Source organism: Micrococcus terreus (assembly GCF_900116905.1).
GTDB classification, from domain to species: domain Bacteria; phylum Actinomycetota; class Actinomycetes; order Actinomycetales; family Micrococcaceae; genus Citricoccus; species Citricoccus terreus.
In genome coordinates this window covers 1-56,848 of sequence record NZ_FPCG01000004.1, presented here as the reverse complement: position 1 = coordinate 56,848, position 56,848 = coordinate 1, and the positions used below count along the sequence as shown (strand labels likewise).

Genomic DNA, 56,848 nt, shown 5'->3' with positions numbered 1-56,848 from the left:
CGGTACGGCATCTCCGCGGACTGGTCGCGCGAGCTGCACACCTCGGACCCGGAGTACTACCGGTGGACGCAGTGGCTGTTCCAGCAGTTCCACCGGAACGGGCTGGCCTACCGCAAGGACTCCCCGGTCAACTGGTGCCCCCAGGACCAGACCGTGCTGGCCAACGAACAGGTGGTGAACGGGGCCTGCGAGCGGTGCGGGACCGCGGTGACCAAGAAGTCGCTGAACCAGTGGTACTTCCGCATCACCCAGTACGCCGATCGCCTCCTGGAGGACATGGCCGAGCTGGAGGGACACTGGCCCGAGCGCGTGCTGGCCATGCAGCGCAACTGGATCGGCCGGTCCGAGGGCGCCCACGTGCGCTTCGAGGTGGAGGCTGTCGAGGGTGCCGACGGTGCTGCCCCGGTCGAGCCGATCACCGTGTTCACCACCCGCCCGGACACCCTCTACGGGGCCACGTTCATGGTGGTCGCCGCGGACGCCGACCTGGCCCTGGACCTGGTGACCGAGGAGCACCGGGCTGAGCTGGAGCGCTACCGCGAGGAGCTCACCCACGTCTCGGAGATCGAGCGTCAGGCCACCGACCGCACCAAGTCCGGCGTGTTCCTGGGCCGCTACGCCCTGAACCCCCTGAACGGGGAGCGCCTGCCGATCTGGGCCTCGGACTACGTCCTGGCCGACTACGGCACCGGTGCCATCATGTCCGTGCCTGCACACGATCAGCGTGACCTGGACTTCGCCCGCGCCATGGACCTGCCCGTGCGCATGGTCGTGGACACGGGGGAGGAGGACCCGGCGGTCTCCGGTGTGGCCACCACCGGCGAGGGCACTTTGGTGAACTCCGGCGAACTGGACGGACTGGACAAGACCGCCGCACTGGCCCGGGCCATCGAGATCATCGAGGAGCGGGGCACCGGTGAGGGCACCGTGAACTACCGTCTGCGCGACTGGCTGCTCTCCCGCCAGCGCTTCTGGGGTGCGCCCATCCCGATCATCCACTGCCCAGACTGCGGTGAGGTGCCCGTCCCGCAGGACCAGCTGCCGGTGCTGCTGCCCTCGGACGTCTCCGGCGAGCAGCTGGCGCCCAAGGGGCAGTCCCCGCTGGCCAGCATCGAGTCCTGGGTGAACACCGACTGCCCGTCCTGCGGTGGCGCGGCGCAGCGGGACACGGACACCATGGACACCTTCGTGGACTCCTCCTGGTACTACATGCGCTACATCTCCCCGAACGACTCCACCCAGGTCTTCGACCGTGCGTCCGTGGATCGGTGGCTGCCGGTGGACCAGTACGTGGGCGGTGTGGAGCACGCGATCCTGCACCTGCTCTACTCCCGGTTCTTCACCAAGGCGATGTACGACATGGGCCTGATCGGCTTCACCGAGCCCTTCAAGGCCCTGCTGAACCAGGGCCAGGTGCTCAACGGGGGCAAGGCCATGTCCAAGTCGCTGGGCAACGGCGTGGACCTGGGCGAGCAGCTGGACCGGTTCGGTGTGGATGCCGTGCGCCTGACCATGGTCTTCGCCTCCCCACCCGAGGACGACGTGGACTGGGCGGACGTCTCCCCGTCCGGCTCGGCCAAGTTCCTGGCCCGCGCGTGGAGACTCGCCCAGGACGTCAGCCTGGGCGGTGCCCCGGCCGGCACGGCTCCCGACGGCGGCGATCGCTCCCTGCGTCAGGTCACCCACCGCACGGTGCAGGACGCGGCCGGGCTGCTGGACGAGCGCAAGTTCAATGTGGTGGTCGCCCGCACGATGGAGCTGGTCAACGCCACGCGCAAGACCATCGACTCCGGCGCCGGGGCGGCCGATCCCGCCGTGCGGGAGGCCACCGAGGCCGTGGCCATCCTGCTGAGCCTGTTCGCCCCGTACACCGCTGAGGACATGTGGGCTCTGCTGGGTCATGAGCCGTCCGTGGCCCGTGCGGGCTGGCCCACCGTGGACGAGTCACTGCTGGTGCAGGACACCACGGTGGCCGTGGTCCAGGTCAAGGGCAAGGTCAAGGACCGTCTGGAGGTCGCACTGGACATCTCCGCCGAGGAGCTGGAGTCGATGGCGCTGGCCTCGGAGGCGGTGCAGCGCTCGATCGGCGATGCCCCGATCCGTAAGGTGATCGTCAAGGAGCCCAAGCTGGTCAACATCGTCATCTGATCCTGCGGGCGGGCCGAGGTGTCTCGGCTCGCCCAGCAGATCCACCCGACGCAGAGGAGAGGAGCAGGATGGCCGAGATCGTCCAGTGGCACGACGACCTGCTCCAACGGCTGCGTCGCCGGCGCGGCGGTCCCTCCGGCCGCGCCAAGTACAGTCCGCGCCGACCGCGTCGTCGGGATCGGACCGCGGTGGTCACGGACTCCTCAGCGGCGCTGCCGCGCGTAGTGTTGGAGCACCCTCTGGCGGCCGGACTGCGCCAGGTGCCCATGCCCGTGATGATCGGGGACCAGATCCACAGCGAGGGCACCGCCGAACTGGACCGCGACCTGCCTCTGGCTCTGGCCGCCGGCACCACCGTGCGCACCTCTCGACCGGCCCCGGGCGTATTCTCCGGGGTCTACCAGGAGGTCGCCGAGGCCGGCTTCGCGCGCATCATCTCCATCCACCTCTCCGGCAAGCTCTCCGGCACGGCCGACGCCGCACGGATCGCCGCGCGTGAGGCGCTGATCCCGGTGACCGTGGTGGACACCGAGACCACCGGGTTCTGCCAGGGCACCGTGGTGCTGGACGCCCTGATCCGCGCGGGGTTCCATGAGCCGATCGAGGAGATCGCCGACGGTGCGCAGCGAGCCGCAGCGGACTCCCGGGTGTTCTTCACCGTCCCGAACCTGGAGCAGCTGCGGCGCGGCGGCAGGATCGGCACGGTGGCCGGGCTGCTCGGCAGCCTGTTGCAGGTCAAGCCGGTGCTGACACTGGCGGACGGCGTGGTCTCCCTGGTCGACCGTCCCCGCACCACAGCCAAGGCCGTGGATCGCATGGTCGAACTGGCCCAGGAGTCCTCCCAGGGCCGGCCGGTGCGGATCGCCGTCCACGGATTCGGCAACGACTCTGCCGCCCACGAGCTGGCCGCTCGAGTCCAGCCCGAATCAGCCACCCCGGTGCCGGTCATCACGCTGCCCGCCGTCCTGGCGGCTCACCTGGGCCTGGGCGCGCTGGGCATCACCGTCAACCCGGTGGACGAGGCAGCCCTGGGCCTGCTGCACTGACCCGTCTCCCGTCACCCCACCAGAGCGGGAGGATCCACGGGGGATGAGCTGTTCCCGCAGTCACCCGCACAGGCATAGCGTCGCACCATGACACCATCCCCCGGTGGTCGTACCTCCGTGACGGCCCCTGCAGCTCCGCCGTCGCGGGTGCGGGTGCACAACTTCTCGATCTCTCTGGACGGCTTCGGCACCGGAGAGGGACAGACTCTGGACGCACCGTTCGGACACGCCGGACACCGTCTGCTTCAGTGGGCCCTGCCGACAGCCACCTTCGCGGCGATGGGACTGCATGGTGCGTCGACACCCACCACCGGTGTCGACGACGCGTTTGCAGCTCGGTGGGCGGATGGCATCGGTGCGGAGATCATGGGCCGGAACAAGTTCGGGCCGCAGAGGGGTCCCTGGGAGGACACGGACTGGCGAGGCTGGTGGGGTGCGGACCCTCCGTTCCACACCCCTGCCGTCGTCCTGACCCACCACCCTCGGCCCACGCTGCGGATGGATGGGGGAACCAGCTTCCACTTCGTGGATGCCGCCCCCGTGCAGGCGCTGGCCGCCGCTCGCGCCCTGGCCGGTGGCCGAGACATCCGGATCGGTGGGGGTGTCTCCACGGTCCGCGAGTTCCTGGCGGCTGACCTGATCGATCAGATGCACCTCGTGGTGGTGCCGGTCCTGCTGGGCCGCGGCGTTCGGCTGTGGGAGGGACTGGAGGGGCTGGACCAGCGCTTCCACATCGAGTCGACGGCCTCGCCCCGTGGTGTCACCCACCTGATGTTCTGGCGGCGCTGACTCCTGCACAGCTGAGCCACCGAGGTCGCCGGTCCACAGAACCGGGAGCATTCACCGCATCCAGGGATCCTGAGAGCCAGTCTGGAGGCATGCCCCGCCATCGTGAAGGACTGCACCGCTCTGACATCACCGAAGCCATCGACGCAACCGTCGACCCCAAGGGCAGTGGTGAGGAACTGACGGATGTCGAGTGGGAGGAGGCCCCGCCACCTGCACCCCTGTGGCGTTCGCGGATCCTCATCCCCGCAGTTCTGATGATCGCTGTGGTCGCCGTCGTGTGGTGGACCGTCTCCTGGCTGACCACTCCCGGCATCTCCGACTCCGAGACCGTCCCGGCCTCGGTGCCGCTCTCCGCGGGGGCGGCATCCGCGGAATCGTCAGTGCAACGGGGTTCACCGACCGCGGACGGGTCCAGTGAGCAGGCGCAATCGGACGATGAGGCGATCGTCCACGTGGCAGGACAGGTGCGCACACCGGGCATCGTCCGTCTTCCGGCCTCCTCGCGGGTGGTGGATGCGGTGCAGGCGGCCGGCGGACCCACGGACGAGGCACGCCTGGACCTGGTGAACCTGGCCGCACCGTTGACAGACGGCGCGCAGATCCTCGTTCCCGGCTCGGATGACGCAGCGACGTCACCCCCGGGGACCGTCCCATCCGGGGCTGCTGCGGGAGCAGGCGGGGCCGGCGCGGCCACGGTGAACGTGAATCGCGCGGATGCCACCGCCCTGGAGAGCCTCCCGGGGATCGGCCCAGCATTGGCCCAGCGGATCATCGACCATCGAGAGCAGGTCGGACCCTTCGGATCCTTCGACGATCTGGACGCCGTGTCCGGAATCGGCCCGGCGATGCTCGAGCGGCTGGACGGGCTGGTCTCCTGGTGAGACCAGAGCACCAGCACCAGCGCCCACTCACCCTGGGGCCGCCGTGAGCGCGGCAGATGGACCAGCCGCCACGGGCCGGCCACCTCTGCCCGTGGACGTGCGACTGGTGCCCTCGGTCCTCCTGACCCTGGCCTGTGCCCTGTGGGTCCCGGTGGCACCCTGGGGGGCCGTGCGGCAGCTGCCGCTGGTGCTGATGCTGGCAGCTGGTCTGTGCACGGCGGCGGTCCTGGTGGTCCGTCACCGTGAGCGCCATCTGTGGACTGGCCTGCAGACCGTGCTGGCGATGATGTCCGTGGCCCTGTGGATCGGGTCCATCGTGAGCGTCCAGGCGATCGCCCACCGGGAGGAGTCCAGGGCCCTGGGGTGGGAACAGTCTGTGACAGCGGAGGCCACGGTGCTCGTGGAGGGGCTGGCAGCTGGCCCCGCCGTGTATGCACCAGGACGGTTCGCAGACCGCTGGTACGTTCCAGCGGAGGTGGAGTCATTCGGTCATCCGGGGGCCGCCGCCCCGCGGGAAACCCAGGTCCAGGCGGCCGGGGACGTCAGCTGGTCCTCGGTGGCACCAGGTGATCGCCTCTGCTTCACGGCAGACCTGGAGGGGGCGGGCGCCACTGTCTTCGCCCGAGTGCGCACCGTTCCTGACACCGGGCGGTGCGGCCCAGGGCGTTCCGATGCGCACGGACAGACCGGACGTGATCACCTGCGTGAGGGCCTGCGGCAGGCTGCGGCCGGGACCGTGGCGAGGGCCCCGGAACTTCTGCCTGGCCTGATCCTGGGGGACCGTTCCGTGCAGAGCCCTGAGTTGGACACGGCGATGAAGGACTCTGGCCTGTCTCACCTCTCTGCCGTCAGTGGCGCGAACTGCACACTTCTGGCCGGGGCCGTCACCATGGCGCTGCGCACTCTCCGTGTCCGTCGACCTGTAGTGCTGGCCGCGGTGTTGGGCACCTTGGTCATGTTCGTGATCGTGGTGGGTCTGGAACCGTCCGTGATACGCGCCGCGGTGATGGGCGGCATCGGGGCTGCCGCCCTGTTCTTCGGGCGAGGTCGCCAGGCGCTGCCTCTGCTGTGCGTGGCGGTCTGCGTGCTGCTGTGCTGGCAGCCTGGCCTCGCCACCGAGGCGGCCTTCCAGCTCTCCGTCTGCGCCACCGCGGGGATCGTCCTGGGCGCTCGGCCTGTCGAACAGTGGCTCACCGCAGTGCTCTCCAGGTGGCTTCCCGGACCGGTGGCTGGAGTCCTCAGTGCGGCCCTGGCCGTCACGGTGTGCGCGCAGATCGCCTGCCAGCCGGTGCTCCTGGGCCTGTCCGGCAGCATCAGTGCCTACGCCGTCCCGGCGAATCTCCTGGCGGCGCCTCTGGTCCCGTTCGTCACGGTTCCCGGAACCGTGGCGGCAGCCCTGGTGCCGCTGTTGCCCGGCGTGGCGGAACTCATCCTGTGGTGGGTGGCCTGGCCGGCGGCAGGGATCGGCTGGATCGCCACCACGGTCTCCGCCTGGCCGGGCGCGTTGCATCCCTGGCCGGAGGGGTTGGTGGGCGGGGCGCTCATCGGCGTGCACCTCCTGTCCAGCCTCGCACTGCTCTGGCTGCTCCTGCGGTGGGAGAGGGTCCGTCCGGCACGGGTCCGTCGCACCGGTCGGGGCCGCAGGACTCCGGAACCTCGCCGAGTCCTCTGGGCCACGCGGGCCTGCTGGGCGGTGATCGCCGCGGGCATCGGCAGCCAGGCCGCGATCCTGGTGCCGCCTCCTGTGGGAGCGGTCCCGGCCGACTGGGCGCTGGCGGTGTGTGACGTCGGTCAGGGAGACATGCTGGTCCTGCGCTCTGGCGCACGCTCGGCCGTGGTGGTCGACACCGGACCCGAACCCGGCCCGGCATCGGCGTGCCTGGACGAGCTGGACGTGGGACAGGTGGACCTGCTGGTGCTGACCCATCTGCATCAGGACCATGTCGGTGGGACGGTTGCTGTCCTGGACTGCTGCCCTCCTGCGCGGACCATCTACTCCACCTCACAGCGTCCGGTCAGCACCGACGGCGAGGACACCGTCTCCCGTCAGGCGCCGGCCGAGGCCGAGCTGGTGCCAGCGGGGGAGCAGGGCCACCACGGGCAGCAGGGCTGGGCTGTGGACTGGACGGTGCTTGCCGCCGACCACGCCGCCCGGTCGGAGAACGACGCGTCCGTCGTGCTCCACGCGGTGCTCACGGCGCCACAGGGACGTTTCACCGTGCTGCTCACCGGGGACCTGGAGGAGCAGGCGGCAGCGAACCTGGTCAGGGCCGGAGGCCTGCCCGAGTCAGTCGATGTGCTCAAGGCCAGCCATCATGGGGCACGCAACGGCGGGCTCGACATCGCCGAGACCGTGAATCCGCTCGCCAGCGTGATCTCGGTGGGAGCCGACAACGACTACGGCCACCCGCACTCGCAGATCACCGGGGCGCTGTCCCGCTACGGTCCCGTGGTGCGGACCGATCACCACGGCACCTTCGTGTTCTCGGTCCGGGACGGGATCCTGGAGCCGACCGTCCGACCACGCCGCTCGGCACCGGCCAGCCGATAGGATGTCAGCCATGCCCGCACCGAGTCGTTCCCGCCGCACCAAGACCTCTGGCGCGGACTGGCGCACCGTCGGACGCGCTCCGCTGATGCTGCTCAAGGGGCCGGAGGACTTCATCGCCACCCGGGTGACGGACCGGGTCCGAGCTCAGCTCCGGGAGGCAGATCCCGGACTGGAGACCCACCGGATCGCCGCCGCCGACTACCAGGCAGGTCAGCTGTCCATCCTGGCCAGCCCCTCGCTGTTCGGTGAGGCCAAGATCATCGTGGCCGAGGGGCTTCAGGAGATGAACGAGGCCTTCTTGGCCGACTGCCTGGACTATCTCAGCGCTCCGGCAGAGGACGTCACCCTGATGCTGCGTCACACGGGTGGCAATCGCGGCAAGAAGCTCCTGGACGCGGTGACCCAGGCCGGAGTGCTCGTGGAGTGCCAGCCGATCAAGTCCGAAGCGGAGAAGTCCGAGTTCGTGGCCCAGGAGTTCCGTTCGGTGCGTCGATCCATCGACCCGGAGGCCGTGCGGGCACTGATCGACGCCAACAGCTCCTCGCTGACCGATCTGGCGGCGGCGATCCGTCAACTCCTCTCGGACACGGAGGGTGCCGTGACCGTGGAGGTCGTGGATCGGTACTACGGAGGACGGGTGGAGGCCACCGCCTTCAAGGTGGCCGATGCGGCTCTGGCCGGCCGACCAGGACCGGCCACCGCACTGCTGCGTCATGCCCTGGCCACGGGCGTCTCGGCGCCGGCCTTGACCGGGGCCCTGGCCATGAAGGCCCGTCAGATCGCCCGGATCGTGGATGCCAGGATCGGACAGGGCCAGATCGCCTCCGTGCTGGGGGTGGCTCCGTGGCAGGCACGCCAGGTGCAGGAGAGCGCCCGATTCTGGAACCCGGCCAGCATCGCGGCCGCCATCGAGTGGATCGCCCAGGCCGACGCCGAGGCCAAGGGGCTGTCCAAGGACGCCGAGTACTCCGTGGAGCGGGCCGTCACCCGGATCGCCCTCACCGCCCGCCGCTGACGGCTCACGCAAGCCTCTCAGGACACAGCGAAGCCCCCGACCAGAACGGTCGGGGGCTTCGCTGAAACGTCTGTGCTGCGGGTGTCAGCCCTGGGAGCCCAGGCCCAGCACGCGCTTGGCGATGCCGGACTTGCGGTTGGCGGCCTGGTTCTTGTGGATGACGCCCTTGCTCACGGCCTTGTCCAGCTTGCGGCTGGCGGAGGCCACTGCCTTGGTGGCGGCCTCCTGGTCACCGGCGGCAACGGCCTTGTCCACGGCGCGGATGAGCGTCTTGAGCTCGGACTTCACGGCGACGTTGCGCTGGCGCGCCTTCTCGTTGGTGAGAATGCGCTTCTTCTGGGACTTGATGTTGGCCAAGTTCGGTCCTTCTGGTTGTCAGTTGACGTGGTCGGTGAGGGAGTTTCTCGGTCATCGGCGACTGAGCGGCGTGGGGATGCCATGGGAGCCGATCCAAGAGTGCCCGTCGACCTGCGCGGACACACAGCGATAGATCTTAGCATGATCACCAGAGCAGACGGTCGCGGCCCGCCGGTGCCGTCCGTGCTCGTGCCGTGTCCTCAGGACCAACCCTGGTTCTGACGCAGCGCCTCGGCCACTCGCCCGAAGATCTGCTCCGAGAGGACGCCGCCCTCACGGCGCACGTCACGCGGGTTGACCAGCAGGATGCGGTCCAGCTTCACCTCGGAGGGCCGACCCTTGGAGTCCCAGGGGCCGGAGCCGATGTCCAGGTAGTCCCGATCGCGGGAGACGGCGTTGTTGCGGTCCCGCGTGGTCAGCTGGGCGCCGAGCAGATAGCCGTCCTGGCGCCCCACGATCAGCACTGGCCGGTCCTTGCCACGGCCGTCCAGCTCCTCGAACGGGACCCAGGTCCACACCACCTCGCCCGGACCCGCCTCGCGTCCGGCCACCGGCGCATACTCCACGTGCGCGGATCCGTGGAAGTCGCCGGGGTAGTCCAGCACCTGTCCCTCGGGGCCCACGCCGGCCCCCTGTCCAGCTGGACCACCGGATCGGCCGGCATGGCCGCCGAGGTCTCCGGGCGTCGTCGGGAACCCGGTGCCTCGGGGCGGACGCGGGGAGGCGCCGCGGCCCGCGTGATCCGGCGAGCCGGCGCCGCCACGCTGCTGCTGAGACCGCTGGACCTGCTGGACCACGCGGTAGACCTGACGGCCCACGGACAGGATGCGATTGAGATTCCACGCCATGGTGTCCAAGATAGCGGCCGGGCTGAAGCATGGAAGAATGGGCAGTCAGTCCCTCTCCGCTCCACCCGAAGGAAGATGCCTGTGTCGCCCATGGCGCGCAACGCCCCGGTGCCCTCTGCCACCGATCCTGCGGTGATCCGCAACTTCTGCATCATCGCGCACATCGATCACGGCAAGTCGACCCTGGCCGACCGGATGCTCCAGTCCACCGGCGTGGTCCAGCCGCGCGACATGAAGGCCCAGTACCTGGACCGCATGGACATCGAGCGCGAGCGCGGCATCACCATCAAGTCCCAGGCCGTGCGCATGCCTTGGGAGGTGGACGGGACCGCCTACGCGCTGAACATGATCGACACCCCCGGGCACGTGGACTTCACCTATGAGGTCTCCCGCTCGCTCGCCGCGTGCGAGGGCGCCATTCTCCTGGTGGACGCCGCGCAGGGGATCGAGGCCCAGACCCTGGCCAACCTGTACCTGGCCATGGAGAACGACCTGGCCATCATCCCGGTGCTGAACAAGATCGACCTGCCCGCGGCCGATCCGGACCGGTACGCCAAGGAGATCGCCGGACTGATCGGGTGTGAGCCGGAGGAGGTGCTGCGCGTCTCCGGCAAGACCGGTGTGGGCGTGGAAGAGCTGCTGGACAAGGTGGTCGCCACCATCCCCGCACCCCAGGGCGACGCCTCCGCCCCAGCGCGGGCGATGATCTTCGACTCGGTGTACGACACCTACCGCGGTGTGGTCACCTATGTCCGCGTGGTGGACGGCAAGCTGCACCCGCGCGAGAAGATCGTGATGATGTCCACCGGGGCCACCCACGAGCTGCTGGAGATCGGCGTGTCCGCCCCGGAGCCGGTGCCGAGCCAGGGCCTGTCCGTGGGCGAGGTGGGATACCTGATCACCGGCGTGAAGGACGTGCGCCAGTCCAAGGTCGGCGACACCGTCACCAACTTCGCCAAGCCGGCCTCGGAGAACATCGGCGGCTACGAGGATCCCAAGCCCATGGTGTTCTCCGGCCTGTACCCGATCGACGGTTCGGACTACCCGGTGTTGCGGGACGCCCTGGACAAGCTCAAGCTCAACGACGCCGCCCTGATCTATGAGCCCGAGACCTCCGTGGCCCTGGGCTTCGGCTTCCGCGTGGGCTTCCTGGGGCTGCTGCACCTGGAGATCGTCCGGGAGCGCCTGGAGCGCGAGTTCAACCTGGACCTGATCTCCACCGCACCGAACGTGGTCTACGAGGTCACCACCGAGGACCGCTCCGTGGTGACGGTGACCAACCCCTCGGAGTTCCCGGAGGGCAAGATCCACGAGATCCGCGAGCCCATGGCCTCGGCCACCGTGATCGTCCCGGCGGAGTTCATCGGTGCGGTGATGGAGCTGTGCCAGTCCAAGCGCGGTCAGATGCGCGGCATGGACTACCTCTCCGAGGAGCGCGTGGAGATCCGCTACTGGATCCCGCTGGCCGAGATCGTCTTCGACTTCTTCGACCAGCTCAAGTCACGTACCAAGGGCTATGCCTCCCTGGACTGGAAGGCCGACGGCGAGCAGGCTTCGGACCTGGTCAAGGTGGACATCCTGCTCCAGGGCGAGGCGGTGGACGCCTTCAGTGCCATCACCCACCGGGACAGCGCCTACTCCTACGGTGTGATGATGACCGGCAAGCTCAAGGAGCTCATCCCGCGCCAGCAGTTCGAGGTGCCGATCCAGGCGGCCATCGGCTCCCGGGTGATCGCCCGTGAGAACATCCGCGCCATCCGCAAGGACGTGCTGGCCAAGTGCTACGGCGGCGACATCTCGCGCAAGCGCAAGCTGCTGGAGAAGCAGAAGGAGGGCAAGAAGCGCATGAAGATGGTCGGCCGCGTGGAGGTCCCCCAGGAGGCGTTCATCGCCGCACTGTCCTCGGACGGTGCCGGCGGTGAGAAGTCCGGCGCGAAGAAGTAACCGGTCGCCCCTGTGCCCGCCATCCTTCCCGACGGCGACCCCGCACCTGCCCACGGACGGCTGCCTTCCAGCGCCGTCCAGCAGGTGAAGGACGCCGAGGCGTCCGGTTCTGCCCGCACCTTCAGCCTGTACGTCCACGTGCCCTTCTGCACGGTGCGCTGCGGGTACTGCGACTTCAACACCTACACCGCCGAGGACCTGGGGCCGGGTGCATCCCGTACCTCCTACGCCGGCACTGTCACGGGTGAACTGGACTTCGCCGCTGAGGCCCTGTCCGGCTCCGGCGTGCCGGACCGCACCCTGCACACGGTTTTCTTCGGCGGCGGAACCCCCACTCTGCTGCCGGCCTCAGACCTGGTCTCCATCCTGGGCCGGGCCCGGGAGCTGTGGGGCTTCGAGCCGGGGGCGGAGATCACCACGGAGGCCAATCCGGACTCGGTGACCCGTGAGTCCCTGCAGGAGCTGGCCGAGGGCGGCTTCACCCGGGTGTCCTTCGGGATGCAGTCCGCCGTCCCGCACGTGCTGGCCACGCTGGAACGCACCCATCGTCCGGAGAACGTGCCGGCCGCCGTCGGGTGGGCCCGTGAGGCGGGGCTGGAGGTCTCTCTGGACCTGATCTACGGCACGCCGGGGGAGTCCCTGGCGGACTGGCGCACCTCGGTGGAGGCCGCCGTGGCACTGGAGCCGGATCATGTCTCGGCGTACTCGCTGATCGTGGAGGAGGGCACCAAGTTCGGCGCGCAGGTCTCCCGCGGCGTCGTCCCGGATGTGGATCCTGACGACCAGGCGGACAAGTACCTGCTCACCGAGGAGCTGCTCGGTGCTGCTGGCTTCCGCTGGTACGAGGTCTCGAACTGGGCGCGGGACCTGGAGGGCGCCGGGGTGCACCAGGCGCGGCACAACCTGGCCTACTGGCGGGACCAGGACTGGTGGGGTGCAGGGCCCGGCGCGCATTCCCACGTGGCCGGGGTGCGGTGGTGGAACGCCAAGCACCCGGCCGCCTACGCCCAGCGGCTGGCCACCGGAGTCTCCCCGGCGGTGGGCCGGGAGACCCCGGATGCGGACGCGCGTCTGCTGGAGCAGGTCATGCTGGGGGTCAGGCTGGCAGAGGGGCTGGACGCCTCAGTCCTGGACCAGGCTCCCGACGGCGGCCAGTCGGCTCGGCAGCAGATCGCCGCCTTGATCGGTGAGGGCCTGCTGGACGGTCGCGCCGCACTGGCCGGGCGTCTGGTGCCGACCTTGCAGGGCCGTCTGCTGGACGACGCGATCGTCCGGAGGCTGCTGGGCTTCTGAGGCCGCGTCAGTGGATCAGGCGCAGGTTCAGCGGGTAGCGGTACGGCCGACCCTTGTTGCACTGGATGCCAGCGTTGACGCCGGAGACGGTCATGAACAGCCAGATCACCACGGCGATGATCCCGAAGATCCCCCCGACGACCGGCAACAGCGCCAACAGGTTCGCCACGATCGCCACGGCGGTGGGCGGGAGGGTGAAGTTCAGCGCCTCCTTGGCCTCCTGGGCGGTGAACGGTCCGCGGTGGCGGAAGACCAGGAAGATCACCAGAGAGGGCAGGAAGCCCAGAAGCGCACCGAAGTGGGCGAGCGTGGCCCACTGACGGTCCTCGGAAGGGGTCAGCGGCTCGGCGCGGTCGGACGAGCCCTGAAGGTGCTGGTCGCGACGTGGACCTGCGGAACGTCGCGTCCGATTCGGCCCGGGCGTGTGCTGCTGGGACACCTGGTCTGCCTTTCGATCTGCTGCAGGGTGGACGGCTCTGATCTGGATGGCCGCCGGAGCGCAGGCCCACCGGCCCGGACGCTGGAGTCAGTCTATCCCCGGGAGGGCAGGCTGGTGCGGAGCCCGTGCCGCTAGGGGACGGTCAGGAAGTCGATGACCTCTTCCACCCGTCCCAGCAGTGAGGGCTCCAGATCGGCGTAGGTGGTGACCTGGGCCAGCAGGCGCTTCCACCCCAGGCCGATGTCCTCCTTGGTCCGGTGTGGCCAGCCCAGCCCGCGCAGGATCCCGGTCTTCCAGTCCTGTCCCTTGGGCACCACGGGCCAGGCCTGGATGCCCAGCACCTGCGGCTTGATGACCTGCCAGACATCCACATAGGCGTGTCCGACGATCAGCACGTTGTCCCTGGCCCCGGGCACGCGCATGGCCTCGGCGGCGATCCGCTCCTCCTTGGACCCGGTCACCAGGTGGTCCACCAGGATCCCGAGGCGGCGTTCGGGGCCAGGATTGAAGTCGCGGATGGCCCCGGCCAGGTCGTCCACGCCGTGCAGGGGCTCCACCACGATCCCCTCCAGGCGCAGGTCTTCGCCCCAGACCTTCTCCACCAGCTCGGCGTCGTGGACGCCCTCCACCCAGATGCGGGAGGCGCGTGCGGTGCGGGCGCGGGCGTTCTCCACCCGGACCGACCCCGACGCCGTCCGCACCGGCTTCTGCGCGGCTCGCGCCGCGGCGCTGGGTGCGGGCACCAGTTCGACCGGCTCACCGTCGATCAGGAACCCGTGGCCCAGGGGGAAGGATCTGGTCCTGCCTCTGCGGTCCTCGAGCACCACCAGGTGCACGCCACCGGACTTCTCGGTCCGGATCACCGCACCGGTGTATCCGCTCTGTGCGTCCTCGACCACCGTGCCCACCTGCGCCGGCACCGAGGCGACCGTGCGTGCGGCAGGGCGGAAGCCGCCGTCGAGGGATCCTGGTCCCCAGTTGTTCCAATCCACGGGAGTCGAGGCTAGCAACGCCGGTGGCGCACGAAGCGGTACGGCTCGCGGCTTCTCCGGGCGTCGCCGAGGCGGGGGTACTACACTTGGCACTTGGACCCCCGGAGTGCTAACTGTGCTCCGGCTGTGCTGTGACACCCGAGGAGGGATGAGATGAACGAGATGCCGCGCCGCCTGCAGGTGCTGCAGGCCATCGTGGAGGACTATGTCTCCTCCCGGGAGCCCGTGGGCTCCAAGGCCCTGGTGGAACGTCACCAGCTGGGCGTCTCCTCCGCCACCGTGCGCAATGACATGGCCGTACTGGAGGAGGAGGGGCTGATCGTGGCCCCTCACACCTCCTCCGGCCGTATCCCCACGGACAAGGGGTACCGCCTCTTCGTGGACAGCCTCTCGGAGGTCAAACCGCTCTCCGCTGCCGAACGCCGTGCAGTCCAGGCGTTGCTGGACAACGCGGACGATGTGGACGAGATGATGGCCCGCACCGTGCGGCTGCTCTCCCAGCTGACGCACCAGGTGGCGGTGTTGCAGTACCCGCACCTGGACACCGCCACGGTCCGCCACCTGGAGTTCGTGGCCCTGGCCCCGCACCGAGTGCTGGTGGTGCTGATCCTCTCCAACGGCAAAGTGGACCAGCGGGTGCTGGCCACCGAGCAGGACGCCACCGATGAGCAGCTGCTTGCCCTGAAGCAGGTCTTCCTCACGCATCTGGACGGGCTCACCCCGGCCGCGGCACCTGCCGTCCTGGCCGTCGTCCCCACCCAGGTGCCCGAGCAGGACGCCGGGCTGGCCCGCAGCCTGGCCCACATGCTGGACCAGCTGATCGCCGCTGGACGCGAGGACCGGATCATCATGGCCGGCACCGCCTACCTGGCCCGGTCCACCGGGGACTTCCCCCTGACGATCGGACCCATCCTGGAGGCCCTCGAGGAACAAGTCGTGCTGCTTCGACTGTTGACGGAGATGGAGCAGGATGTGCGGGGCCTGAGCGTGAGCATCGGCTCGGAGAACTCCGGTTCGCTCGCCGACACGTCCGTGGTGGCCGCCTCCTACGGGCCCGGCTCCGTAGCGAAGCTCGGTGTGGTGGGGCCGACGCGCATGGACTATCCCGGCACCATGGCCGCGGTCCGTGCGGTCGCCCGCTACCTCTCCCGCATCCTGTCCCAGTAGAACCACAGAACACCCCTCCATTCGGAAGGAACACCGCAGACCGTGTCAGACCACTACGAGGTCCTCGGCGTCAGCAAGGACGCCTCCGCAGAGGAGATCAAGCGCGCCTACCGCAAGCTGGCCCGCAAGCTCCATCCGGACGTGAATCCCGCACCGGAGGCCGCTGAAGAGTTCAAGGCCGTCACCCGTGCCTATGAGGTGCTCTCGGACGAGTCCAAGCGGCGCAACTACGACGCCACCGGCAACGAGAACGGCACCGGCGGGTTCGGCGGGGGCGGCTTCAGCGGTGACTTCGGCGGATTCTCCGACATCTTCGAGACCTTCTTCGGCGGTTCTGGCGGGGGCATGGGCGGCCGTGGCCCGGCCAGCCGTTCCCGGCGCGGTCAGGATGCCCTGATCACCGCCCGGATCGATCTCGAAGACGCCGTGTTCGGGGTGGACAAGACCCTGGAGGTGGACACCGCCGTGACCTGCTCCAGCTGTGACGGCTCCTGCTGCCAGCCGGGAACCTCGCCGGAGACCTGCTCGATCTGTGGAGGTCACGGGATGGTCCGTCGGCCGGTGCGCTCGATCCTGGGCACCGTCATGGCCACCGAGAACTGCACGGCCTGCCAGGGCTACGGCACCACCATCCCGCACCCCTGCAAGGAGTGCTCCGGCCAGGGCCGGGTCCGCGAGCGCGCCTCGCTGACCATCAAGATCCCCGCGGGCGTGGCCACCGGCACCCGCATCCAGCTGGCCGGGCGCGGCGAGGCCGGCCCGGGCGGCGGACCCAACGGTGACCTCTACGTGGAGATCGACGTCCGTCCCCATGCTGTGTTCACCCGGGACGGCGACCACCTGATGGCGGCCATGACCTTGCCCATGACCGCGGCCGCTCTGGGCACCACCCTGACGCTGGAGACCTTCGACGGCGAACAGCAGATCGAGGTCAAGCCCGGCACCCAGTCCGGCGAGGTCCACACGCTCAAGGGCCTGGGCGTGGGTCGACTGCGGGGGCAGGGCCGAGGCGATCTGAAGGTGAACCTGCAGGTGGAGACCCCCACCCGGCTCGACGACGACCAGCGGCGTCTGCTGGAGGAGCTCGCCTCCCTGCGCGGCGAGGAGACCTCTCCGGGACAGGTGGAGCACCGGGGCATGTTCGCCCGTCTGCGGGAGAACTTCGAGCAGTTCAAGAACCAGTGACCCACCACCTCTTCTACGCCGAACCCGGCGGACTGGACACGGCTGCCCCCGGGCAGCCGGTCTCGATCGGCGGACCCGAGGCCCGCCATGCCGTCCAGGTCATGCGCCTGGAACCGGGGGAGTGGGTCGACCTGGCCGACGGGGCCGGACGCAGGGTCTCAGGCCCCATCACCGCCGCCAGCACCACGGGCCTCACCGTCCAGGTGGACAGCGTCGTGGATGAACCGGCGCCAGCTCCACGGCTGGTCCTGGTCCAGGCCCTGGCCAAGGGGGATCGCGACCTGCTGGCCATCCAGACCGCCACCGAACTGGGCATCGACGCGGTGGTCCCCTGGCAGGCGGAGCGGTCCATCGTCCGGTGGAAGGGCGATAAGGCCGCCAGGGCCCAGGCCAAGTGGGATGCCTCGCTGCACGCGGCCGCCAAGCAGGCCCGGCGCAGTCGGATCCCGAGCACGCGTCCGCTCACCGTGGGCACCGCCGTCGCGGAGCTGACAGGTCCCGACGTCCTGGTGCTGGTGCTGCACGAGGAGGCCGCCCAGAGCCTGGGTGAGGCGGTCGACCGTCACCTGGGACCAGCCGGATCGTCCGCGTCCGCCGAGCCGACCTCCGCGGTCGGGGCCGCCCATCCGGCAGAGGTGATCCTCGTCGTCGGGCCGGAAGGGGGGATCAGCCCCCAGGAAATGGAGGCACTGACCCAGGCCGGAGCCCACCCGGTTCGCATGGGGCAGCACGTCCTGCGTTCCTCCACCGCCGGCCCGGCCGCCACCGCCGTCCTGCAGCAGCTGCTGGGCCGCTGGCAGTCCTGACCGTGATGGACCCGGCCGGTAGACTTGCCGCGGGAGGAGGGCGATGCCCGCTCCCCGCGTTCTCACACCTGATGACACCCACCCCCAGGAGCTGAAGCACACCCCGTGACAGACCCCAAGGACCCGTTGGACGCCACCGCCCCCACCCTGCCGGACGCGCTGACCGCCGCCACCCTGGGTGCGGAGCCGGAGCTGGACCAGATCACCATCACCTTCCCCACTGCCGAGGAGATGGTCCGGACCTTCGGCGCGCAGGACGCGCTGCTGCGCATCCTGGAGGGCATCTACCCTCGGGTGGACCTGATCGTGCGCGGGGAGGACCTGGAGATCACCGGTGCCGGCAAGGACGCCGAACAGGTGCGCCAGGTGGTGGAGGACCTGCACGGGATGTCCCGGCGCGGGACCGTCATCACCCCGGCCGTGATCGAACAGGTCATCGGCCTGGTCCGGGGCGGCTCCGGCGCGGCGAAGTCCGGGCTGCTCTCCGAGTCCATCCTCTCCACCCGGGGCAAGAAGATCCGCCCCAAGACGGTGAACCAGCAGAACTATGTGGCGGCGATCGATCAGAACACCATCGTGTTCGGCATCGGCCCGGCAGGCACCGGCAAGACCTACCTGGCCATGGCCAAGGCCGTCCAGGCGCTGCAGGCCCAGGAGGTCAACCGGATCATCCTCACCCGCCCTGCGGTGGAGGCCGGCGAGCGGCTGGGGTATCTGCCCGGTTCGCTCAGCGAGAAGATCGACCCCTACCTGCGTCCGCTCTACGATGCGCTGCATGACATGGTCGAGCCCGAGTCGATCCCGCGGCTGATGGAGGCCGGCACCATTGAAGTGGCGCCACTGGCCTACATGCGCGGGCGCACGCTCAATGACGCGTTCATCATCCTGGACGAGGCCCAGAACACCACGGGCGAGCAGATGAAGATGTTCCTGACCCGGCTCGGGTTCGGATCCCACATGGTGGTCACCGGGGACACCTCGCAGGTGGACCTGCCGCGCGGCACCGACTCCGGACTGGCCCAGGCCGTCGAGGTGCTGGACGGCCTGGATGACGTGGCTGTGGTCCGGCTGCAGTCCACGGACGTGGTGCGCCACCAGCTGGTCAGCCGGATCGTGGATGCCTATGAGGAGCGCGTGCCGACCCAGCACGGGCGGCCCCGCGGACCCCAGGGCGACCACCGCGGACGGAAGGGGGGCGGCCATGGCCGTTGAGGTGGTCAATGAGTCCGGTATCGAGGTGGACGAGCACGCCCTGCTGGAGCTGGCCCACGCGGTGATGGACGGACTGCACGTGCACCCGGCGGCCGAGCTGTCTGTGCTCTGTGTGGACGAGGCGACCATGGAGCAGCTGCACCTGGACTGGATGGACCTTCCCGGTCCCACCGATGTGATGAGCTTCCCCATGGACGAGCTGCGCCCTGGCACGGCCACCGCCCCCACCGAGGGGCTGTTGGGCGATGTGGTGATCTGCCCCCAGGTCGCCCGGCTGCAGGCCGAGCGCGGCGGACACTCCACCCAGGATGAGATGCAGCTGCTGCTCACCCATGGGATCCTGCACCTGCTCGGCTTCGACCATGAGGACCCCGCTGAACGTCAGGAGATGTTCGAGTTGCAGGACCGTCTGCTCTCCGAGCACCTGGGTCGTCCCGCCCCACGACCCACCATGGACTGACCAGCGCCCCGCTGCGGCACCGCCGCGCCGAATCCCTGCCCCTCGAACTGAGAGACCCCTGACCTGTGTTCACCCCGATCGTGCTGGCCCTGCTGCTGGTGGCATTCCTCGCCCTGTCCTGGGTGCTCTCCGCCGCAGAGACCTCGCTGACCTACCTCTCGCGCAAGGAAGCCGAGGGGATCGTCGCCAAGAAGCCGAAGAGCCCGATCCTCACGGTCATGGCCCAGCTGCCCGAGCACTTGCAGGCGCTGCGGTTCTGGCGGATCTTCGCCGAGACCGCCTCCGCGGTGGCCGCCGCCCTGCTCTTGGACTGGTTCCTGGACTCCACGTGGTGGTCGGTCCTGACGGCCACCGTGCTGATGGGCCTTGCCTCGCTGCTGCTGGTGGTGTGGTCACCTCGCCAGGTCGGGGCCCGGCATGATGTGGGCACCGCCCGCACCACGGCCGGTCTCGTGAGGGTGCTCACCCGCGTGCTGGGCCCGTTGCCGGCCAAGTTCGCCGCGCCGGGCACCCGGACGGAGGACGAAGAGGAGGAGGCCGCGGAGATCGAGGAGCGCCATTTCCGCGAGTTCGTGGCCCGCGCCAATGACGCCGATGTCCTGGAGGATTCCGAAGCGGAGCTGATCCAGTCGGTGTTCGACATGGGGGACACCATCGTCCGCGCCGTGATGGTCCCCCGCACCGACGTGGTCACCGTGGACTCCGGGACCACCCTGGAGGACACCATGAACCTGCTGCTGCGCTCAGGCTGCTCCCGCGTGCCGCTGATCGGCGAGAGCGCGGACGAGGTGTTCGGCATGATCTACCTCAAGGACGTGGCCCAGGCCCTGCACCGCGCACGCATGGACCCGCACGAGCTGGTGGACGGGATCGTGCGCGAGGTCCGCTTCGTGCCCGAGTCCAAGCCGGTCTCCGAGCTGCTGCAGGAGCTGCAGCGCGAGGCCACGCATGTGGCGATCGTGATCGATGAGTACGGCGGCACCGCTGGGCTGGTCACCCTGGAGGATCTGATCGAGGAGATCGTCGGCGAGATCTCCGACGAGTACGACCAGCAGGACCGCCCCGAGGTCGAACCGGTGCAGGATGGACTGTTCCGCGTGGACGCACGGATGAACGTGGACGACTTCGCGGAGATCTTCGACATCGACCTCGAGGACGAGGATGACATCCACACCGTGGGTGGCCTGTTGGCCAAGGAGCTGGGCCAGGTGCCGATCCAGGGCTCCGAGGTGGAGGTCCAGGGCCTGATCCTGCACGCGGAGACCTTGGAGGGCAGGCGCAACCGGGTCGCGCGCCTGTTGGTGCGCCAGACCGAGGACTCCACCGGGCAGATCCGCCTGGACGGGTACGACGACGCCACGCTCCAGGGTGCCCACGGCACCTTCGGATCCACCACCGATTCCCGGGAGGGACGATGACCACCGACGACCTGCTGCTGGACCCCAGCGCCGCACCCGAGGGCTTCCGCGCCGGATTCGTCTCCCTGGTGGGACGCCCCAACGCCGGCAAGTCCACCCTGACCAACGCCCTGGTGGGACAGAAGGTGGCGATCACCTCCTCCAAGCCGCAGACCACCCGGCACACCATCCGCGGGATCGTGCACCGGGAGATGTTCCAGCTGGTGCTGGTGGACACGCCCGGGCTGCACCGTCCCCGCACGCTGCTGGGCCAGCGGCTGAACGATCTCGTGGCCGAGACCCTGGGCGAGGTGGACGCCGTCGGCTTCTGCATCCCCGCAGATGAGAAGATCGGCCCGGGGGACCGGTTCATCGCCCAGCAGCTGGCCATGCTGAACCGCACGCCCGTGGTCGCCCTGGTGACCAAGACGGACAAGGCGAATCCGGCCCAGGTGGCCGAGCAGCTGCTGGCCGTCACCGAACTGGGTGACCAGGTGCTCGGGCCGGAGAACAAGGGAACCGGCTTCGCCGCCGTCGTGCCGGTCTCTGCGGTCAAGGGACACCAGGTCGAGGACGTGGCCCAGGTGCTCTCCGAGCAGCTGCCGGTCTCGCCCCCGCTCTACCCCTCCGGGGAGCTGACCGATGAGCCGGAGCTGATCATGGTGGCCGAGCTGATCCGCGAGGCGGCCCTGGAGGGCGTGCGGGACGAGCTGCCGCACTCGGTGGCCGTGGTGGTGGAGGAGATGAACCTGCGCGAGGACCGGCCCCAGGACCGGCCGCTGCTGGACGTGTACGCCAACGTCTTCGTGGAGCGGGACAGCCAGAAGGCCATCATCATCGGCAAGGGCGGTTCCCGGCTCAAGCAGATCGGCCAGCAGGCCCGGACCGGGATCGAGAGGCTGCTGGGCACCCCCGTCTACCTGGACCTGCGCGTCAAGGTGGCCAAGGAGTGGCAGCGCGACCCGAAACAGTTGGGCCGCCTGGGCTTCTGAGCCGCGCGCGGTGCTAGCCTGATCAGCATGCGTGACCGACAGCACAGCCTGTGCGCCCCGGCCTTCCGGGCCAGCGCCGCAGGTGGACTCTGGCTACTGAGCTGCCGCAGCGAGGGCGTGCAGTCAGCCGTGGTCGCCTCCACGCACTGACACGCCAGGGCACCTGGCCGGGCCGGACCCTCGTTGCGGAGGAGACACAGACCGCCCCGCCACCACACAGTCAGTCCTTTTCGCCCGCCGGAGCATCCGGCCCTCAGAGAGACGGTGAGTCGCCATGCAGAACTTCCAGAAGACCTCCGGGATGAACTTCGCCAAGTACGCCCCGTTCCAGGACCAGATCGAGGTCAGCCTCCCGGACCGCACCTGGCCGGACCAGGTCATCACCAAGGCACCCCGCTGGTGCGCGGTGGATCTGCGCGACGGCAACCAGGCGCTGATCGACCCCATGGGCCCGGACCGCAAGATGAAGATGTTCGAACTGCTCGTGCGGATGGGCTACAAGGAGATCGAGGTCGGCTTCCCCTCGGCCTCCCAGACCGACTTCGAGTTCGTGCGTCAGCTCATCGAGCAGGACCGCATCCCCGAGGACGTCACCATCCAGGTCCTCACGCAGTCCCGTGAGCACCTGATCGAACGGACCTACGAGTCCCTCGAGGGGTGCCACCGGGCGATCGTCCACCTCTACAACTCCACCTCGGTGCTGCAGCGCAAGGTCGTGTTCCGCGAGGACCAGGACGGGATCGTGGACATCGCCACCACCGGCGCCCGGCTGTGCCGCAAGTACGAGGAGCAGATGACGGGCACGGAGATCATCTACCAGTACTCCCCGGAGTCCTTCACCGGCACCGAGCTGGACTTCGCCGCCCGGATCTCCAACGAGGTCGCTGAGATCCTGGAGGCCTCCACCGACCGGCAGATGATCCTGAACCTGCCGGCCACCGTGGAGATGGCCACCCCGAACGTGTACGCGGACTCGATCGAGTGGATGCACCGCAACATCGCCCACCGCGAGGGCATCATCCTCTCTCTGCACCCGCACAACGACCGCGGCACCGGGGTGGCCGCGGCCGAGCTGGGCTTCATGGCCGGTGCTGACCGGATCGAGGGCTGCCTGTTCGGCAACGGTGAGCGCACCGGCAACGTGGACCTGGTTACCCTGGGCATGAACCTGTACTCCCAGGGCATCGACCCCATGATCGACTTCTCGGACATGGACGAGATCCGCCGCACCGTGGAGTACTGCAACCAGCTCAAGGTCGGCGAGCGTGTCCCGTGGGGCGGCGACCTGGTCTTCACCGCCTTCTCCGGCTCCCACCAGGACGCCATCAAGAAGGGCTTCGAGGCGATGGACGCCGAGGCGAAGGCCGCCGGCAAGGGCATCGACGAGATGATCTGGGGCGTGCCCTACCTGCCGATCGACCCCAAGGACATCGGCCGGTCCTACGAGGCCGTGATCCGCGTGAACTCCCAGTCGGGCAAGGGCGGTGTGGCCTACCTGCTCAAGTCCGAGCACAACCTGGACCTGCCTCGCCGCGCCCAGATCGAGTTCTCCCACGTCATCCAGACCATGGCCGACCGCCAGGGCGGCGAGGTCACCGGAGCCCAGCTCTGGGACGTCTTCCAGGACGAGTACCTGCCCGCACCGGAGGGACAGCCGCGCTGGGGCCGGTACCGCCTGGGCTCGGTCCAGTCCGAGACCGCGGCGGACGGCACCTTCACCATGACCGCTGAGGCCGAGGTGGACGGCCAGCTGCGCACCCGCACCGCCGAGGCCAACGGCCCCATCGCCGCGCTGCTCAAGATCCTCGCTGAGGAGGGCACCGACGTCCGCGTGCTCGACTACACCGAGCACGCGCTCTCCGAGGGCGGTTCGGCCATGGCCGCGGCCTATGTGGAGGCAGCGATCGGCGACCGCATCCTGTGGGGCGTGGGCCTGGACCACAACACCACCATGGCCAGCCTCAAGGCCGTGATCTCCGCTGTGAACCGCGCCGTGCGGGATGCCGAGCAGGTCTAGGTCCGGCGGATCGGGCTCCGGCTACGCGGCCAACAGCTACCGCACCGAGGGGCTGGTGCTGCGCACCTACTCCCTGGGCGAGGCCGACCGGATCATCGTGCTGCTGACCCCGCAGCACGGCCAGGTCAGGGCCGTGGCCAAAGGGGTGCGCCGGACCACATCCAAGTTCGGCGCCACCCTGGAGCCGTTCATGCTCTCCAAGCTCCAGCTGGTGCGCGGGCGGAACCTGGACATCATCACCCAGGCGGAGTCGGTGCGGCCCTACGGATCGCTGATCGCCGCCGACTATGACGGCTACACGGCGGCCTCGGCCATGGTGGAGACAGCGGAGCGTCTCACCCTGGCCGAGGTCCCCGGCTCTCCGGTTCCCGACGACGGCCCCGGCACCTCCCAGCTCCAGGCTGGGGTTCCGGGGCGCGTCACCGCTCCCACCCAGTACCGTCTGCTGCACGGCGCCCTGGCGGCCCTGGCACGGCGGGCCCACGCCCCACGTCTGCTGCTGGACTCCTATCTGCTGCGGGCCCTGTCCACGGCAGGCTGGGCCCCCACCTTCACCCACTGCGCCCGGTGCGGAGGCCCCGGACCGCATCGGTCCGTCAACGTCACGCTGGGCGGAACCGTCTGCCCGGACTGCCGTCTGCCCGGATCCTCCACCCCGGCTCCGGAGAGCATCGCTCTGCTGGCCGCTCTGCTGGCGGGGGACTGGGAGGTGGCCGACGCCGCGCCGAGCGGTGCCCGCCGGGAGGCGGCCGGTATCGTGGCCGGGTACCTGCAGTTCCATCTGGAACGCCATCTGAAGTCCATGTCCGTGATGGACCAGTACCGCTGAGGAGCCTCGTGACCCAGGATCCGTACCCGCACGCCGGGGGAGCGCAGCCGCCCCAGATCGATCCGCGGTTCATCCCGCGCCATGTGGCGATCGTGATGGACGGCAACGGCCGCTGGGCCAACCAGCGTGGACTGCCGCGCACGGAAGGACACCGGGCCGGCGAGGCCGCCCTGCTGGATGTGATGGCTGGCGCCGTGCAGCTGGGGATCGAGCACGTCAGCGTCTATGCCTTCTCCACGGAGAACTGGAAGCGCTCACCGGAGGAGGTCCGGTTCCTGATGGGCTTCTCCCGGGATGTGCTGCGCCGTCAGCGGGACACCCTGGACTCGTGGGGGGTGCGGATCCGCTGGAACGGGCGCCGTCCTCGACTCTGGAGCTCGGTGATCAAGGAGCTGGAGATCGCTGAGCAGCAGACGCGGCACCACACCCGCTGCAACCTGACCATGTGTGTGAACTACGGCTCTCGCGCGGAGATCACGGACGCCGTCCAGCGGATCGCCGCAGAGGTGGCCGCCGGGCGTCTGAAGCCCAGCGGGATCCGTGAGGAGACGATTGCCCGTCATCTGGATGAGCCGGACGTCCCGGACGTGGACCTGTTCCTGCGCACCTCGGGGGAGCAGCGGCTCTCGAACTACCTGCTCTGGCAGTCCGCCTACGCCGAGCTGGTGTTCCTGGACGAGCTCTGGCCGGACGTGGACCGCACCACCCTGTGGAAGACCGTGGAGATCTACGCCCGGCGTGACCGCCGGTACGGGGGCGCTGTGGACCGGGCGAAAGCCTGATCGCTGCCGACGGGTCGCCGCCCTGTCATGCCGCTGGGAGGCAGGTGGTGGCTGGGACTCATTCCTCGTCGTCGGGAATGAGGGGGTCCACCGCGTGGCCCGGCGTGGTGTCCGGGCCCGCATAGACCGACATCCACCGGAACAGCTCACGGGCCGCCTGGCGGCGCACGTCTCGGCGTGAGGCCATGACATCGTGCATGGCGCCCTCGTGGCGCACCACCGTGACGTGCCGTCCCAGCCGGGTGGCGCGCTGGGCCAGCACCTCCACGTCCAGGACACTGTCTGCGGCCAGCATCTCCTCGTTCCACTTGGTGCCGAACATGGTCTTGGCGGCCAGCATGACGTACACCGGCTCAGCCAGCCCGAGCCCGGCAGAGACCTGACTGTGCCCGGCCATGACCGCCTTGAGCCAGCCCGAGGGGACGTCGAAGGCGTACTGCGGCCGCCACGCGGGGTGCAGGTCCCAGTCCCCGTCCGCCGAGGCCGAGAGGGAACGCCAGTAGTGGTCCACCTTGGGCAGCTTCAGGAAGCTCTTGGGCTGGACGCGCGTCACCGGGTTGACCACCGCACTGGCCATCAGCCGCACCAGGGTGGATCCCTGCATCTCCAGCCAGGGACTGTTCAACACCAGCGCGCGCAGCCTGCCCTGGTGACGGGCGGACCACAGGGCGGCGGTCAGACCGCCCGTGGAGTGGCCCATCAGCACTGGCAGAGCCGGAACCTCCTGCGCGATCTGGTGGAGTGCGGCGCCGATCTCGTCGTCGTACACCTCCAGGGAGTCCGCCCACCCCGGAGTCTGGCCCGGCCGCAGGGAGCGGCCATAGCGGCGCAGGTCCAGAGCGTAGAACGCGTAGCCGTGCGCTTCGAAGTGCTCGGCGAGCGGGGCGTTATAGAAGTAGTCCGACCAGCCGTGCAGATACAGCAGCGGGATGCGGTCCTCCCGGCCCGGGGTGGGATCAGGGCGGACCAGGGTGGCCACGTTCTGGCCCTCCTCGTCCACCTCGAGGGGAATGGTCAGACGTTGGAAGCCCTCCATCACGTCCGGAACCCACTCACCGGGCGGAGAGTCCTCGAGCAGGTCAGGTCCATCCGCTGGGGTGATCATCCACCGAGCCTAACGGTGGCCCGGCAGCCCTGCTGCGGGAGCAGCGTGACGAAGGGCCCAGGTGCCGAGTTGCCGCCCCGGGGTGCCTACGATGGAGTCATGCTCGCACGCCACGGACTCCAGCTGCCCCGCGTCTACCCGACCTTCTTCCGACTCGCCTTCGCCGAGATGGACGCCGAGAAGGCCCATCACACCGGCTTCGGGATGATCCGGGCCGCTGAGTCCACGGGCGCCTCAGCCGCACTGCGCCGGTTCACCCGGCCGGATCGCCGCCTGGCCACGCGGGTGATGGGACTGGACTTCCCCTCACCGTTCGGATTGGCCGCGGGCTTCGACAAGCAGGGCCTGGGCACCTCTGCCCTGGCAGACCTGGGGTTCGGGCACATCGAGGTCGGCACCATCACCGGTCAGCCGCAGCCGGGCAACCCGGCACCGCGCCTGTTCCGTCTGGTGGAGGACAAGGCCCTGATCAACCGGATGGGCTTCAACAACGACGGCTCGGCTGCCGTGGCACCGCGGCTGAAGGCCACCCGGGCGAGGTTGACTCGCCGGTTCGGTGCCCGTCGTCCCATCCTGGGGGTGAACATCGGCAAGACCAAGGCCGTGCCCCTGGAGGATGCCACTCGGGACTATCTGACCTCCACCAGCGCGCTGGCCCGTCACGCCGACTACCTGGTGGTCAACGTCTCCTCGCCGAACACGCCGGGGCTGCGCCAGCTGCAGGCGATCGAGTCGCTGGCACCGCTCCTGGCGGCGGTGGGCCGGGAGGCGGACCGGACCACCGGTCGGCACGTGCCCCTGGCCGTGAAGATCGCTCCGGATCTGGCCGATGAGGACATCGATGCCGTGGCCGCCATGGCCCAGGATCTGAAGCTGGACGGCGTGATCGCCACCAACACCACCATCGAGCGCGGGGGACTGGTCACTCCGGGTGCGGAGGTGGAGCAGATGGGTGCCGGTGGACTCTCCGGTGCACCGCTGAAGGAACGGTCGCTGCAGGTGCTGGACCGGCTGCGGGCTGGTCTGCCCGAGCAGATCGGACTGATCTCGGTCGGTGGCGTCACCACCGGTGCAGATGTGGCTGAGCGCCTGGAGCGCGGTGCTGACCTGGTCCAGGGTTACACGGCGTTCCTCTACGAGGGCCCGTTCTGGGCCGCCCGGATCAACCGGGAGCTGGCCGCGGCCAGCTCCGGGATCACGCGGGGTACTGGCCGCGCTTGACCTGAGGCTTGGGCAGGCGCAGGCGGCGCAGCTGCAGGGCGCGCATGACGCCATACCAGGCCACGCCCTTCTCGACCTCGCCGAACTTCTCGGCCAGCTTCCTCTTGAGCGTGCGGCTGAGCAGGATGCCCTCCAGGATGACCAGCACCACCAGGCCCCACAGGGAGAAGGTCAGGATCAGCTGGAGCTCGGGGACGGGGATGAAGGCCAGCAGGACATAGACCAGGACCACGATCATCAGCCATTCGGCGATGCCGGTGCGAGCGTCCACATAGTCACGGGTCCAGCGCTTCTGTGGTCCTCGATCGCGCAGGGGCATGTGCCGTTCGTCCCCGGTCTCCAGGGCCAGGCGCATCTTGCCGCGTTCCATGGCCTCGGCCTGACGTGCGGCCTGGCGTGCTGCCTTGCGGTCATCCGGGACCAGGGGCCGCTTGCGGGCGGCTTCGCGCTCACGACGCGTGGGAGTGGGTGCATTCTTTCCCTGAGAGCGGTCAGGCCGGTCCATCGGCTCGCCGTTGAGCACGGCGCCGGTCTCAGCAGGGGCGTCGACGGCGTGGGAGCCGTTCAGGGTCTCAGGGGTCTTCTTGCGTCCGAACACCGGTCCATCCTACGCGAGGCGGGCCCCGGAACCGGGCAGATCCGGGCAGTTCCACGCTGATCGGACTAGCCTGGCCCCATGTCTGAATCAAGCACTTCACAGCAGATTCCCGCCACCGCCGCCGAGCCGCTCTCTCCGCAGGTGCACCAGAGCATCGCCGAGGCGGTCGACCGGCAGCTGCCCCGGACCATCCAGACGCTCACCGAGCTGGTGTCCATCCCCGGGATCGCCTGGGACTCCTTCGATCGCGAACCGTTGGAGAGGTCGGCACAGGCCGTGGCGGAGCTGCTGCGTGGCCTCGGACTTCAGGACGTGCAGATCCTGACGGAGGACAAGCCAGCTGACGCCACCGGTGAGGTGCGTCCGGGAGGGCCGGCCGTCGTCGGGACCCGCCCGGCGTCGCCCGGGAAGCCGACCGTGCTGCTCTACGCCCACCACGACGTCCAGCCCACCGGGGACACCGCACTGTGGGAGACCGATCCGTTCACCGCGGTGGAGAAGGACGGACGCCTGTACGGGCGGGGTGCCGCCGATGACAAGGCCGGGATCATGGTGCACATCGCCGCACTGCAGGCCCTGCTGGCCTCCGAGAACGACACGGGTGTGGGCGTGACGTTCTTCATCGAGGGGGAGGAGGAGGCCGGGTCCCCGACGTTCCGGACCTTCCTGGAGGCCCACCGGGACCGTCTGCAGGCCGATGTGATCGTGGTGGCCGACTCCAGCAACTGGAAGGTCGGCGTGCCGGCGCTGACCACCTCCCTGCGGGGACTGGTGGACGGCGTGTTCGGCGTGCGCGTGCTGGAGCATGCTGTGCACTCCGGCATGTACGGGGGCCCGGTGCTGGATGCGCCGACGCTGTTGGCCCGGCTCATCGCCACCCTGCACGACGACGAGGGCAATGTGGCCATCGCCGGACTGGAGCAGACCCAGACCGCCGCGGTGGACTACCCCGAACAGGACTTCCGCGTCGACGCCTCCGTGCTGGAGTCCGTCCGGCTGGCCGGCACCGGCCCACTGGCTGATCGGCTCTGGAACCGTGCAGCGCTGAGCATCATCGGCACGGACGTCCCTCAGATCGAGGTCTCCTCCAACACCATCCAGCCGGTGGCGCGGGCGAAGTTCTCACTGCGTCTGGGCGCGGGGATGGATCCTGCTGCCGCGATGAAGGCCATCGAGTCGCACCTGAAGGCCCAGGACGTCTTCGGCGCCGAGGTGTTCTTCGAGGCGGGGGAGACCGGGCTGCCCTTCCACACCGACACCGATGCACCTGCCGCTCAGGCCATGCTCGCCTCCCTGCAGGAGGCCTGGGGCGTGGAGCCGGTCGAGACCGGGATAGGAGGCTCCATCCCGTTCACCGCCGACCTGATGGAGGTCTTCCCCGAGGCCACCATCCTGGTCACCGGCGTGGAGGACCCCGATTCGCGGGCGCACTCGGCCAACGAGTCCCTGCACCTGGGTGACTTCCGTCATGCGATCGTCGCCGAAGCACTCCTGCTGGCCCGGCTGGGAGCCGAGTAGTCTGGGGAGGTCGCCGGCCGTCGTCGGGAATGAACACCGCTGAGGCGGCGTTGGCAACCACAACGGGTCCCCCGTGACCCCGCACCAGACCGTCCCTGTGCGCAGGGTGCCACGGTCCACCGAACGTCAGAAGGAGCATCATGGCCCTCTCCGCCGAAGAGACCGGAGTCGAGATCGCCGCGGCCCAGCCGGCCGACGACCTGCCCACCCACGAGGTCGAGCTGACCGAGGTCGCCGCCACCAAGGTGCGCACCCTGCTCGAGCAGGAGGGACGGACGGATCTGCGCCTGCGTGTCGCCGTGCAGCCGGGCGGCTGCTCCGGCCTGATCTACCAGCTCTACTTCGATGAGCGCGTGCTGGACGGAGACGCACTGCGGGACTTCGACGGTGTCGAGGTCATCGTGGACCGGATGAGCGTGCCGTACCTGAGCGGTGCCACCATCGACTTCGAGGACACGATCTCCAAGCAGGGCTTCACCATCGACAATCCCAACGCCGGTGGTTCCTGCGCCTGCGGTGACTCCTTCCACTGATCGGACCGTCGCCATCCCTGCCACCAGGGTCGACGCCACCCCGAGAGACGGCGGGTCGCCGGGCATGACATGCCCGGAGACCCGCCGTTTCCATGTCATGGTCTCCCGAATGACCGGGGTAAGCTCTACAGTGAGTAGTAAACCTAGGGGCCGATCCATGACCTCTGTGAGCCGACTTCGGACGGCAGGCACGGAATGTGGCACGGCAATCGCACCGAGATGAAGAGGAAGGGCCGTCTGTGAGATCGCAGAATCAAGCCGGCAGCCGCGGTAGGCGTCTCCTGAAGGGGGGAGCGCTGGCCACCGTGGCCGCACTGGTCCTGACCGGGTGCTCTGAGCAGGTCCAGCGTGGCTGGCTGCCGGGCACGCGTGAGACCACCAACAACACCGCTCAGCTCACCGACCTGTGGGTCAACTCCTGGATCGCCGCTCTGGCTGTGGGCCTGGCGGCCTGGGGCATGATGCTGTGGTGCATGGTGGCCTACCGTCGCCGCAAGAATGAGCAGGGTTACCCCCGCCAGATCGCCTACAACGTGCCGATCGAGGCACTGTTCACGATCATCCCGATCATCATGGTCTTCACCCTGTGGGGCTTCACCGACCGCGTGCAGCGTTCCGTGAACACCCCGGTAGATGACTCCCCGCTCGTGGTGTCCGTGTACGGCAAGCAGTGGTCCTGGGACTTCAACTACCAGTACGAGGGCCAGGAGAAGCACTACACCGGTGTCCAGGCCCAGCTGGACGGCACCGAGGGTGTGGAGGAGACTCTGCCGACCCTGTACCTGCCGGTCGATGTCCCCGTCACCTTCGAGCTGGAGTCGCGTGACGTCATCCACTCGTTCTGGATCCCTGCCTTCCTCCAGAAGCTGGACATGATCCCCGGCAAGACCAACTACCTGTACCTGACCCCGCAGGAAGTGGGCCAGTTCCAGGGCAAGTGCGCAGAGCTCTGCGGTGAGTACCACTCGGAGATGCTGTTCAACGTCGAGGTCGTGGAAGAGGACGAGTTCCAGCGCCAGCTCGATCAGATGGACGATGGCCTGCTGGAGTACGAGTACAGCCGTAACCCCAATGAGAACGATGGTGGCGCCACCCGCCAGGAGATCCCTCAGGGTGACCCGGAGATGGATCGGAGCAACGACTGATGACCACCTATGAGTACACGAGTGACGAAGGACGTGCTGCGGCACAGCCTCGTATGGTTCCGGTCTCCAAGGGCAAGATCATTGTCAACTGGCTGACCTCTACCGACCACAAGACCATCGGGTACATGTACCTGATCACCTCCTTCCTGTTCTTCTGCATCGCGGGCGTGATGGCCCTGCTGATCCGTGCTGAGCTCTTCGAGCCCGGCATGCAGCTGCTGCAGACCAAGGAGCAGTACAACCAGCTGTTCACCATGCACGGCACGCTGATGCTGCTGATGTTCGCCACCCCACTGTTCGTGGGCTTCGCCAACGTCATCGTCCCGCTGCAGATCGGTGCACCGGATGTGTCCTTCCCGCGTCTGAACGCCCTGGCGTTCTGGTTCTTCCTGTTCGGCTCGCTGATCGCCACCGCTGGCTTCCTCACCCCGCAGGGTGCGGCCTCCTTCGGCTGGTTCGCCTACGCGCCGCTGTCCAACACCACATTCTCGCCCGGAGTGGGTGGGGATCTGTGGGTGTTCGGGCTGGTCCTGCAGGGGTTCGGCACCATCATGGGTGGCGTCAACTTCATCACCACGATCATCACCATGCGTGCACCGGGCATGACCATGTGGCGCATGCCGATCTTCACCTGGAACACCCTGATCACCGGTATCTTGATCCTGATGGCCTTCCCGCCGTTGGCCGCCGCTTTGTTCGGCTTGGGCCTGGATCGTCGCTTCGGTGGCCATATCTTTGACCCGGAGAACGGCGGCGCCATCCTGTGGCAGCACCTGTTCTGGTTCTTCGGACACCCTGAGGTGTACATCATTGCGCTGCCGTTCTTCGGCATCGTCTCCGAGATCATCCCGGTCTTCAGCCGCAAGCCGATCTTCGGCTACAAGTCCCTGGTGTTCGCCACCACCGCCATCGCTGCCCTGTCCGTGACCGTGTGGGCACACCACATGTACGTCACCGGATCAGTGCTGCTGCCGTTCTTCTCGCTGATGACGATGCTGATTGCGGTACCGACCGGCGTGAAATTCGTGAACTGGATCGGGACGATGTGGCGAGGGTCCATTACCTTCGAGAACCCCATGCTGTGGGCACTGGGCTTCATGGTGACCTTCCTCTTCGGTGGTCTGACCGGTGTCATCCTGGCTTCCCCGCCGCTGGACTTCCAGGTCTCGGACACCTACTTCGTGGTGGCACACTTCCACTACGTGGTCTTCGGAACCGTCGTGTTCGCGATGTTCGCCGGCTTCTTCTTCTGGTGGCCCAAGTTCACCGGCAAGATGCTCAACGAGCGCCTGGGCAAGATCCAGTTCTGGATGCTGTTCATCGGCTTCCACGGCACGTTCCTGATCCAGCACTGGCTGGGCGTCATGGGTATGCCCCGTCGTTACGCGGACTATCTGGTGGAGGACGGATTCACGGCGATGAACCAGTTCTCCACGGTGTTCTCGCTGCTGTTGGGGGCCTCGATGATCCCATTCTTCTGGAACGTGTACATCACGGCCCGCCACGGCAAGAAGGTCACGGTGGACGACCCCTGGGGCTTCGGTGGATCCCTGGAGTGGGCGACCTCCTGCCCGCCGCCGCGGCACAACTTCCACTCCCTGCCCCGCATCCGCTCCGAGCGTCCCGCTCTGGACCTGCATCACCCCGAGCTGCTGCCGTACTCCCCGCAGAACGAGCCGGAGCTCTTCGGACAGAAGGCGAGCGTCGAGTGAAAGCCAACATCAAGATCTTCGCGATCATCGGAGTCTTCTTCATCATCATCGCCACGATCTATGGCTTCTGGGTCCGCTGGACCGAGTGGGCTGGGATCCCCGCCATCTACGCCCTGGGCGGTATGGCACTGATGATCTCCTTCTACCTGTGGCTCACCGACCGCAAGTTCGGTGTCGGGCCCGCAGATGATGAGGACGGCGAGATCGAGCAGTACTCGGGCACCTACGGCAACTTCGCTCCGTGGAGCTGGTGGCCACTGGGCCTGGGTGCGGCCGCAGCCATCGTGGTCCTCGGCCTGGCCATCGATTGGTGGATCTTCTTCATGGGAGCCGGACTGGGCGTCTACTTCCTGGTGGGGTGGGTCTACGAGTACTCCCGCGGTCAGCACGCGCACTGATCATCTGAACTGAATCAGCAGGACATAGTCGGCTGTGGCCCCTCTACGGAGGGGCCACAGCCGTTTCTGGCGTCATGATGAGGAGACCTCCCTGCTTCCACGGGATTCAGATGGACCTGCATGGACCTAGGCCTGCGCGCTCCGTGAGCTGAACGTGCTTCAGCCATCGGGACGCCCCCTCGGTCTGCGCGGGGGCCCCGAATCCAAGCTGTGACCGGACAGTGATGACGAGAGGGCACACATGGGGGAGGTCGGCAGATGAACACTGGTGGGAGCGTCATGATCGGGCGCATGATGGAGCATGACACGCTACCTGGTCTCCTTTCGGAGCAACACGATGCGCCTGGCCCCAGGCGGGCTTGATGCCGTCATCGATTCCTCCCACCGAGTCATCCGCGAGGCTAAGGCAGCCGGTGTCCACCTGTTCAGCGGGGGAATCGACGAGAACGTTGATCCGGTCATGGTGCACTCTGATGGGAGCGTGACCGCAGACACCTCGGATCTGGATGGTGGATTCTGTGTCATCGAGGTCCCTACGCGGATCGAGGCGGAGAGGTGGGCGGCTCGCATCGCTCAAGGCTGCCACGCGCCCCAAGAGCTCCGTGAGTTCGGGGAAGACCCGGAGTCATAAGGGCATCGACGACGGCCGTGATCTGACCGGTTCTGGTGGGTGTCCCTCGGAGGCAGGGTCGCGCTGGCCTCGCGCAACTGGCGGTTCTCCCGCCCTCAGCTGCTTGATGCGCTCCGTCTGCCTGGAGTGCACTGCCTGGCGTTCTGCGGTATCGATCTGGGCTGACGAACCCAGAGCGGCGAAGGGAGTTCCTTCCCGATGCCCAGTCGGTCGCCAACGCACTGACAGGCCTCATCATGAATATTCGGCGTTCTGAGCGCCATCCGTATTGAGTTTGAGAGCCAGTGACTGCTTGAGACGTTGGGCGCCTTGAGAGCCATCGGTATTTTCGTTCAGAGCCACCTGCTTAGGCTCCTTCCGCTGGGTGTAAAGGGCACCCGGCGGAAGGAGCAATTCAATGGTAAGGAAGATCAAGGCCAAGCTCGTGCTGCAGTTACGGGCTGAGGGCCTGTCCGGGCGGGCGATCGCCGCGTCTCAGCAGATCTCGCGGAGCAGTGTCGCCGAGGTGCTGGAGGCCGCCGACGCGGCCGGGGCGCGGTGGGACGACATCGCGGCACTCCCCGACGCGGAGGTGTATTCGCTGTTGTTCCCCGGCCGTGGGGAACACGAGAGTGTCTTCGCCGAGCCTGATTGGTCCCGGGTGCACCGGGAGATGGCCCGGGTAGGGGTGACGATGAGGTTGCTGCACGGCGAATACGTGGACCAGTGCGCTCAGGCGGGATCCCCGTCGATGGGCTATGACCGGTTCTGCAAGTCCTACCAGCGGCATGTGCTGGTCACCGGATTGGCCTCCCGGATCGGACACAAGGCCGGCCAGACGGTCGAGGTCGACTGGTCCGGGCCCACGATGCAGCTACTCAATCCGGCCACCGGAGAGTTGAGCCGGGTCTACTTGTTCGTGGGGTGCCTGCCGTATAGCCGGTACTCCTTCGTGGAGCCGACCCTGGATATGAAGCAGGTCACCTGGCTGCGGGCGCATGTGGGCATGTTCGAGCACTTCTCCGGCTCGGTGCCGAGGATCGTGCCTGACAATCTGAAGACCGGGGTGATCAAGCACCCGAAGGAGGGCGAGATCGTCCTGAACGAGGCCTACCGGGAGATGGCGGCCCACTACTCCGCGGCTGTGCTCCCGGGACGGGTGAAGAAACCGAAGGACAAGGCCAGTGTGGAGAACACCGTGGCCCACGTGGCAACCTGGATCATCGCCGCCCTGCGCAAGCGGCAGTTCACCACGCTGGCCGAGCTCAAGGCTGCCATCGCCGTCCAGCTGAAGGCCTATAACGCGGAGCCGTTCCAGAAGCGCGCCGGCTCCCGCGCCTCGGTGTTTGAGTCGGAGGAGAAGGCGTTGCTGCGCCCGCTGCCGGCCGCCGCCTATGAGATCAGCCGCTGGGTCTACGGGCGCCGGGTAGCGCGCAACGGGCACGTGGCCTTCGCCCGGAACTACTACTCGGTGCCCTACCCACACGTCGGGGCCAAGGTCGACCTGCGGGTCACGGACACGATGCTGGAGGTCCACCGTGGCCATCAGCGGTTGGCCAGCCACCTGCTGGTGGCGGAGAACGTGGTGAATGAGTACCGCACCCACGACGCCGACCTGCCGGCCGGACCGAAGTACCGGCAGTGGGACGAGCACCGCGTCAGAGAATGGGCCGGGCGCATTGGACCATCGACGGTGACCGTGGTGGACAGGGTCTTCGAATCCGTTCCAGTGGCCGAGCAGGGCCTGAACCCGGCGCTGGCGGTGTTGCGGCTGACCCGCCGGTTCTCCGCCGAACGGGTGGAGGCGGCCTGCGGCATCGCGTTGGCCGGACCGATCCGCTCCCCGCGGTATGCCCACCTGCGCCCGATCCTGGACACCGGCCAAGACAGACCAGGAGCACTCTCCAGCAGCTCGCCCGGGACCCCGCCGGCCGAGGAGATCGGCGGTTACGTTCGTGGCGCCTCCTACTACGCGGTGGGAGGCACCCGATGAGCCGGATCGACACCGAGACCAAACGCAAGCTCCGTGAGATGGGCGCCACCGCCCTGCTGGAGTCCCTCGAGGCCCGGGACGAGACCCTGATGCTGGGCCTGGGCTTCGAGGACCAGGTCAGGCTCGTCGTGGACGAGGCCCACACCTCCTTCACCCATGCCAAGGTCGAGGGCCTGATCCGGCGGGCCGGACTGCGCTACCCCAACGCCGACCTACGCCGGGTGGACCTGCTCACCGAGCGCGGCCTGGACCAAGGGGTGATCGCCCAGCTCGGAACCTGCTCGTTCATTGACCGTCAGCAGAACGTCGTCTTCCAGGGCTTCACCGGCTCCGGGAAGTCCTATCTGGGGTGCGCGCTGGCCAAGCAGGCCTGCCAGCACCGGATCCGGGCGCACTACATCCGGATGCCGGACCTGGCCGAGGCATGGGCCCTGGCCCGGGACAAGCCCCACGGGCAGCGGACGTTCTTGAAGAAATACGCCGCGTTCACCCTGCTGGTCATCGATGAATGGCTCCTGGACCACCCGGACGAGGGGATGCGCAGCATGCTGCTGGAGCTGCTCGAGCGCCGGTATGGGAACACCTCGACGGTGTTCTGCACCCAGTACGCCCAGAAGGATTGGCACCAGCGACTTGGCTCCGGAGTCCACGCCGACGCCATCATGGACCGGATCGTGCACAACACCCTCTGGATCGAGACCGGTAGCTTCAACATGCGCGAACACACCGCGATGAACGGTCTCTAGAAACCGCCGTTGAGAGCCGGTGGCTCTGACCCCATCGGCCACCGGCTCTCAACGGCAATACAGGTGGCTCTGAAAGGCAATACTGGGTGGCTCCCAGACCCTCAAATACTCAACGAACAAGCGGCACTTCGTTATCGCCCCGTCCAGGACCACCCAGATTCCCCCGAAGTCCACCTCGGCCTCAGCAGCCGGCGCGTGCTCCTGCGGGACGAATGCCGCCATACGGCGAACGGCCTCGACATCGATCTGCGCCACATCGATGCGCGCCCGATGCACCCGCACTGTAAGGCCCGCACCGTGGCCTACGTCAGTTCCTCAGCCCCGTGCTCCTCGATCAGCCGGGCCAGAAGCAGCCAGCCTCCAGGCCACCCCTTGGCGCGGTGTGGGTTCCGGCAGGGCCGCCGACCCCAGGGCTTGAGGGACCGGTCTGCGGTGGACCCCATACCGGGCGGTCAATGCGCGAACGGCCACGAGAACCGCCCCAGGTGCCCGGCGAGTCACCCAGCCGGCCAGGGACAACCGTCCTCCTGGGGTCACCCACACCTGTCACAGTCACCGTGAGAGATGGTCCGGTGAACGTCTAGGACTCCACGAGGCGGTGGCATCGAACATGGGTGCGGTCACAGGAGGGTGAGTGTGTGGAACCGACAGATCTGGCCCTTCCAACGGCTGAGGCCCCGCACCAGATGGTACGGGGCCTCAGGGGCTCAGCGGAACTGATCAGCGATCGATGCCGTGCGCTCCGTGGTCTGCCTCGACGGCGTCGTGGTGCCCATGAGCACGAGCGGCAGTCAGCTCATCCCGGGTCACGGGCTCGACACGCTCCTCGTAGAACCACTTGTTCAGCTTGGCGCGCTGCTTCTCGAGCCCGGAGACCTTGCCATCCTTGCCCGGCTGAGCGGGGACAGGGCGGCGGTTCTCGAAGCCGACCAGGCGGTAGAGCTCGTAGTCGGAGAGGTGCTCATGACGCTCACGGAACTCGCCCGCCGGAGTCATCTCGATGACGCCAGCCTCGCGGCCGTGCAGAGCGATCTCGCGATCCTTGCGCTGCAGTGCCAGGCAGATGCGACGCGTCACGATGAAGCCGATGATCGGCCCAGCGAAGTACAGGAATCGCAGGATGTACAGGACATCGTTGAGCGACATGTGGAAGTGGGTGGCGATGAGGTCCGAGGAGGCCGCAGCCCACATCACGCAGTAGAAGATGATGCCGGCTACGCCAGCGGCGGTGCGGAACGGGGCGTTGCGCGGACGGTCGAGCAGGTGGTGCTCGCGGTCGTCACGAGTGACCCAGCGCTCGATCCACGGCCAGACGATCATGCCGACCATCAGGATGCCCACGGGGATCATCGGCAGCAGCACACCCAAGGGGATGCTGTTGACGCCCCACGGGAACGGAATGTCCCACTTGAAGGAGAAGTCGCCGAGCACACCCGGCATCAGGCGCAGAGCGCCGTCGAACCAGCCGATGTACCAGTCCGGCTGGGTGCCAGCCTGGACGGGAGAGGGGTCGTACGGACCGTAGTTCCAGATCGCGTTGATGGTGAAGAAGCCTGCGAGCAGGGAGATCACACCGAACACGATGAAGAAGAAGCCACCGGCCTTGGCCGCGTACACCGGTCCGACGGGGTAGCCGACGACGTTGTCGTTGGTGCGTCCCGGGCCGGGGTACTGGGTGTGCTTGTGCACGACGACCATGAACAGGTGCACGACGATCAGCAACAGGATCGCAGCCGGCACGATCAGGATGTGCAGGACGTACAGACGGCCGATGACCGCGTAGCCGGGGAACTCCCCGCCGAACAGGAACATCGAGATGTACGAGCCGACCACCGGGATGGCCTTCAGGATGCCGTCGATGATGCGCAGGCCGTTGCCGGAGAGGACGTCGTCCGGCAGCGAGTAGCCAGTGAAGCCGGCAGCGAGGCCGGCCAGCAGCAGCAGGCAGCCCACGACCCAGTTGAGCTCACGCGGGCGACGGAACGCACCGGTGAAGAACACACGCAGCATGTGCACCGACATGGCCGCCACGAACAGCAGTGCCGCCCAGTGGTGGACCTGGCGCATGAACAGGCCGCCGCGGATGTCGAAGGAGATGTCCAGGGAGGAGGCGTAGGCCACCGACATCTCCAGGCCGTACAGAGGCTTGTAGGAGCCCTCGTACGTGGTGTGGGCCATGGAGGGATCGAAGAAGAAGGTCAGGAAGGTGCCCGACAGCAACAGGATGACGAAGCTGTAGAGGGCGACCTCACCGAACATGAACGACCAGTGATCGGGGAAGATCTTCCGGCCGAACTCCTTGACCATGGGGGAGACCCCCATGCGGGTGTCCACGAAGTTCGAGATGCGTCCGGTACGCGTTGCCGCGCTGTACTCAGTGGTTGTGCTCATGTTGATCAGCCACGCTCCCAGTAGACGGGACCCACGGGCTCCTGGAAGTCGCTGCGCGCGACCAGGAAGCCCTCTTCATTGACGGTGATGGGCAGCTGCGGCAGCGCGTGGCTCGCCGGGCCGAAGACCACCTTGGCCTCGCGCGTCACGTCGAAGGTCGACTGGTGGCACGGGCACAGCAGGTGATGGGTGTGCTGCTCGTACAGGGCCACGGGGCAACCGACGTGCGTGCAGATCTTGGAGTAGGCGACGATGCCGTCCACGTTCCAGTCTTCACGACCTTCAGAGACCTCCAGCTTGTCCGGGTCCAGACGCATGAGCAGGACCACAGCCTTGGCCTTCTCGTTCAGCTTGCCGTACTGCAGCTCGTTCAGACCTTCGGGGATGACGTGGAAGGCCGAGCCGATGGTCACGTCCGAGGCTTTGATCGGGGTGCCGGAGGGGTCACGGACCAGGCGCACACCCTCATCCCACATGGTGTGGCGGAAGCGCTCAACGCCGAAGTTCTCGGCGGCCAGGTCGCTGCGGTTGTCGGTGTCATCCAGATCGCGGAAGATCGCGATGGCCGGAAGCGGGGCCAGGGCGACGGCGCCGATCAGGGTGTTGCGCAGCAGCGGGCGACGCTTGATCTGGGACTCCTCGAGGATGTCCTCGATGATGCCCTGGGCATCGGCACGGTCGGCCTCAGTGCGGACCTCGTGACGCTGCTCGACCATCTCGTGGTCCGGCATCAGGGTCTTGGCCCAGTGCACGATGCCCACGCCGATGCCGAGCATGGCGAAGGCGGTGCCCAGACCCAGCAGCATGTTCTGCAGACGCAGGGTCTCTGCGGCGGTGTCCGGCCCGACCTGGCCGATCACGAAGTAGCCGACGAAGAAGAGGATGGTGCCCAGGATGGACAGCAAGAACAGGAACGCCACCTGGCGCTCGGCCTTCTTTGCGGCCCTGGGGTCTTCGTCAGCCAGTCGCGGACGGTGCGGAGGGAGTCCGGGGTTGTCGATGGCGTACGTGCCCGAGTCCTCCACACCGGCGTGCTCGACGGCGTCCGAGTGGTGCCCCGGACCCCCGTAGCCTTGCTCGCCCATAGATCTCAATCCTTTGCTTCGAGTGATGTTGACGTTGTGTGCGATCGGCGCCCCCGCGGCGCCGGATCAGGTCAGGAGGACCGCGAGGTCAGCCAGACCATGAAGCCGATCAGGATGCCGAGGCCGGCGGTCCAGATGAACAGGCCCTCAGAGACCGGACCCAGCGAGCCCAGTGCGGCACCGCCCGGGGAGGGGTTGGCCTCGATGGTCTTCAGGAAGGCGATGACGTCGCGCTTGTCCTCAGGGGTGAGGTTGGCGTCGGAGAAGACCGGCATGTTCTGCGGACCGGTGGCCATGGCCTCGTAGATGTGCTTCTCGCTGACGTCGGCCAGGCCAGGGGCGAACTTGCCGCGGGTCAGAGCACCACCGGCGGCGGCGGCGTTGTGGCACATGGCGCAGTTCACGCGGAACAGTTCACCACCGCGGGCGATGTTGACGTCCTCGTGGTCGGTGTCCAGGTACTCGTCCTCGGGGACAGCCGGGCCGGCGCCCAGGGAGGCGACGTAGGCGGAGAGCTGCGCGGTCTGCTCATCGTTGAACTGAGCCGGCTTCTTCTGAGCCTGGGGACCCTGCATCTGCATCGGCATGCGGCCGGTGCCGACCTGGAAGTCCACGGAGGCTGCGCCGACGCCCACCAGAGTGGGACCGTCCTCGGTGCCGACGGCGTCGAAGCCGTGGCATGTGGCGCAGTTGGCGTTGAAGAGCTTCTCGCCCTCACTGATGTCCTGGGCGCTGTAGCTGGTGCCGGAGGTGGCGGCCTGTGCCTGATTCATGGTGCTGGCCAGGGCGTACATTCCGCCGGTGAGCAGAAGTCCCAGGACCAGCAGCACCACACCCGCGAAGGGGTGGCGGCGGTTCTGTGCGAGTGCCTTCACTGGATGGTTCCTAACGTGTTGTGACCGAAGCTGGTGTGACGGTTCCGTCTCCGGTCGGCCTGATCAAGGTGCGAGCGTCCCGGTGACGTTCGGGTTACTTCAAGAAGTAGACGATCGCGAACAGCACGATCCAGACGACATCCACGAAGTGCCAGTAGTACGAGACGACGATGGCCGAGGTGGCCTCGTGGTGCCCGAAGCGCTTGGCCAGGAAGGCGCGCCCGATGATGAAGAGGAAGGCGATCAGACCGCCGGTCACGTGGATCGCGTGGAAGCCGGTGGTGATGTAGAACGCGGAGCCGTAGGCGTGTGCCCCGACGGTCACGCCCTCGGAGAAGAGCACCGCGTACTCATAGGACTGCACGGCCACGAAGACCGCGCCCATGATGAAGGTGAGGATGAACCACTCGACCATGCCCCAGCGCTTGAAGGCGAAGATGCCTCCGGTGCGGCGCGGCTGGAGACGCTCTGCGGCGAACACACCGAACTGAGCCGTCACCGAGGAGAGCACCAGGATGATGGTGTTCACCAACGCGAGGTTGACGTTGAGGATCGCCGTGTTCTCGGCCCACAGTTCCGGGGAGGTGGAGCGCAGGGTGAAGTACATGGCGAAAAGGCCGCCGAAGAACATGAGCTCGGATGCCAGCCAGACCATGGTGCCGATGGAGACCATGTTCGGGCGGCTCGGGAGCCCCGCGGCATGCTGGGGGAGGGTATGGGTTGCAGTCGTCACCCGCCCATTATGGCCCGAAAACTCCCCAGGCCACCAATGCGTCGAACGTGTCGGCGTGCCTCGGACATTCCCGCCTTCGGGGCATCTCACCGAACTCGCCCGGATTTCCAAGGTTTTCCTCAGGAATCGACCCCCTCGACACAGCCGGACCCGGTGCAGAAATAGCCGCCGGCGGGGTCTACCATGGCGGCGTGAAGACTCCTGCCTCAGAACTGACCTGGCCGTACATCTTCCAACGCCTGCTCGGGCGGGAGGACCTCTCTCAGGACGAGGCGGCGTGGGCCATGCGCGAGATCATGGCCGGTGCCGCCACCGATGCCCAGATCGCCGGTTTCCTCATCGCCCTGTCTGCCAAGGGGGAGACCGTGGCAGAGCTGTTGGGCCTGACGGAGGTCATGCTGGACCACGCCGTGGCACTGGACATCCCCGGAGAGACCCTGGACATCGTCGGTACCGGAGGTGACCGCCTGGGCACTGTGAACATCTCCACCATGTCCTCCCTGGTCGCTGTGGGTGCAGGTGCCACCGTGGTCAAGCACGGCAACCGCGGTGCCTCGTCCACCGCGGGTGCGGCCGATGTCATCGAAGCTCTGGGCGTGGACCTCTCCCTGAGCGTGGACAAGGTCATCCAGTGCGCCACTGAGGCGCACATCACCTTCCTCTTCGCCCAGGGCTACCATCCGTCCATGAAGTATGTGGCCCCCGCGCGCAAGCAGCTGGGCGTGCCCACTGCGTTCAACTACCTGGGACCTCTCTCCAACCCCGCACGTGTGAAGGCTCAGGCCCTGGGCTGTGCCAGTGAGCGCATGGCGCCCCTGCTGGCTGGGGTGCTGGCCGACCGCGGCATGCGCGGCCTGGTGTTCCGGGGCAGCGACGGCCGGGACAAGATCACTACGTCGGGACCCTCCACGATCTTCGAAGTGCGCAACGGCTCGGTGCAGGAGCACCAGCTGCAGCCCCAGGACTTCGGAATCCCCCTGGCGGCGGTGGAGGACCTGGCCGGTCAGGACGGTGTCCACAACGCGAGCATCGTGCGCAGCCTGCTGGCGGGGGAGAAGGGACCGGTCCGTGATGCCGTGCTGCTCAACGCCGCCGCCGGTCTGACGGCCGCGGACACCCAGGCCGAGGGGCACCTGTTCGAGCGGATCGCCGCGAACATGGAGCGTGCACAGGAGTCCATCGACTCCGGGGCCGCCGCACGTGTCCTGGAGGACTGGGTGCGCGTCTCGCGCTCCTGAGCTGAGCCCGCACAGACCGAAGGCCACCCGGCACGTGCAGGGTGGCCTTCGTGGTCAGGGAGAGCAATGGAGTCGGCGCGGCGCTCAGGAGTCGAATCCCAGCGCGAACCCCTCCTCCAGGTCGTGCTGGGAGTAGGCGCGGAAGGCGAGCATGGTCTCGGTGTCTCGGATGCCCTCGACCTTGGAGAGCCGATCGGAGATGGTGTCGGCCAGCTGGTCATACTCGCGCACGCGCACCATGGCCACCAGGTCCCAGACACCGGTCACGGAGTACACCGCAGTGATGTTCTCCAGGTCCGCGAGCTCGGTGGCGCATTCGGGGATACGGGTCGGATCGGTCTTGATCATCACGAATGCGGTCACCATGGCGGTTCCTCCTGGTCTTGACGTACAGGTCCCGACGACGGCTGGTCGCCGCAGCGGGAGGGGCGCCTCCCAGCGGGGGAGGCACGGTCAGTCTAGGACGCGCGGTCGGTCCGGCTGCGGCGCCGCAGCACTGTGACCAGGCGGCGGCCCAGCAGCAGCACCAACAGGGTTCCCGCGGCCACGAGCTGGAAGGCCAGCGCAGCGGTCTGATCGAACAGGCTCACGCGCAGCAGCAGCCCGCCGAGCACGGTGATCATCCAGCTGAGCACACCGGCCGGCCAGATCTGATGCCAGGTGTTCCAGTGCCGGGTCACCGCGGCGGCCACCAGCAGGGCGATCAGGAACGGTGCGGCGGTGCCCAGCACTCCGGCCAGATCCAGGCTGGAGTCATGGGACCGGCGTCCCAGTGCGGCGAACGCGATCACCAGGACGGCGTCGATCCCCAGGGTGATCCAGGGCCAGGCAGTGGAACGGTTTCTCTGGCCGGTGTGACTCATGGTCATCGATCTTCCCCCTGGGGGGCCTGCTGGGCGTCCAGGACGGCGATCACGGTCTCCACGGGCAGCTGTCCCGGTGCAGAGACCTGCCCGATGGAGGCAAACGTGGCGGCGGATCCGAACAGGCCTCCGCAGAGTCGGGAGGGCGTTCCCTGGGCCCCCATGGACATGGTGATGATCGGCCGGCTCATCCGTTCGGCAGCCGTCAGGGTGGACTCGAGCAGCGTCAGGACGTCCTGAGGGGTGTGCGGCATGACGGCGATCTTCAGCACGTCCGCCCCGGTGGCCTCCATCTCGGCCAGGTGGCCCAGGATCTGTGGGGCTGACGGGGTGCGCTGGAAGTCGTGGTGGGAGGCGATCACCGTGGTCTCGGAGGCCTGTGCGGTCTGGATGGCCTGCCGGGCAGTGGAACAACGGTGCTCCACGTCTACCGCATCCACTGCGGCGCAGGCGCTCAGTGCGGCCACCAGGTCCAGGTACTGCTGATCCGAGACCTCTGCCGCACCACCCTCCGCCGCCGTCCGCACGGTGGCCAGCAACGGGATGCCGCCAGCGGTCTGACGCACACGCGTCGCCAGCGCCGTCAGGTCATCCGCGCTGCGCTGGGCGTGGTCGTCCAGCAGGTCCACCCGCCACTCCACCAGGTCGATCCGCTCGGTGAGCGGATGCTCGGCCACCGCCTGCGCCTGGCGCATCAGCTCGTCTTCACTGGCGCCCGTCAGCGGCACGATCACCGCAGTGTGTCCCGAGCCCAGCGTGCGCTCACCGATCGTCACGGTGCTGCTTGGATCCACGGTCGCCTCCTTCATCCTGCTGACCCTGGGGGTCGGCCATCACTGTACCGGCACCCACCGGGAGCCGAAGCCCCAGGGCGCGGGCCGGCGCCGTGGTGGTGGCGTGCCGGATGGCGGCGGCACTGATGCCGATGCTCTCCAGGTGCGCCGCCGCTCGGTCCATGGTCAGGGTGCTGCCGGCCAGGATCTCGGTGCCCGCGAGCACCGCCCGTCCCTCCAGCACGCTCAGGGTGCGATCGCCCAGACGGTGGGTGCCGCCGGTGCATCCGGTGGGGGAGAGTGCGTCCGTCACCACGGCGATCCGCTCTGGCGCGGCGATGAAGAGCAGCCGGAGCAGCGGGGCGTGGACGTGGACGCCGTCGGCGATCACCTCCAGCGTCACCTCGGGCGTGTCCAGTGCTGCGGCCACCGGTCCTGGCGCACGGTGATGCAGTCCAGGCATGGCATTGAACGCGTGGGTGAGCAGGGTGGCTCCGACTTCGAAGGCGCCCCGGGCCTGCGCATAGTCGGCCCCGGTGTGCCCGACGGCGGCGCGCACCCCCGCCGCGGTCAGGTCCCGGATGGCCTGCAGGGCACCGGGCAGCTCCGGGGCGAGGGTGACCTGACGGAGCAGTCCGTCTCCAGCTCCCAGGAGGCGATCGACGAGGTCGGCAGTGGGGGAGACCAGATGGGCTGGATCGTGGGCACCGCGATGGCTGGCCGCCAGGAACGGGCCCTCCAGATGCACTCCGGCCAGGATGGTGTCCGGGCGCGCACGTCGGTAGGCCGCCAACGCACTGAGCTGGGCCTCCAGGCGGTCGATCGGGGCGCTGACCAGCGAGGCCACCAGGGCTCCGGTCCCGTGCCGCGCGTGCAGCTCCAACGCCGGCGTGGGGTCCGTCTCCCCGTTGATCTCGACCCCGGCCCCGCCACGGCAGTGGATGTCCACGAACGCGCCTGGGGACCGGTGCGGATTCATTCGCGCTCCCGCAGCCCTTCGACCCCCAGGGCGCGGATGGCCTGGCGGATGCGGTGGGCGGAGGCGGCGAAGCGCTCTGCCAGCTCGGGGTGGTCGTCCCAGGCGTCGGGGATCAGGTGCAGACGGGCCCGCTGGGTGCGGTCCATGCTCAGTCCCTGGATCATGGTGGGGGCGAATTCGGCGTCGGTGACGGTGAACCCGCCCTCGGGCTGTTCGGTGAACGTCAGCTCCACGATCGCGCCGTCGTAGGTCCCGGGGCGGCCGGACTCCTGCAGGGCCATCATATTGCCGGTCCCGTAGACCACCCAGACTCCGTTGACGATGTCCACCGGCTGCACCCAGTGCGCGTGCTGACCGAAGATCACATCCACCTCACCGGAGGCGGTGACCTGCTCCGCGAAGCGCCGCTGCTGGCGGTCCGGCATGGTCTGGGAGACGATCGCCACCTTCACGCCCTGGTCCGTGGTGTGGATGAACGGGCGCTCGGCCTCCTCTTGGGTGCGGTAGGCGCCGGTGGCCTCGACTCCTGCCGCCTCCAGAGTGTCCAGAGTGCGCACGAGTCCCTCGAACCCCACGTCCAGGGTGTGGTTCGAGGCGGTGGTGCAGACATCGAAGCCCAGCTCGGCGATGGTGTCCGCGATCTGCGGCGGAGCGGAGAAGTCCGGGTAGCTGGTGTAGGGACCTCCCTCGGGCGCGAACGGCACCTCCGCTTGGCAGACGGCCACATCGGCGGCGCTGATGTACTCCTGAATGTCCTCCAGCTGAGGCAGGAAGTCCATCTCACCGTTGCCCGTGTCCTGGGCATCCATCTCCGCGACCTCCCACAGGGGGGAGTGCCAGAGCAGGTCGCCGGAGACGTTCAGGGTCATGGTGCGCGGCTCGGCAGGTTCAGTCGAGGACGGGGCCGCGGACGGGGATGCCGCAGACGGACGACCCGACGACGGCGCCGTTGCCGAGGCATTCGCCTCACCAGAGGCGAGGGCCGAAGGCGGGGAGGAAGAGTCGTCCTCGGGTGTCACGGCGCAGCCGGTCGCCAGGAGAGCGACAGTGAGCAGGGCGGCACCGCTGCGCCCACTCCTGCGGTGGGCAGAGGACGGGCAGGATGAAGTCACCGATCCATCGTGACACAGCGGCGCCGTCTGACCGGCATCCACCCGCATGATCGCGCGCAGACTCACGGCAGCATGATGCTCGGATCGGTGACGACGTGGTTCAGAGGCTGCCAGCGACCAGTCGTCCGCCGACGACGGTGGCGGTGACGCGCACCGACTCGATCTGCTCGGCGGGGACCGTGTACAGGTCCTCCGAGAGCACCACGAAGTCCGCGAGCTTGCCGGGGGAGAGGGTGCCGAGGTCCGCTTCCCGGTGGACGGCCCGTGCGCTGCCCACGGTGTAGGCACGCACGGCCTGCTCCACGGTGATCCGCTCGGCAGGCACGAAGTCTGCGCCGGAGGAGGTCTGACGGTTCACAAGTGCGGCGATGTTCAGGATCGGGTCGGCACTGACCACGGAGACGTGTTCCAGGCAGTGCCGGGCGTCGGGGCGGGGTCGGATCTGCTGGGCCTCCTCGATGATGTCCATCACCACATCCAGGGCGGCGTCGCCGATGGAGTGGATGGCCAGCTGCCAGCCCGCCAGGTGGGCACCGATGAGACGCTCGCGCAGATCGGACTCGGGGAACTGCAACAGCCCCTTGTTCTCCCGCCCCTGGTCCAGATCAGCCTGGTAGTCGCAGCACATGTAGGCCGAGCGCCCGATCAGGGAGCCGTCGGAGATGACCTTGGTGGGTCCGATCCGCAGCCGGTCATCACCCATGCCCGAGCGCAGGCCCAGATCCAGCGTGTAGAGCGGATGGCCTTCCTGCTCGGTCTCGCCCACGCGGTGCAGCGTGGTCAGATAGGGCATGACGGTGGCGCGCACGCCCAGCCGGCCCTGCTCCTGGGCGATCTGGAACCCGGCCAGGTCGAACCGAGACATGCCGATGTGATCCGGCGCGCCGATCCCGGGCTCCACGATCGAGGTGATGCCCAGCTTGAGCACCTCCTCCGAGCCCGCGGCCACCATGTCCGCCACGTCCTGGGCGGTGTTGGCCGGGATGTGGTCCATCACCAGGGACCTGGCCGTCTCCTGCAGGAGCCCTTCGGCCTGGCCGCTCTCGCTGGAAGGCACGGCGCCGCCGTCGGGAACGGGGACGTCACGGCGCTCCGGGAAGCCGGCGATCTCGAAGGCCTTCGTGTTGGCCACGCCGATGTGGCGGGAGTTGTGGATCAGGTAGACGGGGTGGCCGTGGCTGACCTCGTCCAGCTGCTCGGCGGTGGGGTGCTCGCCCAGCCGGTTCTGGTCGTAACCCTGGCCGATCACCCAGCTGCCTTCCGGCGCGTCTGCGGCGAACGCATCCACCGCGGCCAGCAGCTCCTCCATGGAGGAGACGGCGCTGGGGCGCAGGTCGATCTGCATGCTGGCCTGGCCGATATGGGTCAGGTGGCAGTGGGCGCCATGGAAGCCCGGCACGACGGCGGCGCCTCCCAGGTCGTGGACCTCGCGGAAGGCGGTGGCCGGCAGATCCTCATCGAGGCTGACGATCCGACCCTGGTGGACGCCGACGGCGTGAGCGGTGGGACGCTCGGGATCCTGGGTGTGGAAGACACCGTTCGTGAAGAGGACGTCGAAGACGGGGGTGATTTGGGAGCACATGTGAGGCTCCGATCCTGGTCAGGGGAGGCGGAGCGTGGCGTCGAGTCCCGCAAGGGATCGGAGGCCCGCCTGCCGCATCGGTGTTCACTCCCGTATCTCGCACAGACTACGGGGTGGCCGGTCAGGTGACTCGCGTCAGGGCAGGGGAGTGACCTGTGTCCTTCAGACCCTGTGGCGCTCCAGGACGGTGCCGGTGCTGCCGAAGAGCACGCCGAGCGCGCCACCCACGATGATCATCAGCCAGTTCTCGTGGGCCACGGCGAAAGCAGCGCCGAGGACCAGGCCGACGACGATGTGGAGCATCAGTCGGTCGGCAGAGCTGACGCCGCCTGCGGGCGCGGGTGCCGTCCGATCGGTCTGGAGGTCGCTGTGCTGAACGGTGCTGGTGGTGGCGTCGGCGGCGAGCATGACTCCATCCTGTCCGGGGACGGGCCCCGCGCGGATCCTCCGAACGGACCGTATCGTCACCCGGTCACCTCATCCTCGAGGATGAGGTGGTACATCCGGGGGAGGACAAGACTGGTCATCGGTATCGATAAACAATAGATTGTTCTCGAGAAGCGGTGGGTTCCAGTGAGAGGTCGATGTGTGATGGATGTCCGACGAGGCAGGCAAGGCACCAGCGCCAGGCTCTCCGTGCTGGGGTGCAAGGCGACGATCGCCGTGGTGTTCCTGGCGGTCCTGTGGGCGCAGGTGTTCGTAATCCCGCGGGTGCTGCGGGATGTGGTCGGGATGTGGAGCGCCCAGCGCGTCCTCGACCTGAGCCTGGTGGGAGCGGTCACGGTGGTCGTGGGGACGTTGGCCGCCCAGGTGGTGCTGGTGTGCATGTGGCGCCTTCTGACGCGCGTGCGGCAGTCCACGGTGTTCGAGGCCCGCTCGTTCCGCGAGGTGGACGTCATCATCGGGTGCATGGCCGTGGTGACACTGTGCCTGCTGACCGCGGGCGTCGCCCTGGCACCCGGAGACGCGGCACCGGGGATCGTGCTGATGTTCGGCGTGGCAGGCGTGGCCGCTGGGGGAGCGGCGGTGCTGATGGTGGTCATGCGCATGCTCCTGACGCAGGCGGTGGAGATGCGCGCGGAGCTGGCGGAGGTGATCTGAGTGCCGGTCGTGGTGGACATCGACGTCATGCTCGCCCGGCGCAAGATGCCCGTGGGGGAGCTGGCCCAGAGAGTGGGCATCACGCCGGCGAACCTGGCTGTGTTGAAGAACGGTCGAGCCAAGGCGGTCCGGTTCTCCACACTGGAGGCACTGTGCGAGGTGCTGCAGTGCCAGCCCGGCGATCTGCTGCGATGGGAGCCGGACGCGAGAGGCCAGTCGCCCTCAGGGACGGGCTGAACCGGCGACGATGATGCAGACGGCAACAGGGGAGTCGCCTTTCCCGAGATCTCGGTTACTGCAGTGGGTGAACTGATCGTGGACTGTCAGGTAAGCATCTATCTGTTACCAATGACTGATATGTAGCTTCGTTTGTCAAGTGGCAGAGAAGAACGGCTCCGGACCAGTCGGTGTCCGGGGCCGTTCTTCATGTACCGCTGCGGTGGTGGGGCGTAGGCGCGTCTTGTCGACGACAGGGTCAGACTGATATTCGCGGGTTGGGTACCGCATGACGATTGTTCGGCAGGAGCATTCCGAGGTCTAGAGTCGGGCGTCGCCGGGACCGGGGTCTCGGTTGTCCATAGTCAGGTCTCGGGTTGGCTCCACGTGCTGCCTCATCGCCCCACGCGGTCCGCAGGGTACGTTCAGGGGGTTCAGGCCGCGTTCATCGCGGCTCCTTCCGGCACCGGCCAGGCCTTGTCCTGGACGGCTTGTTGTAGCGGTGCGGCGACCGACCAGCACCAGCCGGCCAGTTCCCGGGCGATGGCGGTGTTGGCCTTGGTGCGCAGCTTGTCTCGGGCGTTGAACCGCTCCCAGGCCCGGTGCAGACGCCGGTTGCCCTCCAGCGCCCGGATCCGGGTTGCCGAGTCCACAAGCTGGAGCTGGCGCAGCAGCCTGGTCCCGGGGCGTCTGAACGGCCGGTCGTGTTGCCAGGCGGCTTCCACGAGCAGGCGCCGGGCGTAGGTGTTGCCGGCCTTGGTGATCGGGCCCTGGGCCCGAGAGGCCCCGGAAGAGTGCTCGGAGGGCACCAGCCCCAGGTAGGCGCCGATGGACGATCCGGTGAAGCGGGTCCAGTCGCTGATCTCCACGGCGAGCCCGTAGGCGGTGGTGATGTCGATCCCCCGGAAGCACATCAGCGCGTTGATCACCTGCGCATACTCGGAGTTCTTGGCCTGTTCGGTGATCTCGGCCTCGAGCCGCTTCAGATGCTGCATCAGCAGCACCTGCTGCTCGAGGTAGGACTCGAGGGTCGATGCCGTGGCCGTCGAGTCGAAGCGTTGCCGGCCCAGCCAGGCAAGGTGTGGGCTGGTCCACCGGCTCTTCTCCGGGTAGTGGAGTCCGTGGCGCAGCAGCAGCGAGTTGATCCGCTGCCGGCAGTGGGCCAGGTCCTTCGCCGCGGCCATCCGGGCTCGGGAGAGGTCCCGCAGCCCTTCCTGGCCCAGGGTGGGAACCCGCACCTGGGTGATCTGGCCCAGCGAGAGGATCCTGGCCAGGCCCATCGCGTCGCGCTTGTCCGTCTTAACCCGGTCGCCGGGGGCGCGCAGCAGTTTGGACGGGGCCGCGACAACACAGTCGATGCCGTGTAGGCGCAGGTGCCGGGCCAGCCCGAAGCCGGTAGGTCCGGCCTCGTAGACCACTTGCAGATGCTCGGGGTCGAAGCGTTCCAGCCAGGCGGTCACGGCCACCGGGTCGCAGGCCATCTTGTCCCGGACGATCTCGCCGGTGGCCGTGTCCAGGGCACAGGCGACGACGTTCTGAGCATGCACATCCAGCCCCACATAAGTACGATCGAACATGTCGGGACCTCCCAAAGATTCAACTGTGGCACTACCAGTCAATCCCCGTCACCGGGCGACCGGGAAGGGAAGCACGGCCGGCAACCCACGCAATGTTGAACAGTGCAGGTCCCGACCTCCCTTCACCTCATAGCGTCTAGGCCCTCCTTATGCCGTGGCTGTGCAGAACCTGTGAGGTGCCCCGACGTGGTGGTCTGTCCATGCAGGCCAGGGCAGGTGTGGTGTGGGGCGAGGTGAATCCTGGCAACGCCAGCGCGCGTGGTTGCCTCAAGAGGACGGCAGAGAGTCAGTCTCGGCCGGTCACGCTGTCGGTAGCTCCACCATGAACGTGGTCCGTCCTAGTTCGCTCTCCACGGTGGCCTCTCCACCGTGGGCGCGGGCGACCGAACGGACGATGGATAGCCCCAGTCCCGTGGACCCCTCCGTGGTGGTGCGAGCGGTGTCCCCGCGGATGAACCGGTCGAACAGGTCGGGCAGCAGCTTCGGGTTGATCCCTGGACCGTCATCCTCCACCGTCAGCCGGGCGGTCCGTGCCCCGCTGGCCGTCACACGGTCCCGCGGTTGGGCCGCGTCGCACGTGCCGTCTTCCTTCAGCCGGACCACCACGGTGGTACCGGCTGGGGTGTGCTTGCGGGCGTTGGATAGCAGGTTCGCAACCAGTTGGGCCAGCTGCTGCCCGTCGCCGAGCATCGTCACGGGGTCCTCGGGCACGTCCACCGTCCAGGTGTGGTCCCGGCCGGCTGCGGTGGCGTCCATGACGGCATCCACCACGATCTCGCCCAGGTCCACCTCGCCGCGTGGCACGTCTCGTCCGGCGTCGAGCCTGGCCAGCAGCAGCAGGTCCTCCACGAGTGACCCCATGCGGTCGGCCTGGCTGAGCACCCGCGCCACCGATTCCCGGCCCTGGTCCGAGAGGGGCTCGGTCAGCCGGATCATCTCGGTGTACCCGCGCACCGCGGCCAGGGGGGTGCGCAGTTCGTGGGAGGCGTCGGCCACGAAGGTACGCAGCCGTTGCTCTGAGCGGTTACGTTCCTCGAATGCCCCGTCCACGGAGCCGATCAGCTGGTTCAGGGCGAATCCCACGTCCCCGACCTCGTCACCGGGGCGGGCCAGGTCCCCGCGGACCCGGTAGGGCGCCAGCGAGACCTCACCGGATCCCATGGGGACGTCGGCCACCCGAGCCGCGGCGTGGGACACGTCGCCCAGCGGACGCAGGGCGCGGCGGATCCACCACCAGCTCAGCAGCCCGGCCAGCACCAGCGCGGCCAGCGAGCCGAGCACCTGCACCCGCGCCAGCCCGGCCTTCATCCTGTCCACTGCCGCCGTGGGCACTCCGACGACCGCCACGCCGTCCTCGTCGTCGACGACCTCCGAGAGCACGAGGGACTGGCCCCCGTCCAGGTCCATGGTGCGGGTCAGCCGGACATCGAACACGTCCTCCGCTTCCTCCGCAGGCAGCTCAGCCAACGCGGCGTCCTGTGCCGCCTGGGCTCGTAAGGTCTCCTCGGCCAGCGCGGCCAGTCTCTCCGCGTCCTGCGCGGAGAGTTCCACGGCGTGCCAATCCGCGTTCAGCCGCGAGGCCTGGGCCACCTGGCCACCGGTCATGAGCAGCAACAGCATCCCCTCCGGCTGGGCGGAGGCCTCCAGCGGATTGCGGCCGGTGAAGTCCGGCGCGTCCCTGGAGCCTCGCCACAGGAAGTTGTAGGTGCGGTCCCAGGCCTGTTCCACGCTCTGTTTGAGCTGGGCCTCCACGGTCTGTCCGGTCAGGGCCAGGGAGGTGACGGTGAAGACACTCAGCACCACGGTCAGCAGCGCCACGACGCCGGCCATGGTCCGTACCGCCAAACCCACCCGGCGCCGTGGCCGGGCGGCGGGAGAGGGTAGGACAGATGTAACAGGCGATGACGAGGCAGGCGGCAACGGCAGCGACGAGGTGGAGGGAGAGGGTGAGGTCACCGGCGTGGCCTCAGGTCGCCGGCCGCAGGACGTACCCGGCGCCCCGGATGGTGTGGATCATCGGGGTCCGGCCGGCGTCGATCTTCTTGCGCAGGTAGGAGATGTACAGCTCGACGATGTTGGCCTGTCCGCCGAAGTCGTACTGCCACACGTGGTCCAGGATCTGCGCCTTGGACAGCACGGCCCGGGGATTCTCCATGAGGTACTGCAGCAGGTTGAACTGAGTGGCGGTGAGGTCCACCGGCACGCCGGTGCGGGTGACCTCCCGGGTGCGGACGTTGAGCACCAGGTCGCCCACCACCAGTTCGTGCGCGTCCTGGGCGGCCACCCCGGAACGCTGGACCAGCCGGTGCAGGCGGATCAGGACTTCCTCCAGGGAGAACGGCTTGGTGACGTAGTCGTCCCCGCCCGCGGCCAGGCCGCGGATGCGGTCGTCCACCGAGTCCCGGGCGGTGAGGAACAACGCCGGCACCTCGGGACGGAAGGCCCGGATCCTCTCCAGCACCTGAAGTCCGTCCAGTTCCGGCAGCATCCAGTCCAGCACGAGCACGTCCGGCTGGGATGAGCGGGCGGTCTCGATGGCGGCGCGTCCGGCGTGCGCGATGTGCACTTCCCATCCGCACAGGGACAGGCCCATGGAGACTAGGTCGGCCAGCATCGGCTCGTCGTCCACGACGAGCGCACGCAGGGGGCTGCCATCCGGGTGGGAGAGCTTAGGCAGAATCTCGTGCAGCGCCGCGAGGGACGTAGGCGAGCCTGGGGCAGACGATGAGGACACGAAAGACTCCTGGAATCGGACGGAGACGGGTCGGCAAGGTGCCGGCAAAACCTTACTGACAGTCCAGACTCCCATCCTGTCAGGAACGACAACCGGAGCTGTGCCCAAACTGTGCATTCCGCATCCGGGATGGAACTCCCGCAGCCCCGTGGCCACCGAGGTGCCCGTCTCCGAGCCGTCTACGGCGCCGGGGAGGCCAGCCGATATTCCACGGATCGCGCTGGTGGCCCAATGCCTGAGCCGGGCGGACGATCCACCGGTCGCTGTAGACCCACAGCTCCCTCGGCACGCCCTCAGAGAGCTTGATCTCCTCAATCTCCATGTGTGTTCGCTGTCGGCGGCCTCCCGGCATGCTGTCAGGACGTTCTGGCGCCCGTAAACACGCGCATGGCGATCTATGATGCCCGCGAGGCGGAAGTGTCAGTGAGGGAGGCCGAGGGCACCGTCTCTCGTCACCGGCGCGAGGGACACCGATGTGCTGGCGTGCCGCCTCTAGGATGAACCGCGGTCGAGTACCCGGCCGCGGGACGGGAGGGAGATCTCGGTCGACTTTGAGACGACAGCTCAGGCATTCTCGGAGGCACGCACGCGAGCATCGCGCGGTACGAGGAAGCACGAATGTGGCATATGGTCGTGTACGACGCCCGAAAGGCCGGCCTCGGCTAGGTCTCACAGCCCGATTTCGCCGCAGCGGGTGTCAACCACGTGTGTGGGGCCGACGACGTCGTACCCGTGGTTGGACCCCTCTTCCACGCCGAGCACCGGGGACAGGTAGAGCCAATCGATGCCTGGATCCATCAGGGAGGGAAGGGCGGTCCGGTTAACTTCCAGGGTGAAATCCGCGGCGGGCTGCAGACGGAACGCGGAGGGGATAATCCTGCAGACCGGCCACGGCATGGACGGTGGCAAAACGCGGGCGTCCGATGCGGCCTACTCCGTGCCGTCGGTGGCAGGGCCGCCCAGGTCACGGTTGATCTGCGGTTCGCCGGAGTCCTCGAAGACGATGAGGACGTCCTGGTGGACGGTGCCGTCAGGCATGGTGACGTCGGCAGTGAGCGCATTGCCGCGCCACCCCTTGTCTTCCACCGATTCGACCCCGTACTTCTTGGCGACGTTGTCCTGGATGTTGTTCTTCGAGGTGATGTCTCCGTAGATCGCATAGGCGAGAAGCGCCAGGCCGAGGAAGAGGACCCCTGCCCCCGCAAACGTCTCACGGACGGCATCCTTCACCCGATCCGGTCCGGCGTAGCGGGCGTCCTCGTCGTCCAAGTGAGCCTGGTAGCGCTTGCGGCGCCACACCCCATGGGCAAGGACCGCCAACCCCACGATTGCCAGGAGCGTGCCGGTCCATTGGGTGACGAGGGGGGTCTGAAGATCGATCGGCGCGTACATAACTCCATTGTCTCCCGAGTGTTCGATCCGAGAGACCTTTGGTCGCGTACTGCGGCACTAGTCAAGGCCCGTCACCCCCGTGGACTGTCCCGTCTTCAACGCATGATCCCGTTGGCCACGCGTGTACCGGCCATCACCTCTGTCGATTTCAACACTGGCCTGCGTGAATGTCGGAAGTGCGTCAGCCCGGCGGTGCCGCGCACCTCGACCCGGCGGACGTTAGCGGGCCTGCGACTCCTGGGCGCGGCGCTGGTGCTGAACGTCATGCTGACCGGTCTGAGCGCCCCGCCCCTGATCAGCGAGGGTGCCCGTTGGCGTCGGTCGTTGCCCGGCAGGCGCCCGGACGGCACGTCGGCCATATCGCACTCAACCTCCCCAAATCGTCCAATACTGATATCATCGCTGCATGACGATATATCCAATCCATGACGAGCCTGCGGGGTTCGAGGACCGCGGCGCCTACGCAGCACTGTTCCATGCGCTGGCGGAGCCGACCCGGTTGGCGCTGCTGGAGCACCTGGCCACCGGTGAGCATCGGGTCCGGGATCTGGTGGACCACATGCACCTGGCACAGTCCACGGTCAGCAAACACCTAGCCTGCTTGCGGGACTGCGGCCTGGTCATGATGCGCGCCGAGGGTCGGTCCTCGTGGTTCTGCCTGGCCGACCGGCCCCGTCTGACAGATCTGATGCAGAGTGCGGACGCGCTGCTGGGGGCCTCCGGGGTGTCGCTGTCCCTGCGCGACCACCACGACCACGACGATCTGATCACCGAGGAGGGCTGATGGGTGCCGGACACCAGCACAGCCATAGCCACGTGCCGCGGGAGGCTGATCGGGGGATGCGCGCCCGGCTGCTGATCGCGTTCAGCATCACCGCGGTCATCGTGGTGGCTCAGGCCGTGGGCAGCGTGGTCACCGGAAGCCTGGCCCTGCTGACGGACACCGCCCACGCGTTGGCCGACGCCTCCGGGCTGGCCGTGGCGGCCATCGCCGCCACCATGATGTTGTGCCCGGCCAACAGCAAGCGCACGTGGGGCTTCGCCCGGATCGAGGTTTGAATCGCCCTGGGTTTCTTGGAGACTCCTGACCTTGGAAACGAGGATGGGGTTATGCCGAAGGATATCTGGCAGGATCAGCCGACCACGCGTCGGTACAGCGCGGAGGAGAAAGCCGCAGCGGTGCGGATGGTGCGCACGCTGCGCGCCGAGCTAGGTACCACCCAGGGCACCGTGAAACGAGTCGCCGAGCAACTGGGATATGGCACTGAATCGGTGCGGACCTGGGTCAAGCAGGCTGACATCGATGAGGGCCATACCCCGGGCGTCACCACCGACGAGGCCGCGAGGGTGCTGGCTTTGGAGCAGGAGAATCGCGAGTTGCGCCGGGCCAACGAGATTCTCAAGAGGGCTGCTTCTTTCTTCGGGGCGGAGCTCGACCGCCAGCACAAGAGATAGTCGCGTTCATCGA

General features: G+C 68.0%; 53 protein-coding genes and 3 pseudogenes (1 of these 56 cut by a window edge). 34 read left to right on the top strand and 22 right to left on the bottom strand.

Annotated features, from left to right (window positions below; genetic code table 11):
- The 6 genes from leuS to holA form a co-directional block, all read left to right on the top strand.
- Nucleotides 1-2,148: the 3' portion of a leucine--tRNA ligase gene (leuS, locus tag BM355_RS06210; protein WP_091696204.1), read on the top strand. Its footprint begins 375 nt before the window's first position; 2,148 of the gene's 2,523 nt are visible here — the last part of the coding sequence; its start codon lies beyond the left edge, outside the window; its stop codon occupies nt 2,146-2,148.
- Between the two features lie 68 nt (nt 2,149-2,216).
- On the top strand, nt 2,217-3,194 hold the full coding sequence (locus BM355_RS06205; RefSeq protein WP_091696202.1) for a DegV family protein: 978 nt from the start codon (nt 2,217-2,219) through the stop codon (nt 3,192-3,194).
- 87 nt (nt 3,195-3,281) lie between these two features.
- The gene (locus BM355_RS06200) at nt 3,282-3,983 is read left to right on the top strand and encodes a dihydrofolate reductase family protein (RefSeq protein WP_091696200.1); all 702 of its coding nucleotides are present in this window, start codon (nt 3,282-3,284) and stop codon (nt 3,981-3,983) included.
- Nucleotides 3,984-4,072: 89 nt separating this feature from the next.
- Entirely contained in the window at nt 4,073-4,864 is a 792-nt protein-coding gene (locus tag BM355_RS06195) for a ComEA family DNA-binding protein (RefSeq protein WP_245760639.1), read from the top strand.
- 43 nt (nt 4,865-4,907) lie between these two features.
- Nucleotides 4,908-7,415: a ComEC/Rec2 family competence protein gene (locus BM355_RS06190; RefSeq protein WP_143109436.1), complete on the top strand. Its 2,508-nt coding sequence runs from the start codon at nt 4,908-4,910 to the stop codon at nt 7,413-7,415.
- 10 nt (nt 7,416-7,425) lie between these two features.
- The gene (holA, locus tag BM355_RS06185; RefSeq protein WP_177227863.1) at nt 7,426-8,430 is read left to right on the top strand and encodes a DNA polymerase III subunit delta; all 1,005 of its coding nucleotides are present in this window, start codon (nt 7,426-7,428) and stop codon (nt 8,428-8,430) included.
- Nucleotides 8,431-8,514: 84 nt separating this feature from the next.
- On the opposite strand, the gene rpsT is transcribed toward holA, so the two are convergent.
- Both rpsT and BM355_RS06175 read right to left on the bottom strand, forming a co-directional pair.
- The gene (gene rpsT, locus BM355_RS06180) at nt 8,515-8,787 is read right to left on the bottom strand and encodes a 30S ribosomal protein S20 (RefSeq protein WP_091696195.1); all 273 of its coding nucleotides are present in this window, start codon (nt 8,785-8,787) and stop codon (nt 8,515-8,517) included.
- Nucleotides 8,788-8,987: 200 nt separating this feature from the next.
- Entirely contained in the window at nt 8,988-9,635 is a 648-nt protein-coding gene (locus BM355_RS06175; protein ID WP_091696193.1) for a type II toxin-antitoxin system PemK/MazF family toxin, read from the bottom strand.
- A gap of 81 nt (nt 9,636-9,716) precedes the next feature.
- Between BM355_RS06175 and lepA the strand changes: the two genes are divergently transcribed.
- Nucleotides 9,717-11,579, top strand: a complete 1,863-nt coding sequence (gene lepA / locus BM355_RS06170; RefSeq protein ID WP_177227877.1) for a translation elongation factor 4 — start codon at nt 9,717-9,719, stop codon at nt 11,577-11,579.
- Nucleotides 11,580-11,591: 12 nt separating this feature from the next.
- Nucleotides 11,592-12,872 carry a radical SAM family heme chaperone HemW gene (gene hemW / locus BM355_RS06165; RefSeq protein ID WP_091696189.1) on the top strand — a complete coding sequence of 427 codons (1,281 nt, stop codon included), beginning with the start codon at nt 11,592-11,594 and terminating at the stop codon, nt 12,870-12,872.
- Nucleotides 12,873-12,879: 7 nt separating this feature from the next.
- Here the strand turns inward: hemW and BM355_RS06160 are convergent, their stop codons facing one another.
- Together BM355_RS06160 and BM355_RS06155 are read right to left on the bottom strand one after the other, a co-directional pair.
- Entirely contained in the window at nt 12,880-13,311 is a 432-nt protein-coding gene (locus BM355_RS06160) for a DUF4870 domain-containing protein (RefSeq protein ID WP_091696186.1), read from the bottom strand.
- 131 nt (nt 13,312-13,442) lie between these two features.
- Nucleotides 13,443-14,303 carry a DUF3097 family protein gene (locus tag BM355_RS06155; RefSeq protein WP_091696184.1) on the bottom strand — a complete coding sequence of 287 codons (861 nt, stop codon included), beginning with the start codon at nt 14,301-14,303 and terminating at the stop codon, nt 13,443-13,445.
- 153 nt (nt 14,304-14,456) lie between these two features.
- Between BM355_RS06155 and hrcA the strand changes: the two genes are divergently transcribed.
- The 11 genes from hrcA to BM355_RS06105 all read left to right on the top strand — a co-directional run bounded on the left by hrcA (nt 14,457) and on the right by BM355_RS06105 (nt 25,150).
- Nucleotides 14,457-15,470: a heat-inducible transcriptional repressor HrcA gene (gene hrcA / locus BM355_RS06150; protein WP_091696182.1), complete on the top strand. Its 1,014-nt coding sequence runs from the start codon at nt 14,457-14,459 to the stop codon at nt 15,468-15,470.
- A gap of 42 nt (nt 15,471-15,512) precedes the next feature.
- Nucleotides 15,513-16,655 carry a molecular chaperone DnaJ gene (dnaJ, locus tag BM355_RS06145; protein WP_091696180.1) on the top strand — a complete coding sequence of 381 codons (1,143 nt, stop codon included), beginning with the start codon at nt 15,513-15,515 and terminating at the stop codon, nt 16,653-16,655.
- On the top strand, nt 16,652-17,461 hold the full coding sequence (locus tag BM355_RS06140; protein WP_091696177.1) for a 16S rRNA (uracil(1498)-N(3))-methyltransferase: 810 nt from the start codon (nt 16,652-16,654) through the stop codon (nt 17,459-17,461). The genes dnaJ and BM355_RS06140 overlap by 4 nt, the downstream gene beginning before the upstream one ends.
- A 105-nt stretch (nt 17,462-17,566) precedes the next feature.
- Entirely contained in the window at nt 17,567-18,673 is a 1,107-nt protein-coding gene (locus BM355_RS06135; protein WP_374784694.1) for a PhoH family protein, read from the top strand.
- Entirely contained in the window at nt 18,663-19,133 is a 471-nt protein-coding gene (ybeY, locus tag BM355_RS06130; protein ID WP_091696174.1) for an rRNA maturation RNase YbeY, read from the top strand. The genes BM355_RS06135 and ybeY overlap by 11 nt, the downstream gene beginning before the upstream one ends.
- A gap of 65 nt (nt 19,134-19,198) precedes the next feature.
- Nucleotides 19,199-20,551, top strand: coding sequence for a hemolysin family protein (locus BM355_RS06125; protein WP_091696172.1), 1,353 nt, complete (start codon nt 19,199-19,201; stop codon nt 20,549-20,551).
- A complete protein-coding gene (era, locus tag BM355_RS06120) occupies nt 20,548-21,522 on the top strand; it encodes a GTPase Era (protein ID WP_091696170.1) in 975 nt (324 codons plus the stop codon). Before BM355_RS06125 ends, era begins: the two co-directional genes overlap by 4 nt.
- Nucleotides 21,523-21,549: 27 nt before the next feature.
- Entirely contained in the window at nt 21,550-21,672 is a 123-nt protein-coding gene (locus tag BM355_RS14800; RefSeq protein WP_260061545.1) for a hypothetical protein, read from the top strand.
- 124 nt (nt 21,673-21,796) lie between these two features.
- A complete protein-coding gene (gene leuA, locus BM355_RS06115) occupies nt 21,797-23,539 on the top strand; it encodes a 2-isopropylmalate synthase (RefSeq protein ID WP_091696167.1) in 1,743 nt (580 codons plus the stop codon).
- Nucleotides 23,523-24,368 (top strand): DNA repair protein RecO, encoded by an 846-nt coding sequence (gene recO, locus BM355_RS06110; protein ID WP_091696164.1) that lies wholly within the window; start codon nt 23,523-23,525, stop codon nt 24,366-24,368. The genes leuA and recO overlap by 17 nt, the downstream gene beginning before the upstream one ends.
- 8 nt (nt 24,369-24,376) lie before the next feature.
- The gene (locus BM355_RS06105) at nt 24,377-25,150 is read left to right on the top strand and encodes an isoprenyl transferase (RefSeq protein WP_245760638.1); all 774 of its coding nucleotides are present in this window, start codon (nt 24,377-24,379) and stop codon (nt 25,148-25,150) included.
- Between the two features lie 58 nt (nt 25,151-25,208).
- On the opposite strand, the gene BM355_RS06100 is transcribed toward BM355_RS06105, so the two are convergent.
- A complete protein-coding gene (locus BM355_RS06100; RefSeq protein WP_091696162.1) occupies nt 25,209-26,255 on the bottom strand; it encodes an alpha/beta hydrolase in 1,047 nt (348 codons plus the stop codon).
- Between the two features lie 99 nt (nt 26,256-26,354).
- Between BM355_RS06100 and BM355_RS06095 the strand changes: the two genes are divergently transcribed.
- A complete protein-coding gene (locus BM355_RS06095) occupies nt 26,355-27,476 on the top strand; it encodes a quinone-dependent dihydroorotate dehydrogenase (protein ID WP_091696159.1) in 1,122 nt (373 codons plus the stop codon).
- Here the strand turns inward: BM355_RS06095 and BM355_RS06090 are convergent.
- On the bottom strand, nt 27,451-28,074 hold the full coding sequence (locus tag BM355_RS06090; protein WP_245760637.1) for a DUF3043 domain-containing protein: 624 nt from the start codon (nt 28,072-28,074) through the stop codon (nt 27,451-27,453). The genes BM355_RS06095 and BM355_RS06090 overlap by 26 nt on opposite strands.
- A gap of 78 nt (nt 28,075-28,152) precedes the next feature.
- On the opposite strand from BM355_RS06090, the gene BM355_RS06085 reads away from it, so the two are divergent.
- The 8 genes from BM355_RS06085 (at nt 28,153) to BM355_RS06050 (ending at nt 36,729) form a co-directional block, all read left to right on the top strand.
- Entirely contained in the window at nt 28,153-29,592 is a 1,440-nt protein-coding gene (locus BM355_RS06085; RefSeq protein WP_091696158.1) for a dipeptidase, read from the top strand.
- A gap of 140 nt (nt 29,593-29,732) precedes the next feature.
- A complete protein-coding gene (locus tag BM355_RS06080) occupies nt 29,733-30,125 on the top strand; it encodes a HesB/IscA family protein (protein WP_091696157.1) in 393 nt (130 codons plus the stop codon).
- A 239-nt stretch (nt 30,126-30,364) separates the two neighbouring features.
- On the top strand, nt 30,365-31,270 hold the full coding sequence (ctaC, locus tag BM355_RS06075; RefSeq protein WP_177227862.1) for an aa3-type cytochrome oxidase subunit II: 906 nt from the start codon (nt 30,365-30,367) through the stop codon (nt 31,268-31,270).
- Nucleotides 31,270-32,982: a cytochrome c oxidase subunit I gene (gene ctaD / locus BM355_RS06070; protein ID WP_483869250.1), complete on the top strand. Its 1,713-nt coding sequence runs from the start codon at nt 31,270-31,272 to the stop codon at nt 32,980-32,982. The genes ctaC and ctaD overlap by 1 nt, the downstream gene beginning before the upstream one ends.
- On the top strand, nt 32,979-33,380 hold the full coding sequence (locus BM355_RS06065) for a cytochrome c oxidase subunit 4 (protein ID WP_091696153.1): 402 nt from the start codon (nt 32,979-32,981) through the stop codon (nt 33,378-33,380). Before ctaD ends, BM355_RS06065 begins: the two co-directional genes overlap by 4 nt.
- Before the next feature lie 301 nt (nt 33,381-33,681).
- On the top strand, nt 33,682-34,011 hold the full coding sequence (locus tag BM355_RS06060; RefSeq protein WP_091696151.1) for a YciI family protein: 330 nt from the start codon (nt 33,682-33,684) through the stop codon (nt 34,009-34,011).
- Nucleotides 34,012-34,408: 397 nt separating this feature from the next.
- Entirely contained in the window at nt 34,409-35,983 is a 1,575-nt protein-coding gene (istA, locus tag BM355_RS06055) for an IS21 family transposase (RefSeq protein ID WP_091696149.1), read from the top strand.
- Complete coding sequence (locus BM355_RS06050; RefSeq protein ID WP_091696146.1) at nt 35,980-36,729, top strand: ATP-binding protein; 750 nt, start codon at nt 35,980-35,982, stop codon at nt 36,727-36,729. Before istA ends, BM355_RS06050 begins: the two co-directional genes overlap by 4 nt.
- Before the next feature lie 114 nt (nt 36,730-36,843).
- Here the strand turns inward: BM355_RS06050 and BM355_RS14590 are convergent.
- The 5 genes and pseudogenes from BM355_RS14590 to ctaE all read right to left on the bottom strand — a co-directional run.
- A pseudogene (locus BM355_RS14590) lies at nt 36,844-37,079 on the bottom strand (IS21 family transposase); the annotation flags it as partial.
- A gap of 370 nt (nt 37,080-37,449) precedes the next feature.
- The gene (qcrB, locus tag BM355_RS06040; RefSeq protein ID WP_091696143.1) at nt 37,450-39,120 is read right to left on the bottom strand and encodes a cytochrome bc1 complex cytochrome b subunit; all 1,671 of its coding nucleotides are present in this window, start codon (nt 39,118-39,120) and stop codon (nt 37,450-37,452) included.
- 5 nt (nt 39,121-39,125) lie between these two features.
- Entirely contained in the window at nt 39,126-40,205 is a 1,080-nt protein-coding gene (gene qcrA, locus BM355_RS06035) for a cytochrome bc1 complex Rieske iron-sulfur subunit (protein WP_091696141.1), read from the bottom strand.
- 71 nt (nt 40,206-40,276) lie between these two features.
- Complete coding sequence (gene qcrC, locus BM355_RS06030; RefSeq protein WP_091696139.1) at nt 40,277-41,080, bottom strand: cytochrome bc1 complex diheme cytochrome c subunit; 804 nt, start codon at nt 41,078-41,080, stop codon at nt 40,277-40,279.
- Between the two features lie 94 nt (nt 41,081-41,174).
- Complete coding sequence (gene ctaE / locus BM355_RS06025) at nt 41,175-41,813, bottom strand: aa3-type cytochrome oxidase subunit III (protein ID WP_435817985.1); 639 nt, start codon at nt 41,811-41,813, stop codon at nt 41,175-41,177.
- A 191-nt stretch (nt 41,814-42,004) separates the two neighbouring features.
- Between ctaE and trpD the strand changes: the two genes are divergently transcribed.
- Complete coding sequence (trpD, locus tag BM355_RS06020; RefSeq protein ID WP_091696137.1) at nt 42,005-43,051, top strand: anthranilate phosphoribosyltransferase; 1,047 nt, start codon at nt 42,005-42,007, stop codon at nt 43,049-43,051.
- A gap of 84 nt (nt 43,052-43,135) precedes the next feature.
- Here the strand turns inward: trpD and BM355_RS06015 are convergent, their stop codons facing one another.
- The 7 genes from BM355_RS06015 to BM355_RS05985 form a co-directional block, all read right to left on the bottom strand.
- Complete coding sequence (locus BM355_RS06015; protein ID WP_091696135.1) at nt 43,136-43,417, bottom strand: Lrp/AsnC family transcriptional regulator; 282 nt, start codon at nt 43,415-43,417, stop codon at nt 43,136-43,138.
- Nucleotides 43,418-43,509: 92 nt separating this feature from the next.
- The gene (locus tag BM355_RS06010) at nt 43,510-43,920 is read right to left on the bottom strand and encodes a DUF3054 domain-containing protein (protein WP_245760636.1); all 411 of its coding nucleotides are present in this window, start codon (nt 43,918-43,920) and stop codon (nt 43,510-43,512) included.
- Nucleotides 43,917-44,708, bottom strand: coding sequence for a type I 3-dehydroquinate dehydratase (gene aroD, locus BM355_RS06005; protein WP_177227861.1), 792 nt, complete (start codon nt 44,706-44,708; stop codon nt 43,917-43,919). Before aroD ends, BM355_RS06010 begins: the two co-directional genes overlap by 4 nt.
- A complete protein-coding gene (locus BM355_RS06000) occupies nt 44,677-45,666 on the bottom strand; it encodes an N-acetylglucosamine-6-phosphate deacetylase (protein ID WP_091696131.1) in 990 nt (329 codons plus the stop codon). Before BM355_RS06000 ends, aroD begins: the two co-directional genes overlap by 32 nt.
- On the bottom strand, nt 45,663-46,535 hold the full coding sequence (locus BM355_RS05995) for a CapA family protein (RefSeq protein ID WP_177227860.1): 873 nt from the start codon (nt 46,533-46,535) through the stop codon (nt 45,663-45,665). Before BM355_RS05995 ends, BM355_RS06000 begins: the two co-directional genes overlap by 4 nt.
- A 343-nt stretch (nt 46,536-46,878) precedes the next feature.
- Nucleotides 46,879-48,360: an amidohydrolase gene (locus tag BM355_RS05990; protein WP_091696125.1), complete on the bottom strand. Its 1,482-nt coding sequence runs from the start codon at nt 48,358-48,360 to the stop codon at nt 46,879-46,881.
- Nucleotides 48,361-48,522: 162 nt separating this feature from the next.
- Nucleotides 48,523-48,768, bottom strand: a complete 246-nt coding sequence (locus BM355_RS05985; protein ID WP_091696123.1) for a hypothetical protein — start codon at nt 48,766-48,768, stop codon at nt 48,523-48,525.
- 183 nt (nt 48,769-48,951) lie between these two features.
- On the opposite strand from BM355_RS05985, the gene BM355_RS05980 reads away from it, so the two are divergent.
- Together BM355_RS05980 and BM355_RS05975 are read left to right on the top strand one after the other, a co-directional pair.
- Nucleotides 48,952-49,461, top strand: coding sequence for a DUF2975 domain-containing protein (locus BM355_RS05980; RefSeq protein ID WP_091696120.1), 510 nt, complete (start codon nt 48,952-48,954; stop codon nt 49,459-49,461).
- Entirely contained in the window at nt 49,462-49,698 is a 237-nt protein-coding gene (locus BM355_RS05975; RefSeq protein ID WP_091696117.1) for a helix-turn-helix domain-containing protein, read from the top strand.
- A 413-nt stretch (nt 49,699-50,111) separates the two neighbouring features.
- Here BM355_RS05975 and BM355_RS05970 read toward each other — a convergent pair whose 3' ends face one another.
- From BM355_RS05970 to BM355_RS05950, 4 genes are all read right to left on the bottom strand, one after another.
- Nucleotides 50,112-51,254 (bottom strand): IS110 family RNA-guided transposase, encoded by a 1,143-nt coding sequence (locus BM355_RS05970; protein ID WP_091696114.1) that lies wholly within the window; start codon nt 51,252-51,254, stop codon nt 50,112-50,114.
- 300 nt (nt 51,255-51,554) lie between these two features.
- A complete protein-coding gene (locus tag BM355_RS05965; protein WP_091696111.1) occupies nt 51,555-53,084 on the bottom strand; it encodes a sensor histidine kinase in 1,530 nt (509 codons plus the stop codon).
- 136 nt (nt 53,085-53,220) lie between these two features.
- A complete protein-coding gene (locus tag BM355_RS05960) occupies nt 53,221-53,988 on the bottom strand; it encodes a response regulator transcription factor (protein WP_177227859.1) in 768 nt (255 codons plus the stop codon).
- Between the two features lie 930 nt (nt 53,989-54,918).
- Nucleotides 54,919-55,380, bottom strand: a complete 462-nt coding sequence (locus BM355_RS05950; protein WP_091696105.1) for a hypothetical protein — start codon at nt 55,378-55,380, stop codon at nt 54,919-54,921.
- A 406-nt stretch (nt 55,381-55,786) separates the two neighbouring features.
- On the opposite strand from BM355_RS05950, the gene BM355_RS05945 reads away from it, so the two are divergent.
- The 3 genes and pseudogenes from BM355_RS05945 to BM355_RS05935 form a co-directional block, all read left to right on the top strand.
- The gene (locus tag BM355_RS05945; protein WP_091696103.1) at nt 55,787-56,164 is read left to right on the top strand and encodes an ArsR/SmtB family transcription factor; all 378 of its coding nucleotides are present in this window, start codon (nt 55,787-55,789) and stop codon (nt 56,162-56,164) included.
- Nucleotides 56,164-56,436, top strand: a pseudogene (locus BM355_RS05940) (cation efflux transmembrane domain-containing protein); the annotation flags it as partial. The gene BM355_RS05945 and the pseudogene BM355_RS05940, both read left to right, overlap by 1 nt.
- A 54-nt stretch (nt 56,437-56,490) precedes the next feature.
- Nucleotides 56,491-56,848: pseudogene (locus BM355_RS05935) on the top strand (transposase); the annotation flags it as partial.

What these genes read in the sequence shown, in the direction of transcription:
- BM355_RS06205 (WP_091696202.1), top strand. Translation starts at nt 2,217, where the DNA reads ATGGCCGAGATCGTCCAGTGGCACGACGACCTGCTCCAACGGCTGCGT.
- BM355_RS06200 (WP_091696200.1), top strand. Translation starts at nt 3,282, where the DNA reads ATGACACCATCCCCCGGTGGTCGTACCTCCGTGACGGCCCCTGCAGCT.
- BM355_RS06195 (WP_245760639.1), top strand. Translation starts at nt 4,073, where the DNA reads ATGCCCCGCCATCGTGAAGGACTGCACCGCTCTGACATCACCGAAGCC.
- holA (WP_177227863.1), top strand. Translation starts at nt 7,426, where the DNA reads ATGCCCGCACCGAGTCGTTCCCGCCGCACCAAGACCTCTGGCGCGGAC.
- BM355_RS06175 (WP_091696193.1), bottom strand. Translation starts at nt 9,635, where the DNA reads ATGGCGTGGAATCTCAATCGCATCCTGTCCGTGGGCCGTCAGGTCTAC.
- hrcA (WP_091696182.1), top strand. Translation starts at nt 14,457, where the DNA reads ATGAACGAGATGCCGCGCCGCCTGCAGGTGCTGCAGGCCATCGTGGAG.
- ybeY (WP_091696174.1), top strand. Translation starts at nt 18,663, where the DNA reads ATGGCCGTTGAGGTGGTCAATGAGTCCGGTATCGAGGTGGACGAGCAC.
- era (WP_091696170.1), top strand. Translation starts at nt 20,548, where the DNA reads ATGACCACCGACGACCTGCTGCTGGACCCCAGCGCCGCACCCGAGGGC.
- BM355_RS14800 (WP_260061545.1), top strand. Translation starts at nt 21,550, where the DNA reads ATGCGTGACCGACAGCACAGCCTGTGCGCCCCGGCCTTCCGGGCCAGC.
- leuA (WP_091696167.1), top strand. Translation starts at nt 21,797, where the DNA reads ATGCAGAACTTCCAGAAGACCTCCGGGATGAACTTCGCCAAGTACGCC.
- recO (WP_091696164.1), top strand. Translation starts at nt 23,523, where the DNA reads ATGCCGAGCAGGTCTAGGTCCGGCGGATCGGGCTCCGGCTACGCGGCC.
- BM355_RS06100 (WP_091696162.1), bottom strand. Translation starts at nt 26,255, where the DNA reads ATGATCACCCCAGCGGATGGACCTGACCTGCTCGAGGACTCTCCGCCC.
- BM355_RS06095 (WP_091696159.1), top strand. Translation starts at nt 26,355, where the DNA reads ATGCTCGCACGCCACGGACTCCAGCTGCCCCGCGTCTACCCGACCTTC.
- BM355_RS06085 (WP_091696158.1), top strand. Translation starts at nt 28,153, where the DNA reads ATGTCTGAATCAAGCACTTCACAGCAGATTCCCGCCACCGCCGCCGAG.
- BM355_RS06080 (WP_091696157.1), top strand. Translation starts at nt 29,733, where the DNA reads ATGGCCCTCTCCGCCGAAGAGACCGGAGTCGAGATCGCCGCGGCCCAG.
- ctaD (WP_483869250.1), top strand. Translation starts at nt 31,270, where the DNA reads ATGACCACCTATGAGTACACGAGTGACGAAGGACGTGCTGCGGCACAG.
- BM355_RS06060 (WP_091696151.1), top strand. Translation starts at nt 33,682, where the DNA reads ATGACACGCTACCTGGTCTCCTTTCGGAGCAACACGATGCGCCTGGCC.
- istA (WP_091696149.1), top strand. Translation starts at nt 34,409, where the DNA reads ATGGTAAGGAAGATCAAGGCCAAGCTCGTGCTGCAGTTACGGGCTGAG.
- BM355_RS06050 (WP_091696146.1), top strand. Translation starts at nt 35,980, where the DNA reads ATGAGCCGGATCGACACCGAGACCAAACGCAAGCTCCGTGAGATGGGC.
- qcrB (WP_091696143.1), bottom strand. Translation starts at nt 39,120, where the DNA reads ATGAGCACAACCACTGAGTACAGCGCGGCAACGCGTACCGGACGCATC.
- qcrA (WP_091696141.1), bottom strand. Translation starts at nt 40,205, where the DNA reads ATGGGCGAGCAAGGCTACGGGGGTCCGGGGCACCACTCGGACGCCGTC.
- BM355_RS06015 (WP_091696135.1), bottom strand. Translation starts at nt 43,417, where the DNA reads ATGGTGACCGCATTCGTGATGATCAAGACCGATCCGACCCGTATCCCC.
- BM355_RS06010 (WP_245760636.1), bottom strand. Translation starts at nt 43,920, where the DNA reads ATGACCATGAGTCACACCGGCCAGAGAAACCGTTCCACTGCCTGGCCC.
- BM355_RS06000 (WP_091696131.1), bottom strand. Translation starts at nt 45,666, where the DNA reads ATGAATCCGCACCGGTCCCCAGGCGCGTTCGTGGACATCCACTGCCGT.
- BM355_RS05995 (WP_177227860.1), bottom strand. Translation starts at nt 46,535, where the DNA reads ATGACCCTGAACGTCTCCGGCGACCTGCTCTGGCACTCCCCCCTGTGG.
- BM355_RS05990 (WP_091696125.1), bottom strand. Translation starts at nt 48,360, where the DNA reads ATGTGCTCCCAAATCACCCCCGTCTTCGACGTCCTCTTCACGAACGGT.
- BM355_RS05985 (WP_091696123.1), bottom strand. Translation starts at nt 48,768, where the DNA reads ATGCTCGCCGCCGACGCCACCACCAGCACCGTTCAGCACAGCGACCTC.
- BM355_RS05980 (WP_091696120.1), top strand. Translation starts at nt 48,952, where the DNA reads ATGGATGTCCGACGAGGCAGGCAAGGCACCAGCGCCAGGCTCTCCGTG.
- BM355_RS05970 (WP_091696114.1), bottom strand. Translation starts at nt 51,254, where the DNA reads ATGTTCGATCGTACTTATGTGGGGCTGGATGTGCATGCTCAGAACGTC.
- BM355_RS05965 (WP_091696111.1), bottom strand. Translation starts at nt 53,084, where the DNA reads ATGGCCGGCGTCGTGGCGCTGCTGACCGTGGTGCTGAGTGTCTTCACC.
- BM355_RS05950 (WP_091696105.1), bottom strand. Translation starts at nt 55,380, where the DNA reads ATGTACGCGCCGATCGATCTTCAGACCCCCCTCGTCACCCAATGGACC.
- BM355_RS05945 (WP_091696103.1), top strand. Translation starts at nt 55,787, where the DNA reads ATGACGATATATCCAATCCATGACGAGCCTGCGGGGTTCGAGGACCGC.